The 56,084-nt window shown below is 71.9% G+C and carries 53 protein-coding genes (2 of these 53 cut by a window edge); 37 read left to right on the top strand and 16 right to left on the bottom strand.

Translation table 11 applies throughout. The features are described from left to right. The 4 genes in view from radA to ABD286_RS07740 are tightly spaced (at most 33 nt apart) and all read right to left on the bottom strand, a layout consistent with a single transcriptional unit that may run on beyond the window. Window positions 1-1,058, bottom strand: the 5' portion of a protein-coding gene (radA, locus tag ABD286_RS07755; protein WP_344191853.1) for a DNA repair protein RadA. 328 nt of this gene lie to the left of the window's left edge; only the first 1,058 of its 1,386 coding nucleotides appear in the window; it begins with the start codon at window positions 1,056-1,058; its stop codon lies off the left edge, out of view. 33 nt (window positions 1,059-1,091) lie between these two features. Further along, window positions 1,092-1,853, bottom strand: coding sequence for a class I SAM-dependent methyltransferase (locus ABD286_RS07750; RefSeq protein WP_344191851.1), 762 nt, complete (start codon window positions 1,851-1,853; stop codon window positions 1,092-1,094). Next, a complete protein-coding gene (locus ABD286_RS07745) occupies window positions 1,850-2,650 on the bottom strand; it encodes a DUF3109 family protein (RefSeq protein ID WP_344191849.1) in 801 nt (266 codons plus the stop codon). The genes ABD286_RS07750 and ABD286_RS07745 overlap by 4 nt, the downstream gene beginning before the upstream one ends. A gap of 10 nt (window positions 2,651-2,660) precedes the next feature. Further along, window positions 2,661-3,188 (bottom strand): hypothetical protein, encoded by a 528-nt coding sequence (locus ABD286_RS07740; protein ID WP_344191847.1) that lies wholly within the window; start codon window positions 3,186-3,188, stop codon window positions 2,661-2,663. Window positions 3,189-3,256: 68 nt separating this feature from the next. On the opposite strand from ABD286_RS07740, the gene ABD286_RS07735 reads away from it, so the two are divergent. The 3 genes from ABD286_RS07735 (at window position 3,257) to ABD286_RS07725 (ending at window position 5,653) form a co-directional block, all read left to right on the top strand. Further along, entirely contained in the window at window positions 3,257-4,183 is a 927-nt protein-coding gene (locus tag ABD286_RS07735) for a Ppx/GppA family phosphatase (protein ID WP_344191845.1), read from the top strand. A 61-nt stretch (window positions 4,184-4,244) separates the two neighbouring features. Continuing rightward, window positions 4,245-5,057: a sugar phosphate isomerase/epimerase family protein gene (locus ABD286_RS07730; protein WP_344191843.1), complete on the top strand. Its 813-nt coding sequence runs from the start codon at window positions 4,245-4,247 to the stop codon at window positions 5,055-5,057. Further along, window positions 5,054-5,653 (top strand): TetR/AcrR family transcriptional regulator, encoded by a 600-nt coding sequence (locus ABD286_RS07725; protein WP_344191841.1) that lies wholly within the window; start codon window positions 5,054-5,056, stop codon window positions 5,651-5,653. The genes ABD286_RS07730 and ABD286_RS07725 overlap by 4 nt, the downstream gene beginning before the upstream one ends. Before the next feature lie 43 nt (window positions 5,654-5,696). Here ABD286_RS07725 and ABD286_RS07720 read toward each other — a convergent pair whose 3' ends face one another. After that, window positions 5,697-6,440: a M15 family metallopeptidase gene (locus tag ABD286_RS07720; RefSeq protein WP_344191839.1), complete on the bottom strand. Its 744-nt coding sequence runs from the start codon at window positions 6,438-6,440 to the stop codon at window positions 5,697-5,699. A gap of 64 nt (window positions 6,441-6,504) precedes the next feature. Between ABD286_RS07720 and ABD286_RS07715 the strand changes: the two genes are divergently transcribed. From ABD286_RS07715 to ABD286_RS07680, 8 genes are all read left to right on the top strand, one after another. Then, entirely contained in the window at window positions 6,505-7,242 is a 738-nt protein-coding gene (locus ABD286_RS07715; protein ID WP_344191837.1) for an ABC transporter ATP-binding protein, read from the top strand. Beyond that, on the top strand, window positions 7,239-7,973 hold the full coding sequence (locus ABD286_RS07710) for an ABC transporter permease (protein ID WP_344191835.1): 735 nt from the start codon (window positions 7,239-7,241) through the stop codon (window positions 7,971-7,973). Before ABD286_RS07715 ends, ABD286_RS07710 begins: the two co-directional genes overlap by 4 nt. A gap of 128 nt (window positions 7,974-8,101) precedes the next feature. Next, entirely contained in the window at window positions 8,102-10,531 is a 2,430-nt protein-coding gene (locus ABD286_RS07705) for a LamG-like jellyroll fold domain-containing protein (RefSeq protein ID WP_344191833.1), read from the top strand. Between the two features lie 154 nt (window positions 10,532-10,685). Then, entirely contained in the window at window positions 10,686-13,973 is a 3,288-nt protein-coding gene (locus ABD286_RS07700; RefSeq protein ID WP_344191831.1) for a PKD domain-containing protein, read from the top strand. Between the two features lie 67 nt (window positions 13,974-14,040). Continuing rightward, entirely contained in the window at window positions 14,041-14,991 is a 951-nt protein-coding gene (locus ABD286_RS07695) for a proline dehydrogenase family protein (protein ID WP_344191829.1), read from the top strand. A gap of 46 nt (window positions 14,992-15,037) precedes the next feature. Further along, window positions 15,038-15,844, top strand: coding sequence for a pyrroline-5-carboxylate reductase (gene proC / locus ABD286_RS07690; protein WP_344191827.1), 807 nt, complete (start codon window positions 15,038-15,040; stop codon window positions 15,842-15,844). Next, window positions 15,837-16,349: a GNAT family N-acetyltransferase gene (locus tag ABD286_RS07685; protein ID WP_344191825.1), complete on the top strand. Its 513-nt coding sequence runs from the start codon at window positions 15,837-15,839 to the stop codon at window positions 16,347-16,349. Before proC ends, ABD286_RS07685 begins: the two co-directional genes overlap by 8 nt. A 54-nt stretch (window positions 16,350-16,403) precedes the next feature. Further along, window positions 16,404-16,928: a GNAT family N-acetyltransferase gene (locus ABD286_RS07680; protein WP_344191823.1), complete on the top strand. Its 525-nt coding sequence runs from the start codon at window positions 16,404-16,406 to the stop codon at window positions 16,926-16,928. A 9-nt stretch (window positions 16,929-16,937) separates the two neighbouring features. On the opposite strand, the gene ABD286_RS07675 is transcribed toward ABD286_RS07680, so the two are convergent. Next, window positions 16,938-17,603 carry a potassium channel family protein gene (locus ABD286_RS07675; protein WP_344191821.1) on the bottom strand — a complete coding sequence of 222 codons (666 nt, stop codon included), beginning with the start codon at window positions 17,601-17,603 and terminating at the stop codon, window positions 16,938-16,940. A 108-nt stretch (window positions 17,604-17,711) separates the two neighbouring features. Here ABD286_RS07675 and ABD286_RS07670 point away from each other — a divergent pair, with 108 nt between their 5' ends. Both ABD286_RS07670 and ABD286_RS07665 read left to right on the top strand, forming a co-directional pair. Then, window positions 17,712-18,908 (top strand): acetoin utilization protein AcuC, encoded by a 1,197-nt coding sequence (locus tag ABD286_RS07670; RefSeq protein WP_344191819.1) that lies wholly within the window; start codon window positions 17,712-17,714, stop codon window positions 18,906-18,908. 215 nt (window positions 18,909-19,123) lie between these two features. Further along, window positions 19,124-19,324 (top strand): helix-turn-helix domain-containing protein, encoded by a 201-nt coding sequence (locus tag ABD286_RS07665; protein WP_056915613.1) that lies wholly within the window; start codon window positions 19,124-19,126, stop codon window positions 19,322-19,324. A gap of 67 nt (window positions 19,325-19,391) precedes the next feature. Here ABD286_RS07665 and ABD286_RS07660 read toward each other — a convergent pair whose 3' ends face one another. Then, window positions 19,392-22,646, bottom strand: a complete 3,255-nt coding sequence (locus ABD286_RS07660) for a M36 family metallopeptidase (RefSeq protein WP_344191817.1) — start codon at window positions 22,644-22,646, stop codon at window positions 19,392-19,394. A 246-nt stretch (window positions 22,647-22,892) separates the two neighbouring features. On the opposite strand from ABD286_RS07660, the gene ABD286_RS07655 reads away from it, so the two are divergent. From ABD286_RS07655 to ABD286_RS07645, 3 genes are all read left to right on the top strand, one after another. Beyond that, window positions 22,893-22,991: a 30S ribosomal protein bS22 gene (locus tag ABD286_RS07655; RefSeq protein WP_003792170.1), complete on the top strand. Its 99-nt coding sequence runs from the start codon at window positions 22,893-22,895 to the stop codon at window positions 22,989-22,991. A gap of 216 nt (window positions 22,992-23,207) precedes the next feature. Beyond that, window positions 23,208-24,257 (top strand): NAD-dependent epimerase/dehydratase family protein, encoded by a 1,050-nt coding sequence (locus ABD286_RS07650; RefSeq protein WP_344191815.1) that lies wholly within the window; start codon window positions 23,208-23,210, stop codon window positions 24,255-24,257. Next, a complete protein-coding gene (locus tag ABD286_RS07645) occupies window positions 24,257-25,729 on the top strand; it encodes a lysophospholipid acyltransferase family protein (protein ID WP_344191813.1) in 1,473 nt (490 codons plus the stop codon). Before ABD286_RS07650 ends, ABD286_RS07645 begins: the two co-directional genes overlap by 1 nt. Window positions 25,730-25,748: 19 nt before the next feature. Here the strand turns inward: ABD286_RS07645 and ABD286_RS07640 are convergent, their stop codons facing one another. Both ABD286_RS07640 and ABD286_RS07635 read right to left on the bottom strand, forming a co-directional pair. Then, window positions 25,749-26,981 (bottom strand): DUF5667 domain-containing protein, encoded by a 1,233-nt coding sequence (locus tag ABD286_RS07640; RefSeq protein ID WP_344191812.1) that lies wholly within the window; start codon window positions 26,979-26,981, stop codon window positions 25,749-25,751. A gap of 144 nt (window positions 26,982-27,125) precedes the next feature. Continuing rightward, window positions 27,126-27,821: a sigma-70 family RNA polymerase sigma factor gene (locus ABD286_RS07635; RefSeq protein WP_344191810.1), complete on the bottom strand. Its 696-nt coding sequence runs from the start codon at window positions 27,819-27,821 to the stop codon at window positions 27,126-27,128. 337 nt (window positions 27,822-28,158) lie between these two features. Here ABD286_RS07635 and ABD286_RS07630 point away from each other — a divergent pair, with 337 nt between their 5' ends. The 6 genes from ABD286_RS07630 (at window position 28,159) to hemB (ending at window position 34,328) form a co-directional block, all read left to right on the top strand. After that, entirely contained in the window at window positions 28,159-28,428 is a 270-nt protein-coding gene (locus tag ABD286_RS07630; RefSeq protein ID WP_344191808.1) for a glutaredoxin family protein, read from the top strand. 159 nt (window positions 28,429-28,587) lie between these two features. Further along, window positions 28,588-29,280 carry a redox-sensing transcriptional repressor Rex gene (locus tag ABD286_RS07625; RefSeq protein ID WP_344191806.1) on the top strand — a complete coding sequence of 231 codons (693 nt, stop codon included), beginning with the start codon at window positions 28,588-28,590 and terminating at the stop codon, window positions 29,278-29,280. Further along, window positions 29,277-30,584, top strand: coding sequence for a glutamyl-tRNA reductase (locus ABD286_RS07620; protein ID WP_344191804.1), 1,308 nt, complete (start codon window positions 29,277-29,279; stop codon window positions 30,582-30,584). Before ABD286_RS07625 ends, ABD286_RS07620 begins: the two co-directional genes overlap by 4 nt. Beyond that, entirely contained in the window at window positions 30,581-31,696 is a 1,116-nt protein-coding gene (gene hemC, locus ABD286_RS07615; protein WP_344191802.1) for a hydroxymethylbilane synthase, read from the top strand. The genes ABD286_RS07620 and hemC overlap by 4 nt, the downstream gene beginning before the upstream one ends. Next, a complete protein-coding gene (locus ABD286_RS07610; RefSeq protein ID WP_344191800.1) occupies window positions 31,693-33,333 on the top strand; it encodes a bifunctional uroporphyrinogen-III C-methyltransferase/uroporphyrinogen-III synthase in 1,641 nt (546 codons plus the stop codon). The genes hemC and ABD286_RS07610 overlap by 4 nt, the downstream gene beginning before the upstream one ends. A 5-nt stretch (window positions 33,334-33,338) precedes the next feature. Then, the gene (hemB, locus tag ABD286_RS07605) at window positions 33,339-34,328 is read left to right on the top strand and encodes a porphobilinogen synthase (protein ID WP_344191798.1); all 990 of its coding nucleotides are present in this window, start codon (window positions 33,339-33,341) and stop codon (window positions 34,326-34,328) included. A 64-nt stretch (window positions 34,329-34,392) separates the two neighbouring features. Here hemB and ABD286_RS07600 read toward each other — a convergent pair whose 3' ends face one another. After that, window positions 34,393-35,736 carry a 6-phospho-beta-glucosidase gene (locus ABD286_RS07600; protein ID WP_344191796.1) on the bottom strand — a complete coding sequence of 448 codons (1,344 nt, stop codon included), beginning with the start codon at window positions 35,734-35,736 and terminating at the stop codon, window positions 34,393-34,395. Beyond that, window positions 35,733-36,509: a DeoR/GlpR family DNA-binding transcription regulator gene (locus tag ABD286_RS07595; RefSeq protein WP_344191794.1), complete on the bottom strand. Its 777-nt coding sequence runs from the start codon at window positions 36,507-36,509 to the stop codon at window positions 35,733-35,735. The genes ABD286_RS07600 and ABD286_RS07595 overlap by 4 nt, the downstream gene beginning before the upstream one ends. A gap of 132 nt (window positions 36,510-36,641) precedes the next feature. On the opposite strand from ABD286_RS07595, the gene ABD286_RS07590 reads away from it, so the two are divergent. From ABD286_RS07590 to ABD286_RS07570, 5 genes are all read left to right on the top strand, one after another. Continuing rightward, on the top strand, window positions 36,642-37,796 hold the full coding sequence (locus ABD286_RS07590; protein WP_344191792.1) for a carbohydrate kinase family protein: 1,155 nt from the start codon (window positions 36,642-36,644) through the stop codon (window positions 37,794-37,796). 107 nt (window positions 37,797-37,903) lie between these two features. Continuing rightward, entirely contained in the window at window positions 37,904-39,262 is a 1,359-nt protein-coding gene (locus ABD286_RS07585) for an extracellular solute-binding protein (protein ID WP_344191790.1), read from the top strand. Between the two features lie 2 nt (window positions 39,263-39,264). Beyond that, window positions 39,265-40,152 carry a carbohydrate ABC transporter permease gene (locus tag ABD286_RS07580; protein ID WP_344191788.1) on the top strand — a complete coding sequence of 296 codons (888 nt, stop codon included), beginning with the start codon at window positions 39,265-39,267 and terminating at the stop codon, window positions 40,150-40,152. Further along, the gene (locus ABD286_RS07575; RefSeq protein WP_344191786.1) at window positions 40,149-40,976 is read left to right on the top strand and encodes a carbohydrate ABC transporter permease; all 828 of its coding nucleotides are present in this window, start codon (window positions 40,149-40,151) and stop codon (window positions 40,974-40,976) included. Before ABD286_RS07580 ends, ABD286_RS07575 begins: the two co-directional genes overlap by 4 nt. Before the next feature lie 34 nt (window positions 40,977-41,010). Continuing rightward, a complete protein-coding gene (locus ABD286_RS07570; RefSeq protein ID WP_344191784.1) occupies window positions 41,011-43,785 on the top strand; it encodes a sugar-binding protein in 2,775 nt (924 codons plus the stop codon). A gap of 58 nt (window positions 43,786-43,843) precedes the next feature. Here the strand turns inward: ABD286_RS07570 and ABD286_RS07565 are convergent, their stop codons facing one another. Continuing rightward, window positions 43,844-44,377: a YceI family protein gene (locus ABD286_RS07565; protein ID WP_344191783.1), complete on the bottom strand. Its 534-nt coding sequence runs from the start codon at window positions 44,375-44,377 to the stop codon at window positions 43,844-43,846. A gap of 134 nt (window positions 44,378-44,511) precedes the next feature. Between ABD286_RS07565 and ABD286_RS07560 the strand changes: the two genes are divergently transcribed. The 8 genes from ABD286_RS07560 to ABD286_RS07525 all read left to right on the top strand — a co-directional run bounded on the left by ABD286_RS07560 (window position 44,512) and on the right by ABD286_RS07525 (window position 51,366). Beyond that, complete coding sequence (locus tag ABD286_RS07560; RefSeq protein ID WP_344191781.1) at window positions 44,512-45,006, top strand: MarR family winged helix-turn-helix transcriptional regulator; 495 nt, start codon at window positions 44,512-44,514, stop codon at window positions 45,004-45,006. Window positions 45,007-45,098: 92 nt separating this feature from the next. Beyond that, window positions 45,099-46,433 (top strand): glutamate-1-semialdehyde 2,1-aminomutase, encoded by a 1,335-nt coding sequence (gene hemL / locus ABD286_RS07555; RefSeq protein WP_344191779.1) that lies wholly within the window; start codon window positions 45,099-45,101, stop codon window positions 46,431-46,433. Beyond that, window positions 46,430-47,077, top strand: coding sequence for a histidine phosphatase family protein (locus tag ABD286_RS07550; protein WP_344191777.1), 648 nt, complete (start codon window positions 46,430-46,432; stop codon window positions 47,075-47,077). The genes hemL and ABD286_RS07550 overlap by 4 nt, the downstream gene beginning before the upstream one ends. Then, window positions 47,074-47,691, top strand: a complete 618-nt coding sequence (locus ABD286_RS07545) for a TlpA family protein disulfide reductase (RefSeq protein WP_344191775.1) — start codon at window positions 47,074-47,076, stop codon at window positions 47,689-47,691. Before ABD286_RS07550 ends, ABD286_RS07545 begins: the two co-directional genes overlap by 4 nt. Window positions 47,692-47,701: 10 nt before the next feature. Continuing rightward, entirely contained in the window at window positions 47,702-48,466 is a 765-nt protein-coding gene (locus ABD286_RS07540; RefSeq protein ID WP_344191773.1) for a cytochrome c biogenesis CcdA family protein, read from the top strand. 2 nt (window positions 48,467-48,468) lie between these two features. Then, window positions 48,469-50,025, top strand: coding sequence for a cytochrome c biogenesis protein ResB (gene resB / locus ABD286_RS07535; RefSeq protein ID WP_344191771.1), 1,557 nt, complete (start codon window positions 48,469-48,471; stop codon window positions 50,023-50,025). After that, window positions 50,022-51,041: a c-type cytochrome biogenesis protein CcsB gene (gene ccsB, locus ABD286_RS07530; protein WP_344191769.1), complete on the top strand. Its 1,020-nt coding sequence runs from the start codon at window positions 50,022-50,024 to the stop codon at window positions 51,039-51,041. The genes resB and ccsB overlap by 4 nt, the downstream gene beginning before the upstream one ends. Before the next feature lie 16 nt (window positions 51,042-51,057). Next, window positions 51,058-51,366 (top strand): DUF4229 domain-containing protein, encoded by a 309-nt coding sequence (locus ABD286_RS07525; protein WP_344191767.1) that lies wholly within the window; start codon window positions 51,058-51,060, stop codon window positions 51,364-51,366. Between the two features lie 11 nt (window positions 51,367-51,377). On the opposite strand, the gene ABD286_RS07520 is transcribed toward ABD286_RS07525, so the two are convergent. Continuing rightward, window positions 51,378-51,986 (bottom strand): ArsR/SmtB family transcription factor, encoded by a 609-nt coding sequence (locus ABD286_RS07520; protein WP_344191765.1) that lies wholly within the window; start codon window positions 51,984-51,986, stop codon window positions 51,378-51,380. 78 nt (window positions 51,987-52,064) lie between these two features. Here ABD286_RS07520 and ABD286_RS07515 point away from each other — a divergent pair, with 78 nt between their 5' ends. Then, complete coding sequence (locus ABD286_RS07515; protein ID WP_344191763.1) at window positions 52,065-52,658, top strand: dienelactone hydrolase family protein; 594 nt, start codon at window positions 52,065-52,067, stop codon at window positions 52,656-52,658. Between the two features lie 12 nt (window positions 52,659-52,670). On the opposite strand, the gene ABD286_RS07510 is transcribed toward ABD286_RS07515, so the two are convergent. The 3 genes from ABD286_RS07510 to ABD286_RS07500 all read right to left on the bottom strand — a co-directional run bounded on the left by ABD286_RS07510 (window position 52,671) and on the right by ABD286_RS07500 (window position 55,897). Further along, on the bottom strand, window positions 52,671-54,038 hold the full coding sequence (locus tag ABD286_RS07510) for an NAD(P)-binding protein (RefSeq protein WP_344191761.1): 1,368 nt from the start codon (window positions 54,036-54,038) through the stop codon (window positions 52,671-52,673). A gap of 76 nt (window positions 54,039-54,114) precedes the next feature. Beyond that, window positions 54,115-55,221, bottom strand: a complete 1,107-nt coding sequence (locus ABD286_RS07505) for a DNA glycosylase AlkZ-like family protein (protein WP_344191759.1) — start codon at window positions 55,219-55,221, stop codon at window positions 54,115-54,117. A 7-nt stretch (window positions 55,222-55,228) separates the two neighbouring features. Beyond that, window positions 55,229-55,897 (bottom strand): GNAT family N-acetyltransferase, encoded by a 669-nt coding sequence (locus tag ABD286_RS07500; RefSeq protein ID WP_344191756.1) that lies wholly within the window; start codon window positions 55,895-55,897, stop codon window positions 55,229-55,231. 116 nt (window positions 55,898-56,013) lie between these two features. Here ABD286_RS07500 and ABD286_RS07495 point away from each other — a divergent pair, with 116 nt between their 5' ends. Then, window positions 56,014-56,084, top strand: the 5' end (the start) of a protein-coding gene (locus tag ABD286_RS07495) for a hypothetical protein (protein ID WP_344191753.1). The gene runs 163 nt beyond the window's last position; the window shows 71 of its 234 coding nt (coding positions 1-71); the start codon lies at window positions 56,014-56,016; the stop codon falls past the right edge of the window.

Raw genomic sequence — 56,084 nt, 5'->3', positions numbered from 1 at the left:
GAGCTGCCGATCGGTGCGCCGGCGCGCTTGGCGAGCACGGCGATGATCATGGCCACGCGTGCCGAGTCCAGGCCGCTGGTGGCGCGACGCGGCGTGGGGATCTCGCTCTTGGCGACGAGCGCCTGGACCTCGGTCATCAGCGGGCGCCGGCCCTCGAGGGTCACGGTCACGCAGGTGCCCGGGACGGTGAGCGTGCCGCGCGAGAGGAAGAGGCCGCTGGGGTCGGGCAGGCCGACGATGCCGACGTCGGAGAGCTCGAAGCAGCCGACCTCGTCGGTGGGTCCGTAGCGGTTCTTGACCGCCCGCACGAGCCGCAGCTGGGAGTGGCGGTCGCCCTCGAACTGCACGACGACGTCGACGAGGTGCTCGAGCACCCTGGGGCCGGCGATCGACCCGTCCTTGGTGACGTGGCCGACGAGCAGGGTGGCGATGCCGCGGGACTTGGCGACCTGGATGACCGAGGCCGCGACCTCGCGGACCTGGCTGACGTTGCCGGCGGAGCCCTCGATGTCGCCGCTGGAGATGGTCTGCACCGAGTCGATGACGACGAGGTCGGGCTTGATGGCCTCGATCTGGCCGAGGACGGTCGCGAGGTCGGTCTCCGAGGCGAGGTAGAGCGTCTTGGCCATCGCCTCGATGCGCTCGGCCCGCATGCGCACCTGGGCGGCGGACTCCTCGCCGCTGACGTAGAGGACGGTGCGGCCCTCGCCCGATCGTGCGGCGCGGGCCGCCACGTCGAGCAGCAGGGTCGACTTGCCGATGCCGGGCTCGCCGGCCACGAGGACCACGGCGCCGGGGACCAGCCCCCCGCCGAGCACCCGGTCGAACTCGCCCACCCCGGTCGGGTGGGCGGCGGCGCGGCGGACGTCGACCTCGCCGATCGGCAGGGCCGGACGCTCCACGCGGGCGGCGGCGGTGGTGCGGACGGTCACGGCACCGACCTCGCCGACGGTGCCCCAGGACTGGCACTCGCCGCAGCGACCGACCCACTTGGGCGCGGTCCAGCCGCACTCGGAGCAGCGGTAGCCGCTCGACCTCGTCGATGCCTTGGTTGCCATGGCGGACAACCTACGTGGCGGCCCCGACAGCGCTCAGAAGAGGCGCCACCAGAGGTTCACGGCGTAGTCGACCCCGGTGCCCTCGTGCTCGGCGAGGATCCCCTCGGCGGCCGTCTCGGGGAACTCGATCCCGACGACCGCCTCGAGGTCGGCCCGGCTGTCGAAGTCCCAGCGGATCGTCAGCCGTTCCCGCGACCAGCCCTGCCGCCCCCAGAACCGCTCCACCGCCAGGGCGTCGTAGGTCGGGTAGGCACGGGAGAACCAGTGGCCGAACGTCGAGGTCGTCGCGTCGTTGTCGATCACGAACGCCGTCCCGCCGTGACGCAGCACCCGCTCGAGCTCGGCCAGGCCCGGCTCGCACCCCGCGCCGACGAAGTAGGCCCACCGCGCGTGGGCGATGTCCACGCTGTCGTCCGGCAGCGGCAGGGACTGGGCGACGCCCTCCTCGACCCGCACCCGCGGCAGACCGGCGACGCGGTCCGCGGCCACCTCGAGCAGGGGAGGGTGGGGCTCGACGCCGACCACGCTCGCGCACCCGAGCTCGACGAAGCGCGGCAGGTGGAACCCCGTGCCGCAGCCGACGTCGACGAGGTCGGCGCCCGCGAAGGGGTGCAGGGCGTCCATCGCCGCCTCGATGACGCCGGCACGGTCGACGCCGAGGTTCTCGACCTCGTAGACGTCGGGGGAGTCCCAGATGTTCGGGCTGCGCGTCGGGACCGGTGCACTCGGGACCGGTGCCGTCGCAACGGGGTCGCTCGTCGCGGGCGTTCCCGAGGAAGGTGTCGACTCGCTCACCGGCGCTTGCGACCCTCCTGCGCGGCCAGCGTCGCCGGGTGGACCAGCAGCGGGAGCATCTTGCGGGAGTAGGCGTTGCGCGCTGCCTTGACGCTGGCGAGGTGGGCCTCGCACCGGATCTCGAGCTCGGCGTAGGCCTCCTCACCCATGAGCTCGACGAGCTCGCCGCGGTTGCTGCGGAAGACCGGCTCGCGGCCGACGTGGGCCTGGGGGTTGCTCGAGCAGTACCAGTCGAGGTCGTGGCCACCGGGGCCCCAGCCGCGCCGGTCGTACTCGGTGATGCTGACCTCCTGCCACGACGACCCGTCGGGCATCTCGACCTTGCGGTAGGTGCGGCGGATCGGGAGCTGCCAGCAGACGTCGGGCTTGACCGTGTGCGGCTCCTTGCCGTGGAGCACCGCGTGCTGGTGCAGGGCGCACCCGGCACCGGCGGGGAAACCCGGCCGGTTGAGGAAGATGCAGGCGCCGTCGACGACCTTGGTCTTGGTGGCGTCGTCCTCGGGCTCGGTCCAGGCCGAGACCTTGGTGGAGCCGGGGTGCAGCTGCCACTCGTCCTCGCCGAGCTCCTTGACGACCTTCTTGACCCGCTGGAGGTCGTCGTCGTCGGTGAAGTGGGCGCCGAGGGTGCAGCAGCCGTCGTCGGGGCGGTCGGCGTAGATGCCCTCGCAGCCACTGCCGAAGATGCACGTCCAGCTCGACGTGAGCCAGGTCAGGTCGCAGCGGAACCGCTGACCGGTGTCGGCGGGGTCGGCGAACTCCACCCAGATGCGTGCCGTGTCCAGCGGGGTCTCAACCACGGGGGCAACCCTACGTGCCGTCGTGCTCCTCACCCGGGACGGTCCGCCGCACGTCGGCCCGTCGAGCGCGCCGTGAGCGGCCCACCGAGACGGCGAGCACCAGCAGCAGGCCGGTGGCGACCACCCAGTTCGGCCGGACGAGCTCGCCGCCGAGGTCGGCCCACGTCACCGAGCGGTTGCGGGCGGGGTCGTTGCCGTTGCCGGCGTCGCTGACCCAGTCGAGCCCGAGCGGCACCAGGAGCAGGGCCGGACCGACGAGCAGGAGGATGCCCCAACGGCTGCCCCAGCGCACGGCCACGGCGGCCAGCAGGAGCAGCGGCACGACGGCGGTCGCCAGGACCAGCCCCGACTCGATGTCCTCCTCGCGGGTCGGCTGCTCGCCGAAGAACGGTGCGGTGTTCAGCGCTGCGGCGAAGACCACCCAGGCGATCAGGCACCAGCCGAGCAGGACTGCGGCGGCGGTGACCGGCCAGGTGCGTCGGGGAGCGGCCGGTCCGGAGGGGGCGGGGCGGTTCGTGGACGTGGCGGAGGACGGCATACCGCGCAGTGTGACCCGGCCACGGACGGTGACGCATGGGCACCGGTACTCACCACTAGCGTGGGCGCATGCGCCTCGGAGTGGTCGACGTCGGTTCCAACACGGTGCACCTCCTCGTCGTCGACGCGCACCGGGGCGCCCAGCCGCTGCCGGCCACGTCGCACAAGATCGAGCTCCGACTCTCCGAGCACGTCACCGACGACGGACACATCTCCGGCGAGGGGGAGAAGGCGCTGTCCGGCTTCATCGGGGAGTGCCTCACCGTCGCCGAGGACCAGGGCGTCGAGGAGGTCATGGCCTTCGTCACCAGCGCCGTCCGTGAGGCGCCCAACGGCGAGGACGTGCTCGCCCGGGTCCGTGACGACCGCGGCGTCGACCTCCAGGTGCTGTCCGGCGAGGACGAGGCCAGGCTGACCTTCCTCGCGGCGCGACGGTGGTTCGGCTGGTCGAGCGGCACGTTGCTCGTCGTCGACATCGGTGGTGGCTCGCTGGAGCTCGCGACGGGCATGGACGAGGACCCGGACGTGGCGGTCAGCCTCCCCCTCGGTGCCGGACGGCTGACCCGTGACCTCCTGCCGGGCGACCCGCCCGACCCCGACGTCATCCGCGAGGCGCGGCGCACCATCCGCAAGCGCCTCGCCGGCGACATCCGTCCGCTGGCCAAGGCCGGGGCCCCGGACCGAGCGGTGGGGACCTCGAAGACGCTGCGCTCGCTCGCCCGGATCACGGGGGCGGCGCCGAGCAGCGAGGGCCCGTATGTCGCGCGGTACCTCCGGCGCGAGGCGCTGGCGGACCTCGTGGGGACCCTGGGCAGGACCACCGCGGCCGAGCGAGCCGAGCTGCCCGGGGTGTCGACGAGCCGGGCCCGGCAGCTGCTCGCCGGTGCGCTGGTCGCCGAGGCGGCGATGGACCTGCTCGACGTCGAGCGGCTCGACATCTGCCCGTGGGCCCTGCGCGAGGGGATCATCCTCAACCGCCTCGACTCCATGCGCTGAGCCCTCGGGTGGGTGGCCCCACTGCCCGGGCGCTTCCAGCCACCGTGGGTAGGCTCGGTGCATGCCTTCGGCGGTCACGGTTCCCGGTGCCACGGTGGCGCTGTCGACCGCCTCGGTCTACCCCGAGAACTGCGCCGCGGCCTTCGCGCTCGCGGCGCGACTGGGGTACGACGCCGTCGAGGTGATGGTCTGGACCGACCCGGTCACGCAGGAAGCCGGTGCCCTGCGGGCACTCAGCGAGCTGCACGGCCTGCCGGTGGTCTCCGTCCATGCGCCCACACTCCTGCTGACGCAGCGGGTGTGGGGTCCGGAGCCCTGGACCAAGGTCGACAAGTCGATCGAGCTGGCGCAGGAGGTCGGCGCCTCGACGGTCGTGCTCCACCCGCCGTTCCGGTGGCAGAAGGAGTACGCCCGGGACTTCGTCGAGGGGGTCGCCCTGCGCGAGCACGAGACCGGCATCCACCTCGCCGTCGAGAACATGTTCCCCTGGCGGGCCCGACAGCGGGAGTTCGAGGCCTACCTGCCGCACTGGGACCCGGTGTCCCAGGCCTACGACCACGTCACCCTCGACCTGTCGCACACGGCCACGGCCGGCTCGGACGCGCTGGAGATGGCGCGGGTCCTCGGCCCGCGGCTGACCCACGTCCACCTCGCCGACGGCCTGGGGTCACTCAAGGACGAGCACCTCGTCCCGGGCCGGGGGCTGCAGCCGTGCGCGGAGTTCCTCGAGATGCTGGCCGCCCGGGCGTACGCCGGCTCGGTCGTCGTCGAGGTCGGCACCCGCAAGCTCCTGCCGGAGGAGCGCGAGATCGACCTCGCCGAGGCGCTCGCGTTCGCCCGCCTCCACCTCGCCACCGCGTCGGTGGCGTCGTGACCCCGCGCGGGCGACGCCCGGGCGGGACGGACACCCGGGCGTCGATCCTCGCCGCCGCTCGGACGGACTTCGCCGAGCAGGGGTATGACGCGGCCTCGGTGCGCGGGATCGCGCGCCGTGCCGAGGTGGACCCGGCCCTGGTGCACCACTACTTCGGCGGCAAGGCGGCGCTGTTCGCGAGGGTCATGGACATCCCCGCCGACCCGGCCGCCCTCATCGCCGCGGTCGTCAGCGGCCCGCGCGACCGGGTGGGGGAGAACCTCGTCCGGACCTTCCTCGGCGTGTGGGACAGCGACGACGGGCGCGAGCGGTTCCAGGCGCTGATCCGTTCGGCGCTGACCCACCACGAGGCGACGGTGATGCTCCGGGAGTTCCTCACCCGCGAGGTCTTCGGCCGGGTCCTGCGCGAGCTCGCGCCGGACGGACCGGCACCGCACGAGCTCGAGCTGCGCGCCGGGCTGGCCGCCTCGCAGATGGTCGGGCTCGCGGTGATGCGCTACATCGTCGAGTTCCCCGCGGTGGTCGACGCGACCCACGACGAGCTCGCCGCCCTGCTCGGGCCGACGATCCAGCAGTACCTCGTCCCACCGGGCTGAGGCGTCACGCGTCGACGCCCCGGCCCGGTGCGCTGGAGGGCGCTCAGAACTTCCGGGCCTCGAAGTGCTGGTAGTCCTTGAGGCTGTTGTAGTCGCCGCCCCAGGCCATTTTCGCGTCGCGGAAGGCCTTCACCACGACGTCGTTCTTCGTGATCATGCCCGGGCGGACGTCGGTGCGGTCGAGGTAGTCGGCGCCGGCCGGCGGTAGGACGGTGCTGCCCTTCACGTAGGGGTTCTCGACGGTGTTGATGTCGATGGCCTTGCCGTAGCTGTGGATGGAGAAGCGGTCGGTCGTCCCGGTGATCGGCCGGCAGTTGAAGGCCGAGGTGTTGTCGGCGGCCATCGACGCGTCGTCGTCCGCGCCATACGCCTCGATGAGCTCGATGCGGCGGATGGGGAACTGGGCGTCGAAGGCGTCGCCGAAGGCCTCGGTGACCGCGGCGGCGACGTCCTTGTGCACCATCAGCCGACCGCCCTCGTGGACCGTGCCGTCGAAGCCCCAGTGGTTCATGGTGATGATCCGCAGGTCGTCGATCGGTACCGGGCAGCCCGGCCTCCACGAGACCCCGATCATCTGGGCGCGGTAGTCCTCCGGCACGGTGCTCGTCGTGGCGTGGAACCCGGGATGGGCGTCGGCTGCAGAGGCGGCTGCCGAGGAGGTGGCGCCGGACGCGGGGCCTGCGGCGGCAACCGCGGCACCCGCGGCACCGGCGGCACCGGCGGCCAGGGCGGGGACCAGGGCGGCTGCGGACACGATCGCGATGGCTCGTTTTGTCATGGTTCGCATGGCCTCGACACTGGCACGAACGACCCCTTGTCGGGGCCGGAGCGCCGGGCGTATATTTCATCGCATGATGAATACCGTGCCGGGTGCTGCGGTGGAGATCGACGGGCTGCGCGTCGAACGAGGCGGCCGCACGGTGCTGCCGGGGTTGTCGGTGCGCATCCCCGCCGGGCAGGTCGTCGGGCTGCTCGGACCGAGCGGGAGCGGCAAGTCCACGCTCATCCGCGCCGTCGTCGGCGTGCAGGTCGTGGCCGCCGGTTCGGTCAGGGTGCTGGGGGAGTCGGCGGGGTCGCCGGTCCTGCGCCGCCGGATCGGCTACGTCACGCAGAGCCCCAGCGTCTACGACGACCTGACCGTCCGGGCCAACGTGCGGTACTTCGCCTCCATCCTCGGCGCCTCGCGCGCATCGGTGGACGAGGCCATCGCCGCCGTGGACCTCGACAGCCACGCCGACTCCCGAGTCGGTCGGCTCTCCGGTGGCCAGCGCTCGCGGGTCTCCCTCGCCTGCGCGCTCGTGGGCGACCCGGAGCTGCTCGTCCTCGACGAGCCCACCGTCGGGCTCGACCCGGTGCTCCGACGCGACCTGTGGGACCTGTTCGACCGCCTTGCGGCACAAGGTCGTTCGCTGTTGGTCTCCAGCCACGTCATGGACGAGGCGGCGCGCTGCGACCGGCTCCTCCTGCTGAGGGAGGGCGAGGTCCTCGCCGATGCGACCCTCCCGGAGCTGCTCGCCCGGACCGGTGCCGAGGACGCCGAAGGCGCCTTCCTGGCACTCATCGACCACGCCGAGGAGACCACCCGATGAACCTCCACCGCACGCTCGTCACGGCCGCCCGGGTGCTGGCCCAGCTGCGGGCCGACCACCGGACCATCGCCCTGATGCTCGTCGTCCCCTGCGTGCTCATCGGGCTGCTGGCGTGGATCTTCCAGGACACCCCGGTGTTCGACGGCCTCGGGGCGCCGTTGCTCGGGGTCTTCCCGTTCGTCGTGATGTTCATCGTCACCAGCGTCGCCACCCTGCGGGAGCGGACGTCGGGAACCCTCGAGCGGCTCCTCACGACACCGATGGGCAAGGGCGACTTCATGCTGGGCTATGCCGTCGCCTTCGGGGTGATGGCGGTCCTCCAGGCCCTCGTGGCGACCGGATTCGCGGTCTGGGTCTGCGGGCTCGACGTCGCCGGACCCGTGTGGCAGCTCGTCGTCGTCGCGGTCCTCGACGCCCTCCTCGGTTCGGCCCTGGGCCTGCTGGCTAGCGGGTTCGCGCGGACCGAGTTCCAGGCCGTGCAGTTCATGCCGGCCTTCGTCCTCCCGCAGTTCCTGCTGTGCGGTCTGCTCGTGTCCCGGGACCGGCTGCCCGACGTCCTGCAGGGGGTGTCCGACGTCCTGCCTCTGTCGTATGCCGTCGACGCGATGAAGTCGGTGACCACCAGCGCCGCTCCCGGCGGCGATGTCGCGACGGACGCGGTGCTGATCCTCGGCTGGGTGGTCGCCTCGCTGGTCCTGGGCAGTCTGACCCTGCGTCGGCGAACCCCCTGAAGGCCTGATGAGCCTCTACTGCGCACGAGGGAGGCGGGACCGGGATAGCGCACGTAGCGTGGCAGTGGTGCGGACGCTGACGGCCCGCCCACCTGTCATCCGCCGTCAGCGCCGGCAGGGGGCCCGCCATGGGAGATCGACACGTTCGTCGGGGACGGCTCATCGCCGTCCTCACAGCGGCAGCCCTCGGCCTCGGACTCCTCGTCGCCCCCGTCGCCCCGGCAGGTGCGGCACCGGCGCCGATCGTCCCGGTCCCGGCCGGCACGGTCACGGCCGACGCGCTGCCCACCGTGCAGGTCGACGGCGTCGTCTGGTCCCAGGTCGTCGTCGGCAACACCGTCTATGCCGGGGGCTCCTTCCTCAAGGCCCGCCCGGCCGGTGCTCCGCCCGGCACGGACGAGACGCCCCGCACCCACCTCCTGGCCTACGACCTCACGACCGGGGAGCTCCGGCCGGGATTCGCGACGACCCTCAACGGCCAGGTGCTCTCCGTGGCGGCATCGCCCGACGGCAGCCGCATCTACCTCGTCGGTGACTTCACCACGGTCAACGGGCAGGCCCGTCGCAGGGTCGCGGCCGTCGACGCCACCACCGGGGCACTGGTGACGGCGTTCCGGCCCGTCGGGGTGAACTCCCAGGCGCGGGCCGTGGCGGTGACCGCCGGCACGGTCTACGTCGGGGGCGGCTTCGCCGCCCTCGGCAACGGGATGCCCCGCAACAACCTGGCGGCCTTCCGGGCCTCCGACGGCGCAGCCCTGGTCTGGAACCCGGACGCCGACTACACGGTCTGGGCGTTGACGGTGTCCGAGGACGGCCAGTGGGTCTTCGCGGGGGGCTCGTTCCAGAAGGTCGGTGGCCAGGCGGCATACGGGCTGGCCAAGATCGGCGCAGGCAAGGCGACTCTCGACCCGACCTGGAGGCCCGCGGTCCGCAATGCCGGGGTGGACGCCGGCATCAGCAGCCTGCGGGTGCAGGGCGACTTCGTCTACGGGACGGCGTGGCACTTCGGTCCGGGCGGGAACCTCGAGGGGACCTTCAAGGTGCCGGTGACGACGTCCACCCTCGAGTGGGTCACGGCCTGTCACGGGGACAACTACTCCGCGTTCATGGCCAACGGGGTCGTCTACACGGCGGGCCACTCGCACTACTGCGGAACGCATGGTGGAGGCATGCCCCAGACCTCCCCGTCCCGCTTCCAGCACGCCATGGCCTGGACCGACACGGCGCAGGGCGACATCCTCACGGACGCCGTCGGGTACGGCGAGTGGCGCGGGAAGGCGCTGGCGCCGTCGATGGTCGGATGGACGCCGACGATGACCGCCGGGACCTACACCGGTCAGTCCCAGGCCGGGTGGAGCATCGTGGGCAACGACGACTACATCGCCTTCGGGGGCGAGTTCCCCACGGTCAACGGCGTCGGCCAGCAGGGTCTGGTGCGGTTCGCCCGCAAGCCCCTCGCTCCCGCCAAGCAGGGCCCCCAGATCCCCGGAGGCGTCTTCACGCCGCGGCTCGAGCCGACCTCCACCACGACGCTGCGGGTCAGCTGGACGGCCGCCCACGACCGCGACGACCTCACCCTGGACTACCGGGTGGTCAGGGACGGCGCGTACGGCAGCCCGAGGTACACCACGACGGCCCTGTCGAGGTGGTGGAACCTGCCCAGCCTCGGCTTCGTCGACACCGGGCTCACCCCCGGCCAGACCTACCGCTACCAGCTCGTCGCGCGGGACGCCGACGGCAACACCGTGTACGGCGCGAGCGCCTCGGTGACCATGCCGACGCAGGACCCGGTGGAGACGGCGTACGCGGGGGCGGTCAGGGCCGCCGGGGCGCAGCTGTACTGGCCGCTGAACGAGACGTCCGGCGTGCTGGTCAGCGACCGCGCAGCCGGCACCACCCCGGCGGCCGAAGGGGTCGGCGTGAACGACGGGCGGGTGCACGCCGACAGCAGCGGAACCAGCCGGATCCTCTGGGGTCGGCCCGGTGCGATCGACGGCGACACCGCCGCACGGCTGAGCGACAGCACCTACAGCCGCGTCTACGCCTCGGGCACGACGACGGCCCCGGACCGGTTCACCGTGCAGGTGTGGGTGCAGACCGGGACGACGCGTGGCGGGCGGATCCTCGGCTTCGGGGACGTCCAGGCCGGCGGGTCGGCGCACGTGGACCGCCACCTGTGGATGGACGACGCCGGCCGGATCAACTTCGGCGTGCGAGCCACCGACGGCTCCACCCGGGTCGTCACCAGCGGGAGCCGCTTCAACGACAGCCGGTGGCACCTGCTGACGGCCACGATGAGCTCGGCCGGGATGCGACTCTACGTCGACGGGTCCTTCGTGGCGCAGCGCACCGACACCACCGCTGGCGAGGCCTACCTCGGCTACTGGCGGCTCGGCGGAGACGTGCTCACGGTCGCGAGGGGCGCCGCGCCGTGGCCCAACCAGCCGACGTCGCGTGGCTTCGTCGGCAGCGTCGACGAGTTCGCCGTCTATCCGACCGCGCTGAGTCAGACGCAGATCAAGGCGCTGTACGCCCTGCGGGGTGCCGGCGCCCGGTAGCGGCCTCGTCGTGGCGAGGTGCGCGGGGGGCGTCCTACGCCGATCGCGTGATCCTCCCGGGAGGACCCGTGGCTACCGTGCTGAGAAGACGGGGAACTCGGTCCAGCGGTCTGCCGGGCCGCCGGTCGCCGTCCGAGCCGATCCGAGGTTTGCGATGGCACCGACACGACCACCCGGCCGCCGACTCACCGCCGCGCTGGCCACCATCGGACTGGCGGTCGGCCTGCTGGTCGGCACCGCCGAAGCCGGCGGTGCGGCACCGGCGCCCGTCATCCCGACCCCGGCCGGGACCGTCGCCGCGGACGCCCTGCCCACCGTGCAGGTCGACGGCGTCGTCTGGTCCCAGGTCATCGTCGGCAACACCGTGTACGCCGGGGGCTCCTTCGCCACCGCCCGCCCGGCCGGGGCCGCTCCGGGCACCAACCTCGTCACCCGGACCAACCTGCTGGCCTACGACCTCGTCACCGGTCAGCTGGTGTCGTCCTTCGCGCCGACCGTCAACGCGCAGGTGCTGTCGGTGGCCGCGTCCCCGGACGGCAGCCGCATCTACCTCGTCGGCGACTTCACGACCGTCAACGGGCAGGCCCGTCGCAGGGTCGCCGCGGTCGACGCCGCGACCGGTGCCCTCATCACCTCCTTCAACCCCACCGGGGTCAACTCCCAGGCGAGGGCGGTCGCCGTCACCGCCGACACGGTCTACGTCGGGGGCGGTTTCGCAGGGTTGGGCAACGGACAGCTGCGCAACAACCTCGCGGCGTTCCGGGCCTCCGACGGCGCGTTCCTGCCGTGGAACCCGAACGCCGACTACACGGTCTGGGCGGTCACCGTGTCCCGGGACGGACAGTGGGTCCTCGCGGGCGGGTCCTTCCAGAACGTCGGGGGGCAGGCCGCATACGGGCTCGCGAAGATCAACGCCGCCAGTGGCGCGGTCGACACCTCGTGGCGCCCCGCGGTCCGCAACGCCGGCGTGGACGCCGGCATCAGCAGCCTGCGCGTGCAGGGCGACTTCGTCTACGGGACGTCGTGGCACTTCGGCCCCGGGGGCAACCTCGAGGGCACCTTCAAGATCCCCGTCGCCAGCTCCGCCCTGGAGTGGGTGACCGACTGCCACGGCGACAACTACTCGGCCTACGCCGCCAACGGCGTCGTGTACACGGCGGGTCACTCGCACTACTGCGGCACCCACGGCGGTGGCATGCCGCAGTACGAGCAGTGGCGCTTCCTGCACGCCATGGCGTGGACCGACACGGCGCAGGGCGACATCCTCACCGACGCCATCGCGTACCCGGAGTGGCGCGGCAAGGCCCTCGCACCGTCGATCGTCAGCTGGTTGCCGGACATGTCCATGGGCTCCTACACCGGCCAGTACCAAGCCGGCTGGAACGTCGTGGGCAACGACGACTACATCCTCTACGGCGGGGAGTTCCCGACCGTGAACGGTGTGGGGCAGCAGGGCCTGGTCCGCTTCGCCCGCAAGCCGGTCTCGCCGGCGCGACAGGGCCCGATGTTCACCGGTGGGGTCTTCACGCCGCGTCTGGTCCCGACGTCGTCGTCCACCCTGCGGGTCAGCTGGCCGGCGGGGTACGACCGCGACGACTTCACGCTCGGCTACCGCGTCATCCGGGGCGGCGCCTTCGGCAGCCCGAGGTACACGACGAACGCGAGCTCGAACTGGTGGAACGTGCCGGCCCTCGGGTTCGTGGACACGGGCCTGACACCGGGGGCGACGTACAGCTACCAGCTGGTCGCGAACGACGACGACGGCAACACGGTCTACGGGGCCAGCGCCAGCGTGACGATGCCGACCGCCTCGACGGCCACCACCGCCTACTCCCAGGCCGTCCGCGCCGCCGGCGCCCGGATCTACTGGCCGATGAACGAGACCTCCGGCCTCCAGGTCAACGACCGCGCCGCCGGCACCGCGGCCAGCGCCCGCGTGGGGGTCACCGACGGCCGCGGCAACACGGGCATCAACTGGAACCAGCCCGGCGCCATCACGGGCGACACGGCGGCCCAGCTGACGGACAACGACTGGAGCCGCGTCTACGCCCTGGGCGCCGAGACGGCGCCGGACACCTTCACGACCCAGGCCTGGGTGCGCAGCAGCACCACGCGCGGTGGACGCATCCTCGGTTTCGGCGACCTCCAGTTCGGCGACTCCGACCACCGGGACCGGCACCTCTGGATGGACAACACCGGGCGGATCAACTTCGGTGTCCGCGCGCCGGACGACACGACCCGGGTGCTGCGCAGCGCCAACGCCTACAACGACAACCAGTGGCACATGCTGACGGCGACGATGAGCGCCGTCGGCATGCGGCTCTACGTCGACGGGACCCTGGTGGGACAGAACACCACCACCCAGGGCGAGCCCTACCTCGGCTACTGGCGCGTCGGCGGCGACTGGTTCAACGCCGTGGGCCCCATGCAGCCCTGGCCGAATGCACCGACCTCGCGCAACTTCGTCGGGAACGTCGACGAGGTCGCGGTGTACCCGACAGCGCTGAGCCAGGCCCAGGTGCAGGCGCAGTACGCCCTGCGCGGGGGCGGGGGCGGCGGCAACCAACCGCCGACGGCGTCGTTCACCTCCGGCACGACCGGCCTCACGGCGACCTTCGACGGTTCGGGGTCCAGCGACCCCGACGGCTCGATCGCCGGGTGGGCGTGGAGCTTCGGCGACGGTGCCACCGCCACCGGGGCCACCACCAGCCGGACGTATGCAGCCCCGGGCACCTACGCGGTCACCCTCACCGTCACCGACAACGGCGGAGCGACCGGGACGTCCACGCGCCAGGTCGTCGTCGCCGACCCGGCGGTCATCGCGAACGACGACTTCGAGCGCACCGTCACCGACGGCTGGGGCGCGGCCGCGACCGGTGGGACGTGGTCGACGACGACCGCCGCGAGCAACTTCGCCGTCACCGGCGGCAGCGGCACGATGCGACTCGCCGCCGGCAGCGGTCCCTCGGCCTACCTCTCCGCCACCTCCGCCACGGGCACGGACGTCCGCACGGCGATGCGCTTCGACAAGGCACCGGCGGGTGGAGGCCTGTTCGCGTCCCTCGTCGCGCGGCGGGCCGGCACCTCCGACTACCGCGTCAAGGTGCGGGTCACCGCGACCGACACCACCGCATACCTGGCTCGCACCGTGGGCGGGGCAGAGACCGTGCTGGCCTCGGTGGCCCTTCCCGGCCTCGTCGTGGCCGCGGGCGACTCCCTCGACCTGCGGCTGGTCGCGTCGGGCACCAACCCGACGACCCTGACCGGCAAGGTCTGGCGCTCCGGCACCAGCGAACCCCCCGCCTGGACCCTCACCACGACCGACGGCACGGCGGCGCTGCAGGCCCCCGGAGCGGTGGGGGTCTACGCCTACCTGTCGGGAGCGGCCACCAACGCCCCGATCACCGTGGGGCTGCCCTCGTTCGTCGCTGCCGCGCCCTGACGTTAGCCTTGTGGGCGGCCTCGCAGACAACGCCAGGGCCCCCTCGCCAACGTCGGAAGGACCCTTCGTGGACGCCAGTGACCTGCTGCGCAACTCCCTGCTCCAGCTCTCCAAGAGCGGCACGGTCCGGCAGACGATCGAGAAGGCCCCCGTCAGCCGCAGCGTGGTCAAGCGCTTCGTGCCGGGTGACGCCACGGCGGATGCCGTGGCCGCCGCCGCCCAGCTCCGTGCCACCAACCGGCTCGCGACGATCGACTACCTCGGCGAGGACACGACCGACCTCAGCCAGGCGATCAGCACCCGCGACCACTACCTCGAACTGCTCAGGGCGCTCGCCGGCGCGGACCTGTCCCAGCACGGGATGGGTGAGGTCAGCCTCAAGCTCTCCGCGCTCGGGCAGTACCTCCCCGGCGACGGCCACAAGATCGCGCTCGAGCACGCCCGCGAGATCTGCCAGGCCGCAGGCAACGCCGGCACGACGGTGACCCTCGACATGGAGGACCACACGACGACCGACGCCACGCTGGAGTCGCTGCGCGAGCTGCGCCAGGACTTCCCGTGGGTGGGCGCGGTGATCCAGTCCTACCTGCGACGCAGCGAGGCCGACTGCCGTGACCTCGCCCACGAGGGCAGCCGCGTCCGGCTCTGCAAGGGCGCGTACAAGGAACCGGAATCTGTTGCCTACCAGGGCAGCTCGGACGTCGACCAGAACTACGTGCGCTGCCTGAAGATCCTCATGGCGGGCGACGGCTACCCGATGGTGGCCAGCCACGACCCGCGGCTGATCGAGATCGCCGGGGCCCTCGCGGCGCACCACCACCGTGACGCGGACTCCTACGAGTACCAGATGCTCTATGGCATCCGGCCCGAGGAGCAGAAGCGGATCGCGGACCGCGGCAACCAGATGCGGGTCTACATCCCGTACGGCGAGGAGTGGTACGGCTACCTCATGCGCCGCATGGCCGAGCGCCCCGCCAACACGATGTTCTTCCTGCGCGGTCTCGCCTCGAAGAACTGACGCGCCCTTGGCGGGCCGGCCGGGTCGCCCCTGCCAGACTGCCCCCATGGGAACTGTCGCGATCCTCGGTGCCGGAACGATGGGCGAGACGCTGCTCTCGGGCCTGATCAGGTCCGGGCGGCCGGCGGGGGACCTCGTCGTCACCGCACGCCGTCCTGAGCGAGCCGATGCGCTCGCCGCCCAGTACGGCGTGCGCGCGCTGTCCAACACCGAGGCCGCACAGACCGCGGACACCCTCGTCCTCGTCGTGAAGCCGCAGGACATGGGCCTGCTCGTCGACGAGATCCGTGACCACGTGTCGCCGGGGAACCTGGTGGTCAGCCTCGCGGCCGGCATCCCGACGGCCTGGCTCGAGAGCCGGCTCCCCGACGGGGTCGCGGTCGTGCGCGTCATGCCCAACACCCCGGCGCTGGTCGACCAGGGCATGGCCGCCGTCAGCGCCGGCCGCAGCGCCGACGCCGCCCACCTCGAGGAGGCCTCCGAGCTGTTGCGCTCCTGCGGGCGCGTGGTCCAGGTCGCCGAGAAGCACCAGGACGCGGTCACCGCGATCAGCGGCTCGGGGCCCGCCTACATCTTCTACGTCGTCGAGGCCATGATCGAGGCCGGTGTCGTCCTGGGGCTGCCCCGCCCCACCGCGACCGAGCTCGTCGTCCAGACCCTGTTCGGCGCCGCGACGATGATGCGCGAGACCGGCCAGCACCCCACCGTGCTGCGCGAGCAGGTCACCTCGCCCGGCGGCACGACCGCTGCGGCGTTGCGCCAGCTCGACGACCACAAGGTGCGGGCCGCCTTCATCACGGCCATGGAGGCCGCAGCGAACCGCTCGCACGAGCTCGCCTCGGGTCATGAGTGAGCTGACCGTGTGCCGCGTGGAGCCCGCGCACTGGCAGCTCCACAGGGCGGTGCGGCTCGCGATGCTGCTCGACGCCCCGCGCGCCTACGGGAGCACGTTCGCGCGCGAGATCGCGTTCGACGACGGGGTCTGGCACGAACGAATCCGCGATGGTGCGGCGTGGCTGGCGCTGCGTGGTGAGCTGCCGGTCGGCTCGGTGACGATGTGGCAGGTTCCCGGTCGTCCCGAGGACGAGGCGACGCTGGTGGCCATGTGGGTGGCCTCGCACGCCCGGGGCACCGGGGTGGCGGATGCCCTCGTCCAGGCCCTGCTCGACCACGCGTCGGGCCTCGGGCTGCGCCGGGTCACGCTGGACGTGGCCGATGACAACGGTCGGGCGGCGGCGTTCTACGCGCGGCTCGGGTTCGTCGAGACCGGCGTGCGGGGCGAGCTGCCCCATGTGCCCGGTGCGGGGGAGTTCGAGATGGAGCTCCTGCTCGACGGGCGCCCGGTCGTCACTGGGTGAACTCTGGGCGACCACGGTGAACGAAATGGCCACTCTCGTGCGAGAGTGTTCCGCATGAGCGAGATCACCGTGCGCCGGCTGGCCGAGGACGAGTGGGAGCAGTATAAGACCGCCCGCCTCAACGCTCTCGAGGAGTCCCCGGAGGCCTTCGCGGCTTCCCTCGAGGACGAACGCGGCTACGACGAGGAGTTCTGGCGCACCCGCCTGGGGCGCTCGCAGCGGCTGCTCGCCGAGGTCGAGGGCCGCACGGTCGGTGTCGTGAGTGTCGGCCAGGCCCAGGAGGGCAACGACCGGGTCGCCGAGCTCTTCGGTCTGTGGGTCACGCCCGACGCCCGCGGCACCGGGGTGGCCACCGAGCTCGTGCACGCCGCGGCGGACGAGGCCAGGACGCAGGGTCGCAGCCACCTCGCCTACTGGGTCGGCTCCGACAACGGCCGGGCCGTGGCGTTCGCCAGCGGGTGCGGCTTCCGTCCGACCGACAGCCGTCGTCCGATGCGCGTCCAGAACGGCGAGGACGAGGAGGACGAGGTGGCGATGGTGCTGCCGCTCGGCGAGGACCGCGGGACGCCCTCGCTCTGAGGGTCCCCCTCACGGACGTGAGGCGAGGCCGTCCAGGAGGTCGGTCGGACCGCTGACGATGAGGGTGTCGTGCGCGGTCACCTTGGTCTCCGGCACGGCATACGTGAAGTCCTCGCCCGGTGCCTTGACGCCCACGATCGTCACGCCGTACTTGCTGCGGATCTTGCTCTGCGCCAACGTGAACCCGATCGCCTCCTGCGGCGGCTTCATCTTGACGATGGCGAAGCCGTCGTCGAACTCGATGTAGTCCATGAGCTTGCCGTTGAGCAGGTGGGCCACCCGGCGGCCGCTCTCGGCCTCGGGTGAGATGACGTGGTGGACGCCGATCCGCTCGAGGATGCGCGCGTGCTCGGGGCTGAGCGACTTGGCCCAGATCGTCGGAATGCCGGCGTCGACGAGGTTCATCGCGCACAGGACCGACGCCTCCACCGAGGACCCGATGCCGACGACCGCGAGCTTGAAGCTGCGCGCCTTGAGGTTGGCGACGGCCTGCGGCTGGCTGGCGTCGGCCTGGACGATCTTGGTGACCTTGCCGAGGAAGGTCTCGGCCAGCTCGTGGTCACGCTCGACGGCGACGACGTGGTGCCCGAGCCGTTGCAGCTCGATGGCGACCGACCCGCCGAAGCGGCCGAGCCCGATGACGAGGACGTCGTCCTCGTACAGCTTCTTACCCACCTGAGCAGCCCTCCGCGGCGTCGTCGACGTGAGCAGGCCACGCTACCGCGTCCCTGCTGGTGGGACCGTGCTGTCCACCGGAGGCTACGCACGGGTAGCGTTCCCGGCATGCCCTCACAGGTGCGGGTGGTCTGGGACCCCGGCTTCACCGCCTACAACTTCGGGCCGGGTCATCCCATGAGCCCGGTCCGCCTCGACCTGACCGCGCGGCTCTGCGACGCGCTCGGGGTGTTCGACCTCGACGGGGTCGACGTCTTCAGCCCCGAGGTCCCGGCGGATGCTGTCCTCGAGACCGTCCACGACCCCGGCTACATCGCCGCGGTCCGCGCCGCCTCCCTCGACCCCGGCGGGGCCGACGCGTCCCGGGGCCTGGGCACCGAGGACGACCCCGCGTTCGCGGGAATGCACGAGGCGAGCGCCCGCATCGCCGAGGGCACCCGGGCGCTGTGCGAGGACGTCTGGGAGGGCCGTGCCGAGCACGGGGTCAACTTCTGCGGCGGGATGCACCACGCGATGCCCGGCAACGCGGCGGGCTTCTGCATCTACAACGACATCGCCGTCGGCATCCAGTGGCTGCTCGACCACGGCGCCGAGCGGGTGGCCTACATCGACGTCGACGTCCACCACGGCGACGGCGTGGAGCGCGCGTTCTGGAACGACCCGCGGGTCCTCACCGTCTCGCTGCACGAGTCGGGCCGCGCGCTCTTCCCCGGGACGGGGTTCCCGGGCGACATCGGGGGCCCTGACGCCGAGGGTGCTGCCGTCAACATCGCCCTCCCTCCGGGGACCGGGGACTCGGCCTGGCTCCGGGCGCTGCACTCCACCGCCCTGCCACTGGTGCGGGCGTACAAGCCCGACGTGCTCGTCACCCAGCACGGCTGCGACACCCACGCCCAGGACCCGCTGGCCCACCTCTCCCTGTCGGTGGACGCCCAGCGCGCCGCCGCCGACGCCCTGCACCGGCTCTCCCACGAGGTCTGCGAGGGGCGGTGGGTGGCGGTCGGCGGGGGCGGCTACGAGATCGTCGACGTGGTCCCGCGGTCGTGGACCCACCTCACGGCCATCGCGGCCCACCATCCGGTGCCGCTCACCGAGTCCGTCCCGCAGGACTGGCTCGATCACGTCCGCACGCTGCTCGGACGCGAGGGCCCACGTCGGATGGGGGACCTCGACCCCGCCGAGGGCCCGATCTGGCACCAGCCCTGGGACATGGGCTACAACCCGCACAGCGAGGTGGACCGGGCGGTCATGGCGACCCGGCAGGCGGTCTTCGCGCTGCACGGGCTCGACGTCTGGTTCGACTGAACCGGAGTCGAGTGCGGTTCGACGTGTTCGGCGAGTTCGTGGCTGTTCGGATGAACTGTCCCAGCCGTACGGCGTGTCGACTGGACAGTGGGGAAGAAGTTTTCCCATTGACTTCCCCATGAGTCACATCAGCCCCTACAGTTCCCCTTGCACGAGCGTAGAGGTCCGCCGGAGGGGAAGCCGGCGATGCGCGCGTGTAGGAGATCGAGGTACACATGTCCAACGAGCGTCAGCTCGCCGAGGTGCGGTTCCTGACCGTCGCCGAGGTCGCCTCGATCATGCGCGTGTCGAAGATGACGGTGTACCGCATGGTGCACGCCGGAGAGCTTCCCGCCATCCGCGTCGGTCGGTCCTTCCGGGTTCCGGAGGACGCCGTGCACAAGTACCTGCGTACCTCGTACGTCGACACCGCCTGATCGGTCGACAGACCGTGAACACGAAGGGCGGGCCGGGACGATGTCCCGGCCCGCCCTTCGTCACGACTCAGCGGTTGTCGACCGCGGTGACCGCCACCTGCACGTCCGCCCCCGTGTACAGGTGCGTCACGAGGTAGACCGAGCCCGGCGGGATGACCGCCGACTCGTCGGCCGCCGCCGTGGCGACCGATCCCGTGGGCTGGCAGCTGCTGTCGAGGAAGTACAGGTCGAGGTCGTGACCCAGGGTCGCGTCCGCGTCGCTCGTCCCCTTGACCGACACCGAGTGCAGCCCGTCGGAGAACCCGGCCGGGAACTTGCTCACCCAACCGTCGACCCCCTGGGTCGCCGGCGGGAAGGTGCAGGCGGTGTTCATCTCGGTGCCCGTGACACCGAAGACGTTCTGGAGACCGGTGACGTCACCGGCTGCCGGGTTGGGCGCGGTGATGGTGCCCGAGTCGGTGAAGGGCGCGTCCGGGGTGACCGAGCCGTTCTGGACCACCGCGCCGGAGCCGAACACCTCGATGTCGGCGACCTGGGCCTGGGTGGCCGTGTTGCCCTGCACCGAGTCGACGAAGAACCGCACGTAGGCCGCCTTCACCGGCGTGGCGAGGGCGAACGTCCTGAAGTTCAGGTCCGGGGCGGTGGGTCGCGGCGCTGCATACGCGAAGCCACCCGTGCGGGCCGTCTTCCAGCTGACGCCGTCGGTGGAGGTCTGCACGGTGAACCCCTTGAGCGCCGCGAACCGGGAGGCGTTGGTGGCCTTGAACGCGCTGACGCGCACGCTGCTCACCGTGGCGGGGGCGGCGAGCTTCACCGTGACCCGCTCGTCCGGGCCGTCGTTGTACGGCGCGGTGCCCGCCCTGGTCGCCCAGACGGACGCGGCGGTGTCGTCGAAGGCGAACTTCGCCGGGGCCCCGTCGTCCTGGCTGGAGGCGCTCACGACCGTGGCCCCTGCCGCCGTCGAGGCGAGGTTGGGGGCGAGCCGGATGGTCCGGGCGCTGTTGGTGCCTGCGGCGACCGCGAACCCGTCGATGGTCTGGACGCCGAACCCGGGCGCCTGGATCGTCAGCGGGTAGGTGCCGGCGACCGCCTTGATGGTGGCGCCACCCGAGCCGCCGGTCCGCGTCAGCGGGCTGACGCGGGCCTCGAACCGGCCGAGGATGACCTTGGCGTTAGGGACCGCCCGGCCCGTCGTCGCGTTGAGGACGGTCACCGCCGCCGTGCCGTTGCGCGCGGCGGACGGGTGGTCGAAGCCCGGCTTCGGGTCGGTGTCGTCCCCGGTGGCCGACTTCGCCGAGGCCCCGGCGCCGCGCTTGGCGAACACCGACCAGATCAGGTCGGTGTTCTCGCCGTGGTACCGGTCGAGGTCGGCGGTCAGGATGCCGTCACGGGCATCGAGGAACGACGGGTCCGGCGCGGTCAGCGGCATGCCGTCGGTGACCAGCCGGGCCGCGACGTCGGCACCCTTGGCGGCGCCGTACCTCGTGACGAGCGCCTTGCGCAGGTCCCACAGCGTGGCGGTCCAGATCTCGCCGTCGGCGTGGACCTCCGGGCCGGTGAGGTCGTAGCCCATGTCGCCGAAGGTCGTGGGGTTCTGGTCGTAGTTCCAGTTGCGGATGCCGCGCGTGGCGTTGCCCGTCACGTAGTCACCCACGACCGGCTTGGTGAGCAGCCCGGTCCTGAAGCCGTGGTTGAGGGCGTACCAGTCGGACCAGCCCTCACCCATCGACCCGGCCTGGTGCGACCCGAGGGCGCTGCCGCCTGCGACGTAGCGGGTGGAGAGGCCGTGCGTGTACTCGTGCTGGATGACGCTCATGTCGAACGAGCCGTCGCGGTGCGGGCCCTCGAACGCGTCGTCGATCGGCTCCCACAGGAACATGCCGCTCCACGGCGGTATGCCGTCGTCGAGGGTGAGCATGTACGCGTTGTCGCGACCCGTGTAGGTCGGGCTGCCGCCTGAGGCCGCACCGGCCTGGACGAGGCCACGGATCGGGTCGCCGCCCATCCCACCGTTGCTGCCGTTGTCCAGCTGGAAGTTGCCGGCGGTCTCGGTGAAGCCGAGCGCGTAGTACTCGTCGTGGATCCTGTTGTGCTGGAAGAACAAGTTGGTCGCGGCAGGGTTGAGGTCCTGCGCGTAGGACGGCGGGGCCGTCTGCCCCTTGGTCGCGGCCCACTGGTTCGTGTAGACGTAGCTGAAGTTGCCGGTCGGCGAGACCGGCCGTGGCGCGTTGTCAACGGGGGCAAGGAAGTTCGACCAGTTGGCGTAGGTGTCGGCGTTGTTGCCGAACGTCGTCACGCCGGTGCCGGCGACGCCGGTCGGGTCGACCCATCCCTTCGGGGACTGGGCCGTCGGGCCGAACGACTGCTGCCGCGGGGTGCCGCCCCTGGCAGCACCCGGGTAGTTGTCGTAGACCGTGCCCTGCGGGTCCTCGGCGTGCTGGACCACGCTGGCGCGGTAGAGGATCCGGCCGGTCGTGCCGTCGACGACGACCTCCCAGGCCTGCGTCGTGCTCTTGAGGAAGTAGACCTTGTATGCAGCGACGCTGCCGGCCCTGGTGCCGAAGGTGACCTTCTTGACGTAGGAGGGCCCACCGAAGGGCCCCTTCGCGAAGGTCGTGTAGCCGGCCTGCGTCCCGTCGGCCTTCGGGGACCAGGCGGTGCCAGGAGCCAGCACGCCGGCGGTCGCGAGCAGGGCGCCGGTCTCTCCGAGCACCCACCCGCCGGTGAGGGACGCGCCGGGGGTGGGGTCGCCGGCATACGAGAGGACCCGTCCGTCCTTGGTCACGGCGATGTTGAGCCGTCCACCGCGAGCGGCTGCGACACCACCCGTCGTCTGGACGAACGTCACCGTGTGGGTGCCCGCGCCGGGCAAGGTGTGGTCGCGCAGGACGGCCAGGCTGTCGACCTGGCCGGTGCTGAGGCCGAAAGCCGCAGCGTTCCCGCGCACCCAGCCCCGCGCGATCGACACGGCCGCCCCGCTCGCAGGGGCGGTGAGGGGAGCGGGGCCGCGCAGGGAGCGCAGGGTGCCGAAGCGTTCGTCCCAGGTGGCGCGTGCCCCCGGGCCGCTGCGCGACAGCAGCGTGGTCAGGGCCTTCTTCGCGGCCGTGGTCGGCACGACCGGCCGGTCCACGGCGCGGGTGTCGAGCGTCTGCGTCAGCGCGTCGACGGTGTCTCCGAGGCCTGGCAGTGCCGCGGCGGCGCCGTCGGCGGCGGCGGGAAGGGCTGCGGGTGCGCCGGCCGCAGAGGACAGGGGGAGCGCGGTGGCCGCTGCGGTCAGCAGGCACACCCCCACGGCGATGGAGTGCTTGCGGGACGTCTTCATGAGATCTCCTGCTGACGGGCGGGTCCGCTGTGACCCGGTCCCCCTGTCAACGAGGTCCCCGCCGCCGGGTTACCCCGGCACCGTGGCGGAGTGCCGACGTGACGGCGTCGGATGCCCGCCACCGCCCTCGCACGGGGCGGGTTTGGGGTGCGAGGGGGCGGGCCGCTAGAGTGGCCACCACTGTTCGGCGTGGTGCGTTGGTTCGTTGCCCCGTCCGGCAACACGACCACGACCACAAGGACACTCATGGGCTCTGTCATCAAGAAGCGCCGCAAGCGGATGGCGAAGAAGAAGCACCGCAAGCTGCTTCGCAAGACCCGCCACCAGCGTCGCAACAAGAAGTGATCGAAAGGCCTCCGCTCTCGCGGGGGCCTTTTCGTCTGCCCGGGGCCGCTGCCGTCGTCCAGCCCACGCCGGGGCGGGTGTGACGAGCGCCGCGTCCACGGCTGGGGCGTGCCCTTCGACGGGCACGATGTCCTCTGTAGGGTGGCAGCGGCTGCAGGGTGCGGGTCTGCCCGTGGCCGCACCGGTTCGTGACTGCGAGATCCAGGGGAGGTGGCCGTGGCTGACGTCGTCCTCGTGACGGGGGTCTCCCGCTACCTCGGGGGGCACTTCGCCCGCCAGCTGACCCAGGACCCGTCCGTGTCGCGCGTCATCGGTGTCGACGTCATCCCGCCGCCGCACGACATCGGTCGCGCAGAGTTCGTGCGGGCCGACATCCGGAACCCGATGATCGGCAAGATCATCGCGCAGTCCGAGGTCGACACGGTCGTGCACATGAACGTCATCGCGACGCCCACGCACGCCGGCGGCCGGACCTCCCAGAAGGAGATCAACGTCATCGGCACGATGCAGCTGCTCGCTGCGTGCCAGAAGGCCCCGAGCATTCGTCGGCTGGTCGTGAAGTCCTCCGCAGCCGTGTACGGCTCGAGCCCCCGCGACCCGGCGATGTTCACCGAGGACATGGGACCCAAGGCGTTGCCGCGCGCCGGCTTCGGCAAGGACTCGGTCGAGGTCGAGGGCTATGTGCGCGGGTTCTCCCGCCGCCGTCCCGACGTCGAGATCTCCATGCTGCGGTTCGCCAACATCATCGGTCCCGGCATCCGCACCTCGCTCACGGACTACTTCGCGCTGCCCGTGGTCCCCGTGCCGTTCGGGTACGACGCCCGCCTGCAGTTCGTCCACGAGACCGACGCCATCGGCGCGCTCATGCTCGCGACCACCGGTCCGTCCGCCGGGATCACGAACATCTCCGGCGACGGCATCATCACGGTGACCCAGGCCGCCGGCATGGCCGGCCGCCCCGTCCTGCCCGTCCCGATGCCGGCCGCCGGCATCTTCGGGCTGATGGTCAAGCAGTCCGGCCTCGCCGACTTCAGCAGCGACCAGATCCAGTTCCTCGCGTACGGCCGCGGGCTCGACACCCGCCGGATGCGCGAGGTGCTCGGGTTCGAGCCGGCCTTCACCACCCGACAGGCCTTCGCCGACTACGTCCGCGGCATCGGCTCGGCCCTGCCCGGCGGGGCCGCCCTCGGTGCGGCGGTATCCGGCGTGGCCGGCTCCGCCGCCAACGCGATCGGCCACGTGTGGGCGGCAGGGAGGAACGACTGATGGCAGCGACGAAGTCCGCCACGAAGAAGGCGACCGCGAAGAAGGCGACCACGAAGAAGGCGACCGCGACGAAGGCGACCGCGAAGGCCGCCGCACCGCGCCGGGGCGCCCTGGCCGCAGGAGCGGCCCGTGCCTCGGGCGAGCGCGCCAAGCGCCGCAGCACCCCGCTCATCCAGTCGCCTGCACCGACCGCCACGACGGCGTCGGCACCGGCCGCGCCGACCGCACCGACGGCTGAGCCCGAGGTCATTGCTGCGACGGCGTCCGAGGTCGCCGCGACGCCGGCGCCGGGAGGTCCCACCGCCAAGCACCGTCCTCGTCCGGTGGCCAAGGCCGTTCCGAGCCGCAAGGCGGTGGCCCGCTCCGGGGCACGCACCGCCAAGCCGGCGAAGACGGTCCGCCCGGCGTCCCGACGCCCGTCCAAGCGCTCCGAACCGATCGCCCCCGCCGAGGCGTCACCGCGTCCCGCCAGGGTGCTCAAGGCCGTCCCCGACGACGCCGTGCTGCCTCCCGAGATCAGCGTCCCGACCCCTGACCGCAGCTCGCGCAGCGTGGCCCCCGGTGTCGAAGAGCTGCTCACCGCCGGCATCGCCGCCGTGCGGGTCGCTGCCGAGGCCGCAGGCATCTCGCCCGAGGACGTGGAGCGCCACCTCGCGTCGATGCTGTCCTACGTCCGCCGCCGGATCACCGGCGACTACGCCGTCGACGAGTTCGGCTTCGACGAGGACTTCACGAGGCACTTCTACCTCCCCGTGCTCCGACCGCTGTACCGCTCGTGGTTCCGGGTCGAGGTCCGCGGCATCGAGAACATCCCTGCCACCGGCGGCGGCCTGGTGGTCGCCAACCACTCGGGCACGATCGCCATGGACTCCCTGATGACCCAGGTGGCGGTCCACGACGAGCACCCGGCGCACCGCCACCTGCGCATGCTCGGCGCCGACCTGGTCTTCCAGACGCCGGTCGTCGGCCAGGTCGCCCGCAAGTCGGGCTCGACGCTCGCCGCGAACCCCGACGCCGAGCGGCTGCTGTCCAACGGTGAGCTGTGCGGCGTCTGGCCGGAGGGCTTCAAGGGTGTCGGCAAGCCGTTCAGCGAGCGCTACAAGCTCCAGCGCTTCGGCCGTGGCGGGTTCGTCTCCGCCGCCCTGCGCACCGGTGCGCCGATCATCCCGTGCTCGATCGTCGGCGCCGAGGAGATCTACCCGATCATCGGCAACATGAAGGCCGTCGCCCGGCTGTTCGGCGCCCCCTACGCGCCGATCACGCCGACCTGGCCGCTGCTCGGCCCGCTCGGGCTGATCCCGCTGCCCAGCAAGTGGATCATCGAGTTCGGGCGCCCGGTGGAGACCGCCGACCTCGGGCCCGGTGCCGCGGACGACCCCATGCTCGTCTTCGACCTCACCGACCAGGTGCGCGAGACCATCCAGCAGACCTTGTACTCGCTGCTCATGCAGCGTCGCTCCGTCTTCTTCTGACAGGCTGACAGCCCTGGGGTCAGGGAAGCTTGATGGTGGCGCCCGGCAGGGTGACCGGCCCGAGCGTCGAACCGGGCACGGTCGCGGTCACGCCACCGGTGCCGACGGTCGCCGAGGGCAACGGCACCGAGACGGTCCCGGAGGGGACGGGGACGGTGGCCGAGATGGTGGGCAGCGTGGCGGTGGCACCGCCGGTCGACAAGGTCGCGCCGACGCCGCCGGCCCCGATGGTCGCCCCACTCGTCCCGGCCGTCACGCTCGGGGTGGGCGTGCTGCCGCCCACGCCTGCCCCTGCGCCCCCGCCTCCTGCGCCACCGGTGACCGGGGCGTCGGGGACGGTGATGCCTCCGCCGGCCGTGGCCGGGACGGAGGCCGTGCCGGGTCGCGGGGCGCCCGATGTCGCACTCGTGGAGCTCGTCGTGACGTCGGGCAGGGACGCTGGCCCCAGCCCGGTGGTCAGAGCCTCGCCGCACTGGCTGCCACAGGCCGCGATCCGTCGGGACGTGGTGACCTGCGACTCGCGCAGCAGCGACTCGAGACGACCCAGCGCCGGAAGCGATGCTGGCGGCACCTCGGTGCGGAGCGCCTCGACCTGGGGGATCGCCCGGGTCGTGAAGTCGCGCAGGGCCAGCAGTGCCTGCGGGTTGCCGGTGCGGGCGTAGTCGCGGTCGAGCGCGCGCTGACCGCCGAGGACCGACTCGGCCGCGGCGCCCAGCGCGGTGTCGATGTCGCGGCTGTCGGGCTCGCTGCGGGCAGCCAGCGCCCGGCTGTCCGAGATGTGCTCCTGGGCCTGTCCGAGGTACGTCGTGCCGCGCTCGTAGTCGCTGGTGGACAGGCGGACGGCCACCCCGTCGAGCCAGCCCTTGACGGGGTACAACGACTCACCGGGGACGGCCGAGCGGGAGGCGGCGCCGACGACGGCGCCGACGAGCAGGGCAGAGGCCGCGGCGCCTGCGAGAGCTCGCGGCAGACCCCGGCCGACGACCACGACCACCGGTGTCACCCGGGTGGCGGCTCGTCGAGCGGTGGCTGCGCGGGCAGCGGCTGCGGTGGGCGCGGGGAGCGTGTCGGCCTCGGCCATGAGGCGCACGCGCAGGGCCGCCACGAAGTCGGGGTCGGGCCCGGGGGTCCGGGGTCCGGTGGCGCCGAGCCGCCGGCTGGTCTCGAGCAGCGTCACGACACCGGGGTCGTCGACGCGCTCTCCCTCGAGGGCGCGCTGGAAACGGTCAGCGGAACGGTTCAGGACTGGCATGCCGACACCTCCCTCCCCAGCTCGGTCGCGGTCTTCTGTGCTGAGAACGACGTCGCGGGACGGAAGTTACGCGAGGGGACGAGGGCGGTCGGTAGCGCGGTCCGGAGGGCCGCACCGCGGCGTCGCGCCACGACGACGGCAGGTTCAGAGCTCGGCATCGGCGAGCTCCCGGTGCAGCGACCGCACGGCGCGCAGCTGGAGCTGCTTGACCGCCCCCTCGGACTTGCCGAGGACCTTGGCCGTCTCGGCCAGGGTGAGGCCCTGGAGGAAACGCAGCACGACGCACTCGGCCTGCTCGGGCTTGAGGTTCTTCACCGCCGTGAGCAGCCGTTCGTCGCGCAACCGGTCGAGCACCTCCTGGTCGGGGGCGTCGACGCTGCGGTCGGCGTCGAGCATGTCGGCGGTGGTGACCTCCATGCGGAAGCGGGCCGACTTGGCGTTGTCGGTGATGAGGTTGCGGGCGATGGTGATGAACCAGGCTGCGATGTCGCGGCCCTGCCACGAGAAGGAGTCCATCCGCCGCAGGGCGCGCAGGAACGTCTCGGACGTGATGTCCTCGGCGAGCTGCTGACCGCCGACCCGGACGTAGACGTAGCGGTAGACCACGTCGACGTAGCGTTCGTAGAGCATCCCGAACGCCTCGGCGTCGCCCCGCTGCGCGAGCTCGACGAGCGCGCTGATCCGCTCGAAGTCCTGGGGCGCCTCGCCCGGGCCGAAGCCGGCCCGCGCCGCCGAGCCCGTGCCGGACCCGCCCGGTCCGGCATCCATGGTGCCGGCGTCGCCGGCGAGGCTGAGGACGACCCGGAGCTGGTCGAGGAAGTGCGCGGTGGCCGGTCCCATCCCGTGATCGACCGGAGCCCGGACGCCAGCGGCAGGTCGCGCACCCCCAGCAACGACCCCGTCGCCGACGGGGAACCCCACGGCTGCCGGCGAGGGCGGCGCGAGGGCAGCACGCAGCACCGCGAACGGGTCCGCGGCACGACGACGTGGGCGATTCCTGATGGGGGAGACCTCCTGGCGGCACAGTTTTGCCGATATCGAGGCGTTTGTCAGGAGACCTGCGCCACACCCGGACGCACCTGCACCCCGTCGCACGGGAACTCAGGTACCGACGGGTAGCCCCACAGCCGTCGCCGCAGGGGGTAACAGGCCGGCCCGGGCCGCATACGCTGGTCCGGTGCCCGACCACGACCCGACCGAGACCGGCAGGCCGCCTCGTGTGCGGCTCCTCGGGAAGCCCGGCTGCCACCTGTGCGACGACGCGCGTGCCGTGATCGCCCGTGTGGCAGCAGACCTCGGCGTCGGGTGGTGGGAGGAGTCGGTGCTCGACGACCCCGCCCTGATGGCGGAGTACGGCGAGCAGATCCCCGTGACCTTCGTGGACGGGCGCCAGCACGACTACTGGCGGGTCGACGAGGCGCGGCTCCGGGCGGCGCTGCGCGGTTGACGTCACGGGCTCGTGGCGGGCCTGGTGACCTGGCTCACGCCGCCCGTGAGACGGCTGCTTGTGACTTTGTGCATCAGTTCACAAAGGCGTAATCTGCCATGCAGGCAGCCCGCGTCAGCCAGGTGCGGACCCTGCAACACGAAGGAGCCGGAGAAGACGTTGTCTGCCGACCCGAGCGCTCGTCGGGGCATCCCCGACGCCACGGTGGCACGGTTGCCGGAGTACCTGCGCGCCCTGACGGGCTTCGCCGAGCGAGGGATCACCTCGGTCTCCTCCGAGGAGCTGGCGGCTGCCGCGGGAGTCCGTAGCGCCAAGCTGCGCAAGGACCTGTCGCACCTCGGTTCCTACGGCGTCCGCGGTGTCGGCTACGAGGTCGACCACCTCGCCTACCAGATCTCCCGCGAGCTCGGCCTCACCCAGGACTGGCCCGTGGCCATCGTCGGCATGGGCAACCTCGGGCACGCGCTCGCCGCCTACAGCGGGTTCGCGACGCGCGGCTTCCGCGTCGTCGCCCTGCTGGACCAGGACACCGCCCTGCACGAGCAGGAGATCGCGGGCCTGCCGGTGCAGCCCATGGACGCGCTGCCCTCCCTCGTCACCGACCAGGGCCTGGCCATCGGCGTCATCGCGACGCCCGCGGCGTCGGCCCAGTCGGTCTGCGACCAGCTCGTCGGCGCCGGGGTGCGCTCCATCCTCAACTTCGCTCCGTGCGTCCTCGTCGTCCCCGAGGGCGTCGACGTCCGCAAGGTCGACCTCTCCACCGAGCTGCAGATCCTCGCCTTCCACGAGCAGCGCAAGTCGCTCGCCGCTCAGGGTGCGCTCGACACCGTCGCCAAGGCGGTGTCCCGATGAGCCTGGTAGTCCTCGGACTGTCCCACCACACCGCGCCTTTGCCGCTGCTCGAGTCGATGTCCCTCGACGCCTCGGGCCGTTCCGAGCTGGCCGCGAGCCTGTTCGGCCGCGACAACCTCTCCGAGGTCACCGTGGTGTCCACGTGCAACCGCACCGAGGTGTATGCCGAGTCGCTCACCTTCCACGGCGCGGTCACCGACATCACCGATGCCCTCACCGAGGTCACCGGGGTGCCCCGCGACGAGCTGCGCGAGCACCTCTACGTCCACTACGAGGACCGCGCCATCGCGCACGCCTTCACCGTCGCCTGCGGGCTCGACTCGATGGCGGTCGGCGAGGCCCAGATCCTCGGGCAGATGCGGACCTCCCTTCGCGAGGCGCAGCGGGCAGGCCACGCCGGACCCTCCCTCAACACCCTCTTCCAGCAGGCGCTGCGCGTCGGCAAGCGTGCCCACACCGAGACCGGCATCGACGCCGTCAGCGTCTCGCTCGTCGAGGCGGGGCTGGCCCGCGCCGAGCGCGACCTCGGCTCGCTGTCCGGCCTTGACGTCCTGGTCGTCGGCGCCGGGGGCATGAGCTCGCTCGCCGCGACGACCGTGGCGCGTCGCGGCGCCCGGTCGCTGACGATCGTCAACCGCACCCTCTCCAAGGCGGTCCGCCTCGCCGAGCGCACCGGCGGCCGGGCCCGCCCGCTCGACGAGCTCCACCGCGCGCTGGCCGGCGCCGACGTCGTCATCTCCTGCACCGGGTCGACCGGGGTGGTCGTGGACCTCGCCGGCGCCGCCGACGCCCAGGTGCTGCGCGCCGGCCGCCCGCAGGCCTACGTCGACCTCGCCCTGCCGCACGACGTGGCCCCCGAGGTGGACTCCCTCAACGGCGTCAGCCTCGCCGGCCTCGCCTCCCTGGGCGCAGACCTGTCCGGTGGTGCGACCTCCAGCGAGGTGCAGCAGGTCGCCGACCTCGTCATCGGCGAGGTCGCGTCCTACCTCACGTCGCGCGCCGCCGAGACCGTCGCCCCCACCGTCGCCGCGCTGCGCTCGCACGCCGCCGACGTCGTCGCCGGCGAGCTCTCCCGCCTCGAGCAGCGGCTGCCCGACCTCGACGACACCGAGCGGGCCGAGGTCCAGCTCGCCGTGCACCGCATCGTCGAGAAGCTGCTGCACACCCCGACGGTCCGCGTGAAGGAGCTCGCCGTGGGTGGCCACGGCGACGGGTACGCCCAGGCCCTGCGCGAGCTGTTCGACCTGCGTCCCGGCGAGGCCGCCACCGCGTCCGTGCCCCCGGAGCGGGGAGGTATGCCGTGAGCGCCGCGACCGCATACTCCACCGTCCGCAAGGCGGCACAGCCGCTGACCCTGCGCCTGGGCACCCGCCGCAGCGCCCTCGCCACGACCCAGTCCTCCTGGGTGGCCGACCAGCTGCGCGCCCAGGGCCACACCGTCGACCTGGTCACCATCGTCACCGAGGGCGACACCTCGACCGCGTCGTTGTCTAGCCTCGGCGGGACGGGCGTCTTCGCGGCTGCCCTGCGCCGCGCCCTGCTCGCCGGCGAGGTGGACTTCGCCGTCCACTCGCTCAAGGACCTGCCCACCGCGCCCGAGCCGGGGCTGACCATCGCCGCCGTGCCCGTCCGCGAGGACCCGCGCGACGTGCTCGTCGCCACCGACGGGCGCACGCTCGGCGAGCTGGGGGAGGGCGCCGTCGTCGGCACCGGGTCCCCGCGTCGCGTCGCCCAGCTGGCCGCGCTCGGGATGGGCTTGTCCTTCAAGGACATCCGCGGCAACGTCGACACCCGCATCGCCATGGTCCACGACGGCTCCCTCGACGCCGTGGTCCTGGCCCGCGCCGGCCTGGCGCGGCTCGGCCGGCTCGACGACGCCACCGAGTCCATCGACCCCCTCCAGATGCTGCCCGCCCCCGGGCAGGGCGCCCTGGCCGTCGAGTGCCGCGCGGACGACGAGACCACGCGAGCCGCGCTCGCCGTCCTCGACGACGCCGACACCCGTGCCTGCGTGACCGCCGAGCGCGCCGTCCTCGCCGCGCTGGAGGCCGGCTGCTCCGCGCCCGTCGGCGCCCTCGCCGAGGTGGTGGAGGGCGAGGACGGCCTCGAGCTGTCGCTGCGTGCCTTCGTCGGGTCGGTCGACGGCTCCGTGGACCTGCGCCGCTCGCTCGTCGGACCCGTCACCGACGCCCCCTCCCTCGGCCACCGCCTGGCTGCCGTCCTGCTCAAGGACGGTGCCGACGTGCTCGGCGAGCCCGAGGAACGACCACCGGCTCCCGCCGGGGACCAGTCGGCCACGCGCCCCCGCGCGTCCGGCCACAGCTGGCCCCCCGACCCACCCGGGGCGAACGGAGCACCTCCGCTCGCCGCCCCCGACCGCCGCCCAGAAAACGACAGCACGGAGCGTGCCACGTGAGCCCCACGCGCTCGACAGAGCCCACCACCAAGACCCCCCGCCAGAACTCCCGCCCGGCAGGTCGCGTCGCCTTCGTCGGCGCCGGTCCCGGCGACGCCGGCCTCATGACCGTGCGTTCGGTGGAGTTCCTCGCCAAGGCCGACGTCGTCGTCATCGACCAGGTCGCCCGCGAGGAGGTCGTCGCCCGTTACTGCCCCGAGGGTGTCGAGGTCGTCGACGCCGGACACGGCGACCACGGCCAGCCGCTGACCCACGCCATGCGCGCCAAGCTCGTCGTCAAGGCGGCCAAGGCCGCCAACGGTGGACTGGTCGTCCGCCTCATGGACGGCGACCCGGGCACCTTCAACGGCCTGGCCGAGGAGGCCCTGGCCTGCCAGAAGGCCGGCATCGGGTTCGACATCGTCCCCGGCGTCAGCGCCGTCTCGGCCGTCCCGGCCTATGCCGGCATCCCGCTCACCTCGAGCAGCTCCCCGGCCGTGCACGTCATCGCCGCGAACGACCGCTCGGTCGACTGGTCCGCCTCTGCGACGGAGTCGGTCACCGTGGTGCTCCTCGGTGCGCCGGACGACCTCACGACGGCACTCGGCAAGCTGCTCGCCGCCGGTCGGTCGGAGTCCAGCCCGGTCGCCCTGACCGAGCGCGGCACGACGATCCGCCAGTCGACGCGCGTCACGACCCTGGGCGAGGTCGCCAAGGTCATGAAGACGGTCGAGTTCCCGGCCCTCGCGGTCGTCGGCTCCACGGTGGCGCTGCGCGAGCAGCTGTCGTGGTTCGAGACCAAGCCGCTGTTCGGCTGGAACGTCCTCGTCCCGCGCACCAAGGAGCAGTCGGGCTCGACGATCTCGCGCCTGGAGTCCTACGGCGCCACCGCCGAGGTCGTCCCGACGATCAGCGTCGAGCCGCCGCGCACGCCCCAGCAGATGGAGCGCGCGGTCAAGGGCCTGGTCACCGGCCGCTACGAGTGGATCGGCTTCACCTCGGTCAACGCCGTCAAGGCGGTGCGCGAGAAGTTCGAGGAGTTCGGGCTCGACGCCCGCGCGTTCGCCGGGCTCAAGGTCGCCGCCGTGGGTGGCGTCACGGCCGACGCGCTGCGCGAGTGGGGCATCGTCCCGGACCTCGTGCCGTCCGGCGAGAAGTCGGCCAACGGCCTGCTCGCCGACTGGCCGCCGTTCGACGAGGTGCTCGACCCGATCAACCGGGTCTTCCTGCCCCGCGCCGACATCGCGACCGACACCCTCGTCGCCGGACTGGTCGAGATGGGCTGGGAGGTCGACGACGTGACGGCCTACCGCACCGTCCGTGCAGCCCCTCCGGCTGCAGAGATCCGCGAGGCCATCAAGGGCGGGCAGTTCGACGCCGCGGTCTTCACCTCGTCCTCGACGGTCCGCAACCTCGTCGGCATCGCCGGCAAGCCGCACCCGTCGACGGTCATCGCCTGCATCGGCCCGGCGACCGCCAAGGCGGCCGAGGAGCACGGCCTGCGGGTCGACGTCCTCGCACCGGAGGCGTCCTCGGACTCGCTGGTCGACGCCCTCGCCGACTACGGCCTGGGCCTGGCCGCGGCAGCTGCCGAGGCCGGCGAGGCCGTGGTGCGACCGAGTGCCAAGAAGGCCGCCTCGCGCCGTCGGGCCAAGTGACCGGCGTGGCTGACGCACGCTTCCCGGCGGGGCCGGTGATCCGACCCCGCCGGCTGCGGCAGTCCCCGGCCGTGCGCCGGCTGGTCGCCGAGACCCGCCTCCACCCGGCCGAGCTGGTCCTGCCCGTGTTCGTCCGCGAGGGCATCACCGAGCCGGTCGAGATCTCGGCCATGCCCGGAGTCGTCCAGCACACCGTCGAGTCGCTCGTCGCCGAGGCGCACCGCGCCGTCGAGGCGGGGCTGGGCGGGCTGATGCTGTTCGGCGTCCCCGAGCACAAGGACGCGGTCGGCTCCGGTGCCGACGACCCTGAGGGCATCCTCAACGTCGCGCTGCGCGCCGTCGCCGACGCAGTGGGTGACCGGCTCGTCGTCATGGCCGACCTGTGCCTCGACGAGTTCACCGATCACGGCCACTGCGGCGTCCTGACCGACGACGGTCGCGTGGACAACGACGCGACCCTGGAGCGGTATGCCGCGATGGGCCTCGCCCAGGCCCGCGCCGGTGCCGAGGTGCTCGGCCTCTCCGGGATGATGGACGGCCAGGTGGCGTTCGTCCGCGACGCGCTCGACGCGGAGGGCTTCACCGACACGGTCATCCTCGCCTACTCGGCGAAGTACACTTCCGGCCTCTACGGGCCGTTCCGCGAGGCAGTGCAGTCCTCGCTCCAGGGTGACCGCGCGACCTACCAGCAGGACCCGGCCAACGCCACGGAGTCGCTGCGCGAGCTCGAGCTCGACATCGCCGAGGGCGCCGACATCGTCATGGTGAAGCCGGCCGGGCCGCACCTCGACATCGTCGCCGCAGCTGCAGCCATGTCGCCGGTTCCTGTTGCGGCGTACCAGATCTCGGGCGAGTACAGCCAGATCGTCGCTGCTGCCCAGAACGGCTGGATCGACCGCGAGCGGGTGATGATGGAGTCGCTGCTCGGCATCCGTCGCGCCGGCGCGCAGATCATCCTGACCTACTTCGCGTTCGACGCGGCCGCCCTGCTCTGACCACGCAGCCGGGACACCGGTCGACGGCAGGGGGGACGTCGACCGGTGACCCGGCGGCACGGGCTCAGGGGCGGGTGAAGACCGCGTCGACGGCCGGGATGCGCGCCCGGTAGCCGCGCACGAGCTCGCGCGCCACCGTCACCGAGTCGACCAGCGGGTGCAGGGCGAACGCTTCGACGGCCTCGCGCTCGTCCCCGGTCGCCGACGCCGAGATGGTGAGCCGCTCGACGCCCTTGACCTGGAGGACGAGGCCGAGCTGGTGCGGCGTCAGGGCGCTGACGGGCAACGGCTTCGGGCCGTCGGCGTCGACCGTGCACGGCACCTCGACGACGGCGTCCTCCGGAACCCCGCGGACCGCGCCACGGTTGCGGACGTTGAGGATCAGCGACGCGGGCTCCCCGCGGGAGATGGCGGCCATGATCGCGAGGGCCACGCCTTCGTAGCCGCCGCCCTGGACGTCGTGCTCGTCGCGCTCCTCGCCCTCGTCCCGCGCCTCCTTCATGTACGTCGCGTTGCGCTCCATGCGGACGCGGTCCCACTCGCCGAGTGCGTCGGGGGGTGAGGCGGCCATGGCGGCGTAGAAGCTGCGCTGCTGGTCCAGGAGGTACTCGCCGCGGGTCTGCTCGGCGCCCCGGATCGAGGCCACGGCGTCACGGGTGAAGTAGTAGTAGTAGAGGTACTCGTTGGGGATGGCTCCCAGCGTCCGGATCCAGTCGAGGCCGAAGAGCTGACCCTCCTCCATGGAGCCGAGCAGCGCGTCGTCCGCGAGCAGGCGGGGCAGGACGTCCTCGCCGGCGGAGTGCACGCCCCGGAGCCAGCCGAGGTGGTTGAGGCCGACGTAGTCGACGGTCGTCGTCAGCGGGTCCAGGCCAAGGGTCGCCGCGGCGCGTCGCCCCAGGCCGATGGGGGAGTCGCAGATGCCGACGACCCGGTCGCCGAGGACCTGCTGCATGGCCTCGGTGATCATGCCGGCGGGGTTGGTGAAGTTGATGACCCAGGCATCGGGCGCGACCGCACGCACGCGCTCGGCGACGTGGCGGGCGACAGGGAGGGTCCGCAGGCCGAACGACAGACCGCCGGGCCCGGTCGTCTCCTGGCCGAGCAGCCCGAGGTCGAGGGCGACGCGCTCGTCGGCGGTGCGCCCCTCGAGGCCACCGACGCGGATCGCCGAGAAGACGAAGTCGGCGCCCTCGAGCGCCTCGTCGAGGTCGGTGGTCGTCAGCACCGACGGCGGGGCGTCGTGGTCGGCGCCCATCTGGGTCAGGACCCGGCCGATCGCCTCGAGCCGCGACTCGTCGACGTCGTGCAGGCGGACCTCGTCGACCCGCTGGTCGTGGTGGTCGGTGAGCAGGGCCCCGTAGACCAACGGCGTCCGGAACCCCCCGCCACCCAGGATCGCGAGCCTCATACGACGTGGACCTCCGTGCCTGCCGCGCGAGCGGCGTCGAGGGTGGGGCCGTGGGCCCCGGTGGTGGTGATGACGGCGTCGAACTCGTCGAGTCCGCAGACGCGCAGGGCGCCGGTGCCGGGGAACTTGTGGCGGTCGACGAGCAGCACCGACCGCTGGGAGGTGGCGAGCAGGGCACGCTTGACCGGCACCTCGACGAGGGTGGTGTCCAGGACCGTGCCGTCGGCGGCAACGCCGCTGGCACCGAGGAACGCGCAGTTCGCGCGGACCTGGCGCAGGGCGTCCTCGGTGAGGGCGCCGACGAGCGAGTGGTAGGTCCGCCGGACGATGCCGCCGAGGAGGACGAGCTCGACGGCGGTGTCGTCGCGGAGCACGTCGAGGACGGCCAGGCTCGCCGTGACGACGGTGACCGGTCGGCCGCGCAGCTCCTTGGCCAGCATCATGGTCGTCGTGCCGATGTCGAGGATGACGCAGTCGCCGTCGGCCACCATCGTCGCGGCCCGGGCGGCGACGGCCCGCTTGTCCTCCGCGTCGCTCGCGGCCACCTCGGCGAACCCGCGCACGGCGTCGGCGTCGGTCTCGGGGGAGTCGCCGGTGCCGTCGAGCACCGCACCGCCGTGGACGCGGCGCAGCGCTCCGGCGGTCTCGAGCTCGATGAGGTCGCGTCGGACGGTGGCCAGGCTGACGTCGCAGAGTGCGGCCAGCTCCTCCGTGGAGGCGAGGCCGTGGGAGTGCAGCCGCTCGACGATCGAGCGTTGCCGGGTGACCCGCATGGAGGCAACATAACAATCACTTCCGCGCAGCGACATGCACAACGCTGAAGAATTGTGATCGTTCTTGCTTGTCTCGCCCGGACCAACAGGGCATTCTGGCCAGCAGGCCCACCGACGAACAGGAGCCCGCAGGTGCCCGACGCACTGCCCACCCCGGCAGGGAGCCCCGAGGAGCAGGTCTACGACCCGCTCGCGGCACTGCGCACCCCCGGCACCCCAGAGCTCGACGTCCTCATCTGGGGGACCGTCTTCCTCGACATCATCTTCACCGGGCTCGACGCCCTCCCCGAGGACGGCCAGGAGGTGTGGGCCGACGGCATGGGGTCGTGCCCCGGCGGCATCGCGAACCTCGCCGTCGCCGCCCGACGCCTCGGGCTGCGCACCTCGCTCGCCGCCGCCTTCGGCGACGACGCCTACGGCGACTTCTGCTGGGAGACCCTCGCCGACAACGAGCACGTCGACCTGAGCCGGTCGCAGCGCTTCGAGGGCTGGCACTCGCCGGTCACCGTCTCGATGGCGGTCAACCGGGACCGCGGGATGGTCAGCCACGGCCACGCCCCGCCGCTCGGCCCGTCCGAGCTCATCGGCACCCCGCCGCCCACCCGCGCCGTCATGGTGGAGCTCTCCGAGCAGCGCCCGCTCCTGGGCGAGTCCGAGCCGACCTGGGTCCAGCAGGCGCAGGCCGCCGGCTCCCTCGTCTTCGCCGACGTGGGCTGGGACCCCAGCGGCCGCTGGTCCCGCGAGGTCCTCGACCAGCTCGCGGTCTGCCACGGCTTCCTGCCCAACGCCGGGGAGGCGATGGCCTACACCCGGACCAGCACCCCCCACGAGGCGCTCTACGCGCTCGCCGACCACGTGCCGCTCGCGGTCGTCACCAACGGCGAGTCCGGCGCCCTGGCCATCGACTCCGCCACCGGCGAGGAAGCCGTGGTCCCCGCGCTGCGCGTCCCCGCGATGGACCCCACCGGTGCCGGCGACGTCTTCGGCGCCTCGATCGTCCTCGGAACGCTCGCCGGGTGGCCGCTGCAGCAACGCCTCGCCTTCGCGGCGCTCTGCTCCTCGTTGTCGGTGCAGCAGTTCGGCGGCAGCCTGGCCGCGCCCGGCTGGGGCGACATCGCCGACTGGTGGACGCAGCGCCGGGCCTCGTCCGACGCTAGCTCCTACCACCAGTCGCTGCTGCGCCGGTACGGCTTCCTCGACGACCTCGTCCCGGCGATCCCCCTGGGTGCCGGTCGCCGGGCCACCGCCACCATCGCCCGCCACGTCGACGTGGAGGGCTATCCGTGAGCCGCCCGACCCTGCACCACCCCTCGCACGATCCCTCGCACCGCACCCCGAACCCCACCTCGCCCAGCACCACCGGCCCCGCGCCACACCGATCAAGGAGAACGTCCATGAGGAACCGCCCCACGATCCTGCTGGCCACCGCCGGTCTCGTCGGTGCCGCCGCGCTCGCGGCCTGCACGCCGGGCTCGAACGCCGACACCTCGGGCACCACCCCCACGGGCCAGGTCTCGACCGACGCCTCGAAGCTCGGTGACGTCACGCTGACCATCTGGGACCAGGAGGTCCGCGGCGGCCAGGCGGCGCAGATCGAGGAGCTCAACAAGGAGTTCCAGGCGAAGTACCCGAACATCAAGATCAAGCGGGTGACGCGGTCCTTCGACGACCTCAAGACGACGCTCAAGCTGGCACTGTCGGGCAACACCCCGCCCGACGTCTTCCAGGCCAACAACGGCCGCCCTGACATGGGTTCGTTCGTCCAGGCCGGCCAGCTGCTCGCGCTCGACAAGTACTCCACGGCCTACGGCTGGGACAAGCGCTACCCCGAGTCGGTGCGCAAGTACTCCTCCTACAGCCAGGACGGCAAGACCTTCGGTGACGGCAACCTCTACGGCCTGCCGCAGGTCGGCGAGGTCGTGGGCGTCTACGCCAACACCGACATCCTCAAGAAGGCGGGCGTCAACGAGGTCCCGAAGACCTGGGCCGACTTCGAGTCCAGCCTCGGCGCGATCAAGTCGGCGGGCGAGCAGCCGCTCGTCCTGGGCAACCTCGACAAGTGGCCGGCCATCCACGTCTTCGGCACGGTGCAGGCGCAGAACGCCCAGCCCGACGCGATCCGCACCCTCGGCTTCGGCCAGAAGGGCGGCTCGTGGAAGACCCCGGAGAACGAGAAGGCCGCGCAGACGCTGGTCGACTGGGTGGACAAGGGCTACTTCGCCAAGGACGTCAACGGCCTCGGCTACGACCCGGCGTGGCAGGCCTTCAGCAAGGGCAAGGGCGCGTACCTCATCGCCGGCACCTGGCTCCAGGCCGACCTCGGCAAGGCCATGGGCGACAAGGTGACCTTCACACTCCCGCCGGCCGCCGGGAGCACCCCGGTCGCCACCGGTGGCACGGGCATCCCGTGGGCCGTCTCCAGCAAGAGCAAGCACCCCGACGCCGCTGCCGCCTACATCGACTTCATCACGAGCAAGGACGCCATGGGCGTGCTGGCCAAGAACGACAACCTGCCCATCGCCGACACCGCCGACCAGACCGCCGGCAACGCGCTGGGCAAGGACGTCTTCTCGGCCTTCGGCACCGCGGTCGAGGACGACTCGCTCGTCCCCTACCTCGACTACGCCACGCCGACCATGGCCGACACCCTCGGCGCCTCGCTGCAGGACCTGCTCGCGAAGAAGGCGACGCCGGACAAGTTCCTCGACACCGTCGAGAAGGACTACAGCGAGTTCGTGGCCTCGAACGGCTGAGGATGGCGAACCCCTCGGGCCCGCCCGGCGAACCCCGCAACATCGCCTGGCTCTACCTGCTCCCCGCGTTCGCGGTGTACGCCGCGTTCCTGCTCTACCCCCTCGGCCGTGCGGTCCAGATCTCGTTCTACGACTGGAACGGGAACACCCTGGCCACGTGGGCCGGGTTGGACAACTACGCCGACGTCGTCACCGACCCTGCGCTGAGGGCGTCGTTCGGCCACGCGCTGGTGCTCATGGTGTTCTACGCCGTCGTGCCCACGGTCATCGGGCTCGGGCTGGCCGCGATCCTCAACCGCGCCAAGGTCCGTGGGCTCGGGTTCTTCCGCACGGTGGTGTTCCTGCCCCAGGTCGTCGCGATGGTCGTCATCGCGGTGGCCTGGCGCCGGATGTACGCCCCCGACGGCACCGTCAACGACCTGCTCGGCGCGGTCGGCCTCGACTCCCTCACCCGTGGCTGGCTGGGCGACTACACGGCCGCACTGCCTGCGGTCGGGTTCATCGGGACGTGGTTCGAGATCGGCCTGGTGACGGTGCTGCTCCTCGCCGGTATGGGGCGCATCCCCGGTGAGCTGTACGAGGCCGCCCGCCTCGACGGCGCCGGACCCTTCCGGGAGTTCTTCGCGGTGACGCTGCCGTCGGTGCGGGGCGAGATCTCGGTCGCGTTGACGCTCACCGTGATCGCAGCGCTGCGCACCTTCGACCTCGTCTACGTCACCACCCGTGGCGGCCCGGGGACGAGCACCTCCGTGCCGTCGTTCGAGGTCTACAACCGCGCCTTCCAGCAGGGCAAGGTCGGCTCGGCCGCAGCCATCGCCGTGGTGCTGACGCTCATCATCTTCGCGATCTCGTTCGCCATCACCCGCATCGCGGAGAGGGACGAGCGATGAGGGTCTCGCGCGCCGAACGGACCGGCAACTACGTCATCCTCATCGCCTTCGCGGTCTTCGCGCTGACCCCGATCCTGACGGTCCTCGGTGCCGCCCTCGGCCCCGACGACGCCGCCGGCGGGGTGACGTCGGGTGGGGTCCTCGGGCTGCACCCCGGCAACTTCGCGCAGGCGTGGGACATCGGACGCTTCGGCAGCTACCTGCGGACCAGCCTGCTCGTCTCCACGACGGTGGTCGTCGTCAGCCTCGTGCTGTCGATCTTGTCGGGATATGCGTTGGGCACCATGCGTTTTCGCGGTGCGACCGTCGTCTTCTACCTCTTCCTGCTGGGCATCATGATGCCCAGCGAGGCGGTCCTCGTGCCGCTCTACTACGACCTGCGGGCGCTCGGCCTGACCGACACCCTCTGGGCCGTCGTGCTGCCACAGGTCGCGCAGTCCGTGGCGTTCGGGACGTTCTGGATGAGGGCCTACTTCCGCAGCTCGAGCCGGGCCCTGGTCGAGGCCGCCCGCCTCGACGGCGCCTCGACGTGGCGGATCCTGTGGCAGGTGCTCGTGCCGCTGGCGCGGCCCGCGGTCGTGACGCTGACGGTGCTCGTCTTCATGTGGACGTGGAACGAGTTCCTCATCCCTCTGGTCATGGTCACCTCGGAGAGCCTGCGCACGGCGCCGCTCGGCCTCGCCTTCTTCCAGGGCCAGTACACCCAGGGCTTCACCCTGCTCGCCGCCGGTGCCTGCATCGTCGCGACGCCCGTGGTCCTGCTCTACGTCTTCCTCCAGCGCCACTTCATCGCCGGGATGCTCGAGGGGGCAGTCCGGGAGTAACCACGCACCGCAACCCCGACCCAGGAGGTCAACGATGATCGCAGGGACACGACCACGCGCCAGAGCGGCAGCCTGCGCTGCAGCCCTGGCCACAGCGACAGCCCTCGGGCTCGCCGCAGCCGGTGGCGCAGCAGCAGCGCCGCAGGACCGAGGAGGGCCCAAGCCGCCGGACCGCACCACGTCGGCGGGCACGCCGGTCGACCTCGGGGCGCTGTTCATCGGGGCCCACCCGGACGACGAGGCGGGGCAGCTCTCGGCGTACGGCGAGTGGCGAGAGAAGTACGGTCTGCGGACCGGGGTCATCACGGTGACCCGCGGCGAGGGCGGGGGCAATGCCGTCGGACCCGAGGAGGGACCGGCGCTCGGGCTCCTGCGCGAGAAGGAGGAGCGTGCCGCGGTCGGCAAGGCCGGCATCACCGACGTCTTCAACCTCGACAAGGTCGACTTCTACTACACCGTCTCCAACCCGTTGACCCAGCAGATCTGGGACCACGAGGACACCCTCGGCAAGGTGGTGCGGATCATCCGCCAGACGCGGCCGGAGATCCTCTCGACGATGAACCCCGCGCCGTCACCGGGCAACCACGGCAACCACCAGGAGGCCGGACGCCTCGCGATCGAGGCGTTCACCGCGGCCGCCGACCCGACGCGCTTCCCCGAGCAGCTGAGCAAGGAGGGCCTGAAGACCTGGGCGCCCCTGCGGCTGCTCGTGCGCGGCTCGGCCGCCACCTCGCCGACCGGCGCGGCGTGCGCGACCGGGTTCACCCTCAAGGACACCACGCAGAACGTGTACGGCGTGTGGTCCGGTGAGCGCGCGAAGTCAGGTCGGACGTGGGCCGCCATCGAGCGCGACGCCCAGCGGGTATACGCCTCGCAGGGCTGGGCGACCTTCCCCGACGTGCCCAGCGACCCGAGTGCGCTGGGCTGCGACTACTTCCAGCAGGTCGACTCGCGGGTCCCGTTCCCGGCGCCGGGGTCGGCTGCCGCAGGCAAGCCTTCGGCAGCGCTCGACGGTGCCGTGACCCGCGCCGCGGGAACCGTGCCGCTCGGCACCCGGATGCGGGTGGCCACGACGAAGTTCGGCGTGCTGGCCGGCCAGCCGTTCACGGCGACCGTCGAGGTCACCGCACCCGCCAAGGGTCTGCACCGTGCCTCGCTCAAGCCCTCGGTCCCGTCCGGGTGGACGGTCGTCGGCAACGGTGACCTCGGCACCGTCAAGGCGGGCCGGACGGTGACGAAGACGTTCACCGTGACACCGGCCGCCGGCGCCACCGTGGGGGAGCGCGCCCGCGTCGCCGCGACCCTGCGCACCGACGAGGGCAACGGCTACTCCGACCGCCCGGTCCAGGTCGTGGCCCCGGTGGCCGGCAGCCAGCAGCTGCTGCCGCAGGTCGCCGACTTCGAGAAGTGGACCGGGGCGACCGCCGGCCAGCCGCAGCTGAGCGGCACGGTCAGCCCGGTGCTCTCGCTCGCCTCCGGCGCGTCGCGCCAGGTGCGGGTCGACCTGCGCAACAACTCGGCTGCCCCGCAGTCCGGGACCGTGGCCCTCGACCTCCCGGCGGGCTTCACCGCCCAGCCGGGCACGGCGGCGTACGGGCCGGTCGCGGCGGGCGGCACGGGGGCGGTGACGTTCACCGTCACCAACACCGACACCACGCTCAAGACGTCGAACCAGGGCGGCACCCTCGGCGCACCGGCCGGTGACTACGCCTACACGATCACCACGACGTCGGCGGCGGGCACGAGCAAGGCGGCTGCCGCGCTCGAGCTGGTGCCGCGCACCACCATCGGGCAGGCCGCGGCCGCACCCGAGGTGGACGGCGTCGACACGGCGGGGGAGTACCCCGGCGAGGCGATCGACATCTCGCGCCTGTGGGAGGGCACGGCCTGCACGTCGGCCGCCGACTGCTCGGCGACCGCGAAGCTGGCCTGGCGTGACGACACGCTGTTCGTGCTGGTGGACGTCACCGACGACACCCTCGGCACGAAGCTCGACGCCGCCGACTGCAAGCGGCACTGGCGCACAGACTCCGTGGAGCTCGCGATCGACCCGCGCGGGACGTCGGAGAACACCTCGACGACCTTCAAGGCGGCGATCCTCCCGGTGACCGCGGAGGGCGGCCCCTGCTACGAGCGGGACGCCGACAACCACCAGGGTCCGGGAGCCGAGACGGCGCCGGGGATGAAGGTGGCGTCGAAGGTCCGGTCCGGCGGGTACACCGTCGAGACGTCGATCCCGATGTCGCTGCTCCCTGGGGCGGTCGACCCGCAGCGGATGGGGCTGAACCTGTTCGTCTACGACTCGGACACGCAGGACAAGACGGGGCAGACGCGCATCGGCTGGTCGACGTGGGGCGGGGTGCAGGGTGACCCGTACCGCTGGGGCCAGGCGGAGGTCGAGGGCTACACGCCGCCGGCCGGTCGTCCGACCACGGCGCCCGAGCCGGTGATCCCGCTCAGCGCACTGTCCTCGCTCGACTCGCCGCAGAGCCTGCAGCAGGCGGTGGCCATCGACGTCCCGCTCGCCGGCGGCGCGGCCAGCACGCGGGCGAACAGCGGCTGGGTGGACAAGGCCCGGCTGCGTGGTGACACGGCTTTGGTGCGGATGCGCGCGAACGCCGCGGGGACCGCTCATGTCCACGTGGTCGACGCGACCGGCGTCCTCGGCAGCCGGACCGTGAAGGTGGCGGCGGGGAAGCACGAGTACGGCGTCGTGCTCGACCGTGAGCCCAAGGGCGGGGTGACGGTGTACGTCGGGTGGCAGGACGCCGCCGGCGGCACCCTGGCCTCGAAGGCCACCGCCCGCTGAGGTGATGCAGAAGGGCCCGGTTCCGTCACGGAACCGGGCCCTTCTCGCGCGTTCAGGCTCAGGCAGCCTTGACGAGCTGGATGTCGAGGTTGATCTTGATCTTCTCGGAGACGAGGACGCCGCCACCCTCGAGGGCAACGTTCCACTCGAGGCCGAAGTCCTTGCGGTTGATCTCGGTGCTGGCCTCGAAGCCGGCCTTCTGGTTGCCCCACGGGTCGGTGGCGAGGCCGTTGAACTCGAGGTCGAACTCGACCGGCTTGGTGACGCCCTTGATGGTGAGGTCGCCCTTGAGGGTGTCCTCGGTGACCTCGGTCGAGGTGAAGGTCATGGTGGGGTTCTTCTCCACGTCGAAGAAGTCCTCGCCCTTGATGTGCGCGTCGCGGTCGGCGGAGCCGGTGTCGACGGAGGCGAGCTGGACCGTGGCGTTGATCGTGGAGGCGGTGACGTCCTCGGGGACGGTCGCGGTCGCCTCGAACTCGTTGAACTTGCCGCGCACCTTGGTGACCATGAGGTGGCGGGCGGTGAAGCCGAGCTCGCTGTGCGAGGCGTCGACGTTCCAGGTTCCGGCGGAAAGGTCCTTGATGCTGGCCATGATGGTGTCTCCTGTGGTGAGCCGTGGTGGTGGCGGGTGTGGTCCGCGGGACTTTTCCGCGGTGTCACTGGGTTGAACATAGCAGGATTGATTTATATTTCAACAACACCGAGGAGATGGAATACTTGACGACCATGAGCACCGCCGTGACCGCACCACCGCGTTGGCTGACCCCCGATCAGCAGGAGGCGTGGCGCGCCTACCTGCGCGGGAGCCGGCTGCTCGAGGCGGCGCTGGACCGGGACCTGCAGTCCCACGGGGTGCAGCTCTCCGAGTACGAGATCATCTCCATGCTGTCCGAGGCGCCGGGCCGCCGACTGCGGATGTCCGGCCTCGCCGACCTCGTGGTGCAGTCCCGCAGCCGCCTCACCCACACCGCCGCCCGGTTGGAGAAGCGGGGTTGGGTGCGTCGTGAGTCCTGTCTCGAGGACCGCCGCGGGGTCGAGCTCGTCCTCACCGAGCTCGGCCAGCGGTCGGTCGAGGAGATGGCCCTGGTCCACATCGAGAGCGTCCGCCGCAACATCGTCGACACGATGACGCCCGAGCAGTTCACCACCCTCGGGGTGGCCATGGCCGCGATGCGCGACGCGATCCTCGCCGGTGGCCTGCCCTCCTGCAGCGAGGTCTGAGTCCTCCACCACCCCCGTGCGGTGTGAGTCTGCGCACGCCTGCCGCCACACCCGTCCGTCGCTCCTCAGGAACGGCTGTGACAATGGGTGGCATGACGGCACACCCCTTCGACGCCCCGGCTTCGCAGGCCCTCCTCGAACGCGCGCTCGCCGTGACCCCCGGGGGCGTGAACTCCCCGGTCCGAGCCTTCCGCGCCGTCGGTGGCACGCCCCGCTTCATGGCCTCCGGCACCGGCCCGTACCTCACCGACGTGGACGGTCGCGAGTACGTCGACCTGGTCTGCTCCTGGGGTCCGATGATCCTCGGTCACGGCCACCCGGCAGTCGTCGAGGCCGTGAGTGCTGCTGTCTCCCAAGGCTTCTCGTTCGGCACGCCCAGCGAGAACGAGGTCGCGCTCGGCGAGGAGATCGTCGCCCGCGTCGAGCCGGTCGGGCAGGTCCGCCTCGTCTCCAGCGGCACCGAGGCGACGATGAGCGCCATCCGCCTCGCTCGTGGCTACACCGGTCGTTCGCTCATCGTGAAGTTCGCCGGCTGCTACCACGGCCACGTCGACTCCCTCCTGGCCCAGGCAGGCTCCGGTGTCGCGACGTTCGCGCTGCCCGACTCCGCGGGGGTGCCGAAGGAGATGGCCGCCGAGACCATCGTCCTGCCGTTCAACGACCTCGCAGCCGTCGAGGAGGCGTTCGCCGCCCGCGGCTCGGAGATCGCCGCGATCATCACCGAGGCCTCGCCGGGCAACATGGGTGTCGTCCCGCCGGCCCCCGGCTTCACCGAGGGCCTGCGCCGCATCACCGCCGCGCACGGTGCCCTGCTCATCTCCGACGAGGTCATGACGGGCTTCCGCTGCTCGGCCGCCGGGTGGTACGGGCTCGAGGGCCCGTATGCCGCCGGGGCACCCGACCTGTTCACCTTCGGCAAGGTCATGGGTGGCGGCTTCCCCGCCGCGGCCTTCGGTGGCCGCGCCGACGTCATGGCCCTGCTCGCCCCGGTCGGGCCCGTCTACCAGGCGGGCACGCTGTCGGGTAATCCCGTCGCCACCGCTGCCGGACGCGCCACCCTCCAGCAGTGCACCCCCGAGCTCTACGCCCGGCTCGACGAGGTTGCGGACGCCATCACCGGCGCGCTCGACACCGAGCTCGGCAGGGCGGGGGTGCCGCACACCATCCAGCGGGCCGGCTCGATGTTCAGCGTCTTCTTCCGCGACGGCGCCGTGGGCAACTACGACCAGGCGCGCGACCAGCACGTCCCGGCGTTCGCCGCGTTCTTCCACTCGATGCTCAGCCAGGGCGTCTACCTGCCGCCGAGCGCGTTCGAGTCGTGGTTCGTCAGCGGGGCGCACGACGACGCCGCGGTGGACCGCATCGTCTCGGCCCTGCCCGCCGCGGCGTCGGCGGCCGCCGAGTCGTTTGCGACAATCGACTCATGAGCACCGCCCCCCGCACCGTGGTGCACCTGTTGCGCCACGGCGAGGTGCACAACCCCGACGGGGTGCTCTACGGACGGCTCGACGGCTACCACCTCTCCGAGCTCGGCCGGGAGATGGCGCAGGCTGCCGCCCGCCACCTCGAGGACCACGACGTGACCCACGTGGTCGCCTCGTCGCTGACCCGGGCGCAGGAGACGGCCACCCCGATCGCGCAGGCGCACGGGCTGCCCATCACCACCGACGACCGCGTCATCGAGGCGGGCAACTCGTTCGAGGGGGAGCGGGTCGCCGGCATGCGCGCGTCGGCCTTCGTCCACCCCCGCTACTGGGGTCGCCTGACCAACCCGCTCAAGCCGTCGTGGGGCGAGCCGTACTCCGAGATCGCCACCCGCATGGTCGAGGCGATCGCGGAGGCGCGCGAGCACGCCCGCGGCCACGAAGCCGTCCTGGTCTCCCACCAGCTGCCCATCTGGACCGCCCGCAACCAGCTCGCCGGGCGACACCTGTGGCACGACCCGCGCAAGCGCGAGTGCCGCCTCGCCTCCCTGACCACCCTCACCTACGTCGGTGACGACCTCGAGGCGATCGAGTACTGCGAGCCGGCCGCCGCCCTGCTCACCCGCTCGCACGGAGGCACCGGATGAGCCCGACCTTCCTGCGCACCCCCCGTGTGGCGCGTGCCTCGGCGCTGCTCGCCGTGCCGGTCCTCGCGCTGTCCCTGGCAGCGTGCTCCGAGGACCCGAACTCCATCGCGGCGCAGGCGAAGTCGGGCAGCCGGCAGGGGTACATCTCCGGTGACGGCACCGTCGAGACCATCGCCGCAGCCAAGCGCAACAAGCCGCTGGAGCTGTCGGGCAAGACCCTCGAGGACCAGCCCTGGTCGGTCGCCGACCAGGCCGGCAAGGTCGTCGTCCTCAACGTGTGGGCCTCGTGGTGCCCGCCGTGCGAGAAGGAGGCGCCCGAGCTCAAGGACGCCGCTGAGAAGATCTCCGCGGCCGGGAAGCCGGTGGTGTTCATGGGGATCAACACCCGCGACAACCCCTCCTCGGCCATCGCCACGGCCAAGCGGCAGGGCATCCCCTACCCGTCGCTGGACGACCAGGACGGGACGATGATCCTCGCCCTCCAGGGCAAGGCGCCGTCCCCTCCCGTCACCCTCGTCCTCGACCCGACGGGGCGCATCGCGGCCCGGGTGGTCGGCGAGGTGACGTCCTCGACCCTCACCGGGCTCGTCGACGACGTGCTGGCCGAGAAGTAGGTCGTCGCTCTTGACTGCTGATGTCGCGGACACGGTGACCTCTGGCGCCCTGCCGGTCGCCGTCGTCGTCGCGCTCCTCGCCGGCATGGTGTCGTTCGCCAGCCCGTGCGTGCTGCCGTTGGTCCCCGGCTTCCTCGGGTACGTCACCGGGCTGTCCGACGAGGCCCTCGAGCAGCGGTCGAGGCACCGCATGGTGGCCGGCGCCCTGCTGTTCGTGCTCGGCTTCACGGTCGTGTTCATGGCGACCACCGCGTTCCTCGCCGGGGTCGGCGCGACCCTCGTGGAGAACCGTCAGCTGCTCATGCGGCTCGGGGGAGTGCTCGTCATCCTCATGGCGCTGGTGTTCCTCGGTGTCGGGACCCGGGCCGGGTCCCAGCGCGAACTGAAGATCCACCGCCGCCCGGCCTCGGGCCTCGCCGGGGCGCCGCTGCTCGGCGCGGTGTTCGGTCTCGGGTGGGCGCCGTGCACCGGCCCGACCCTGGGCGCGGTCGTGACGCTGGCGACCTTCACCGACGACCAGCCGGCCGTCGTGCGCGGCATCGCCCTGGCGCTGGCCTACAGCCTCGGCCTGGGCCTGCCCTTCCTGCTCATCGCCGCCGGGTTCGAGCGCTTCGGCAGGGTGTCTGCCTTCCTGCGCCGGCACCAGCGCGGCATCCAGCTGTTCGGCGGCGGCCTGCTGCTGGTGATCGGGGTCCTCCTCGTCACCGGTGTGTGGGAGTCCTGGACCCGATACCTGCAGACCTCGCTGGTCAGCGGATTCCAGACGGTGATCTGACCATGGCCGAGAGCATCACCCAGCCGAAGCTGGGCCTCGTGGGGTGGCTGCGCTGGATGTGGCGCCAGCTCACGAGCATGCGCACCGCCCTGTTCCTCCTGCTGCTGCTCGCGATCGGCGCCGTCCCCGGCTCGATCTGGCCGCAGCGCAGCATCGACTCGGCGCGGACGGCGGACTACATCGCCAACCACCCGAAGTCCGGGCCGCTGCTGGACAAGCTCGGCTTCTTCGAGGTCTACGCCTCACCCTGGTTCGCGGCGATCTACCTGCTGCTGTTCATCTCGCTCGTCGGCTGCGTCCTGCCGCGCAGCAAGGTGCACTGGACCGCCATGCGCTCGAAGCCGCCGCGTGCCCCGGCCCGGCCGGAGCGGCTGCCGGCGTCCGGCCGGCTCGAGCTGGACGTCGAGCCGCAGGTGGCGCTGGACGCCGCCCGAGAGGTGCTGCGGGGCAAGCGGTTCCGCACCGACTCCCACGACGAGACCTCTGTCAGCGCCGAGAAGGGCTACCTCAAGGAGACCGGCAACCTCCTGTTCCACCTCTCGCTGATCTTCGTCATCGTCGGAGTCGCGATCGGCCACCTGTGGGGGTGGAAGGGTGACGTGATCATCCCCGTCGGCAAGACCTTCTCCAACACGCTGCTCCAGTACGACACGTTCAGCCCCGGACCGTGGGTCGACCCGTCCGACCTGTCGCCGTTCACGCTCAAGGTCGACCGCCTCGACGCCACCTTCGAGGAGAACGTCACCGGTCGTGGCCAGTTCGGCCAGCCCCGCGACTTCACGGCGCACGTCACCACGGAGGCCGAGCCCGGTGCCGCGGGGAAGCAGTCGACGATCAAGGTCAACCACCCGCTCGAGATGACCGGCGCCGGTGTGTTCCTGCTCGGCAACGGCTACGCCCCCGTGATCACGGTCCGCGACAGGGACGGCAACGAGACCTACAGCGGGCCAGTCCCCTTCCTCGCCCAGGACAACAACTACACGTCGGTGGGCGCGGTCAAGGTCACGGGCGCGGGCCCGAAGCAGCTCGGCTTCTCCGGGTTGTTCCTGCCGACGGCGATCATCGACAAGGACAAGGGGCCGACCTCGGTCTTCCCCGACGCCAAGAAGCCGGCCCTCGCGCTGACGTTGTTCGAGGGCACCCTGTTCCCCGGCGGTCGGCCGCAGTCGGTCTACGTCCTCAACACCGACGAGATGACCCAGGTCGAGACGGCCAAGGGCGAGCCGCTGCGCATCTGGCTCGAGCCCGGGCAGACGTACACGCTTCCCGGCGACCGCGGCACGATCAGCTTCGACAGCGTCGACCGGTTCGCCGGGCTGTCGATCCGGCACGACCCCGGCCGCTTCATCACCCTGGGTGCGGCGCTCCTCGCGCTGGCCGGGCTGATCGGGACCCTGGTGGTGCGCCGTCGCCGGGTCTTCGTCCGGGTTTCGCCTGCGCAGGACGCGGGACGTACCGTGGTCACTGTCGGCGGACTCGCCAAGGGTGACGACGACGGGCTCCAGGAGGTGGTCGAGGACATCCTCGCCACCGTGCAACGACGATTGGGCAGCGCATGACCGACGAGACCCTGGCTGGCTACGCCAACGTCAGCCTCTACTCCGCGATGGCGGTCTTCACGATCGCCATGCTGTGCTACGCCGTCTACCTCGCCGGGCTGCTCCCGGCGCGCGACCGGGCAGGTGCCCGGGAGGCCGAGGCCGCGGTCGACCGTGACCGCGAGCTCGTCGCGGCGGGCGCCCCTGCAGGGGAGGCCGAGTCGGCCGCGTCCGCGACCCACGCCGGACGTCCGGGTCGCCCCGGCAAGCCGGACGAGTCCGACGTCCCGTCCCGCGCCCGAGCGGCTGCCGGCATCGGTGCCACGACGACCTGGCTGGGCGGGATGCTGCTGCTCGTCTCGGTCGTCCTGCGCGGGCTGTCCGTCGAGCGCTGGCCGTTGGGCAACATGTTCGAGTTCGCCGTGATGGGCTCGATGTTCACCTCGATCGCCTTCTCGGTCTGGGCGACCAAGCGCGACCTGCGCTGGCTGGGCCTGTTCATCACCGGCCCGATCCTGCTCGTCCTCGGCATGGCCGTCCGCGTCTGGTACACCGAGGCCGCAGAGCTGCTCCCGTCGCTGCAGAGCTACTGGCTCATCATCCACGTCACCGTCGCCGTGCTCGCGACCGCGATCTTCACGCTGGGGGCGGCGGCCACCGCCATCTACCTGGTCAAGGACGCCTTCGCTCGGTCCGGCCGCAGCAGCGTCCTGGACCGGTTCCCCGACACCGCCTCCCTCGAGCGCACGGCCTACGGCCTGCACATCGTCGCGTTCCCGCTGTGGACGTTCACCCTCATCGCCGGGGCCATCTGGGCCCGACAGGCTTGGGCGTCCTACTGGAACTGGGACCCCAAGGAGGTCTGGACCTTCGTGATCTGGGTCGTCTACGCGGCATACCTGCACTCGCGGGCGACCAGCGGGATCAGCCGCCAGACGGCGAGCTACATCGCCCTGGCCGGCTACGCCTGCATCATCGTGAACTTCGCCGTCGTCAACGTGTTCTTCGTCGGCCAGCACTCCTACTCAGGCCTGTAAAGGATCCACCCGAACCATGCTGCGGTACTCCGTCCTGCGAATCCTCATCTTCTTCGGGGTGCTCTCGCTGCTCTGGCTCGTCGGCCTGCGCGACCAGGACCAGCAGTGGATGCTGCTCGTCCTCAGCGCCCTCATCTCGATGGTGCTGTCGTACTTCGTGCTCGCCCGGTTCCGCGAGGAGAGCACCCGTCAGCTGGCCGAGCGGGTCCAGCGCCGCACCGAGGCGAAGCAGGCCGCCGCGGCCGCGGGCCACGGGACGGTGCACGGGCGCGACGAGGGCGACGAGGACACCGAGGACGAGCGCGGGCCGGTCGAGTACCGCTGAGCGACTGCGCCTCAGTCGTCGGTGTCGGGTAGCCGGGGCCCGTCCGTCGGGTAGATGCCGACGGCGAAGCCGTACACGGTGTCGCCCGACCGGGGGAGCTCGTCGAACTCCTGCACCAGGGCAGCCATCCGCTCCCAGAACTCGCCGACCCGTTCCTGCGGGAGCCGGGCGTGGCGGATGAAGCCCCAGAGCGTCCCGTCGCGGAAGGCGGCGGCCGACTCCTGGGCGGCGACCTCGAAGTCGTTGAAGTCGCCGGGCAGGTCCGGCTCCTCGGCACCACGCTCCACTGCCACGTAGAAGATCCGCGCGGTGCGGCCGTAGAACCGCTCCTCGACGGCGCGGACCCGGCGGGTGCGGACGACGCGGACGAGCCCCGCGTCGGCCAGTGTCTTCACGTGGTGGGCGATGGTGCTCTTCGGCCGGCCGAGCGCGGTGGCGAGCTCGGTCACCGTGGCGGCCCGTTCGTGGAGCAGGCCCAGGACCGCCGTGCGCACGGGGTTGCTGATCGCGCGGACCTGCGCCGGCGTCGTCAGCGCGAACCGGTCGGCGAGCTCGTAGCCGGGAGGCGTGGCGTCGGGCGTGGCGTCAGGCGTCGCGTCGGGCGGGGTGTTGTCAGGCATGGCGTGCTCAGACTACTCTCACAGAACGTTCCAGATTCATGGATCGTTCAGCAGAACGATGAGGAAGGACCATTCGCCATGGCTGAGGTAGTCGTGTTCCACCACGTCCAGGGGCTCACCCCGGGGGTGCAGGCCTTCGCCGAGCAGCTGCGTGCGGCAGGGCACACGGTGCACACGCCGGACCTGTTCGACGGCGCGACGTTCGCGACGATCGAGGAGGGTATGGCGCACGCCCGGTCCGTGGGCTTCGGTACGGTCCTCGAGCGCGGCGTGGCCATTGCCGAGGACCTGTCGCCCGAGCTCGTCTATGCCGGGTTCTCGATGGGGGCGATGCCGGCGCAGAAGCTCGCCCAGACCCGTGCCGGGGCGCGGGGCGCGCTGCTCCTGCACGGCTGCATACCGGTCTCGGAGTTCGGTGAGCGCTGGCCGGACGGCGTCCCCGTGCAGGTGCACGGCATGGAGGCCGACCCGTTCTTCGCCGAGGAGGGCGGTGACCTCGACGCGGCCCGCGAGCTGGCGGCGTCCACCGACCAGGCCGAGGTCTTCCTCTACCCGGGTGAGGAGCACCTGTTCACGGACTCTTCGCTACCGGCCTACGACGCCGCGGCGACCGCCCTGCTCATGGAGCGGACCCTGGCGTTCCTCGACAGGGTGGGGCGCCCGGCTGCGTGAGCGCCGGTCGGCTCACCCGAGCTCGACGAGCCGGGCCACGCCCGCTGGCGTGTGGGTCGCCAGGCGTTCCCGGACGTCGTCGAGCTCGGCCGACCCGGCGCGACCGGGCGGTGTGCGCGCCGGGTTGAGGGCGACACCCGCCGACCACTCCCGGATGTCGTCCTCGGCCGAGAAGGCTGCGGCGTTGCGGGTGCCCTGGACGATCATCCGGGCCCAGTCCGAGAGGGTGTTGCCGTACTGCGACGGAGAGCAGATCCGGTTCTTCTCAACGTCGTCGTCACGGGTCGCCTCGACGTAGCCGGTCACCGCCGCCCCGAAAGACGGGAAGCCCGCCCTGACCGTCTGCAGGGTGATCGCCTCGGGGCCCCAGACCGGCACCGTCCCCGGGATCCTGAGGCCGTCTGCCGCACAGTGCACCACGACGGCGTCCGGCGCCACGGCGACCGACCCGTCGGCGAAGGTGAGCCGTCCACGGCTGACGGACTGCAGGTGCCCGCGTCGCACGACATTCTCGATGGTGCTCAGCTGGTCGCGTTCCCAGCCGGCCAGGGTGGGCGCCTTGGCCATCGTCGGGGTGACGGTGCGGTCGATCCGCAGCATGATCCCGAGCTCCTCGAGGCGCAGGAACAGCGCGTCGAGGGAGCGGGCGTGGCGGGCCGCCTCCATGAGGTCGGCCAGCATGCCCAGGAAGACCACCGGGTCCGGCTGGATGACCGCTCGGTTCAGCATCCAGGGGTCGCGTGGACGGACCCAGCAGATCGCGTCCGGGTCGACTCCTCGGGCGAGCAGCCAGATGCAGGCGTCGGTGGCGGTCTTGCCCGAGCCGACGACGACGTACTGGCTGGGCGCCACGTCCAGCCTCGCCAGGTCGTTGACCGGCACCACCCGCACGTCGTCGGCGACGGCGAAGGGAGGCGGTGTCTCCGCGGGGATGCTCGGCGACAGGTAGTGGGCGTTCACGACCCGGCAGCGGCGCGGGACCTCGAAGTCGGCGCCCGACACCCGTGAGACGAACCTGCGCTCGCCGACGTACTCGGTGTTGGGGAAGAACTCGACGCGGCCGCCCTCCACCAGCCGGTCGAGGACCTGCGCGTAGTAGCTGCAGATCTCCGGCTGGGTGGCCCGCTCCTGCAGGCCCTGCTCCGGACCGTGCTGCTGGAGCCGCCCGCCACCCAGCAGGGTCGAGGCGACGCCGTAGAAGCACGAGGACTGGTGGAGCCGGACGAAGGGGTACGCGCCCAGCCAGTGCCCACTGACGCCATGCCGACGGTCGACCAGCGCGACCCGGACGTCCGCGTGGTCGACGAGGGCATCGGTGAAGGCCATCCCCATGGCACCGGCCCCCACCACGAGGTAGTCGGCCTCAACGACGCGCGTCACAGGGACACGCTGGCACCGTTTGGGTTGCGCGTCCATGGTCATTCGGTGAGAGGTCCGGAGCGCAGGTGCGGCTCGGTCAGTGCAGCTCGAGCTCCAGCTCTGCGCCGAGGATCTCGGAGAGGCGTGCCGTCTCCTGCTCGAGCTTCCCCCGTGGCGGTGCCTGCGGGGCCAGCCAGGACACCAGCAGCGCCTCGCGCCTCCTCGACCAGGTGCCGCGGACCACGCCGCCACCGAGGACGGGGTTGGCCTTGCGGGTCATCAGGTCGCGCAGCGCAGGGGGAGTGACGTGCTCGTCCTTGGTGCCGGGCCCCAGGACCCACTGGTCGTGGCCGGGCAGGAACCGCACCGCGTCCGACGGTTCGGCAGCGAGGAGGTCGTCCAGGTCCGGTCGCAGGAGCAGGGCCTGGGTGCTGTCGACGTCGAGCTCGACCACGTCGTCGGCGAGGGCGTCGAGCCATCCGTCGAGGCGCTTTCGGCCGGCGCTGAGGCCCTTGCCGAGCCAGTGGTGGACGTGCTCGCGCGTCGTGGGCCCGTAGGTGCGCAGGTACTGCCTGACCGCGTGCCGGCCTGCGTCGTCGAGTGCAGGGATGCCGCGCCAGTGGGTGTTCGTGTCGAGCCGCTGCAGGGTGAGCCGACCATCGCGAGCGGGGGCGATGCTGACGTCGCCCTGCCAGGTCAGCGGTTTGACGAGCGTGCCCGCGCCCTCGTCGAACACCGGCTCCAGGTGGCGGTAGGCGCGGTGCCCGGCCAGGGCCGCACCGAGCTCGATCACCGTCAGGGGCCGGTCGGCGACGGCGTCGCGCACCGCGGCCCGGAAGTCGGGCCAGGCCTCGGCGCTCAGCCCGTAGTAGTCCACCCAGCTGGTGCGCTCCCACTGCCGGCCGGCGGACCTGAGTGCGAGGTAGGCGCCGCCGTCCTCGGGGGACAGGTAGTGGACGGCACCGCGAAAGGCGAAGGCCTTGATGACCGTGCCATCGGCCAGCGCCGTCGCCAGGGCGCCGGGGGCCGATCGCGTCTGGCGCGTGCGGACGGCCAGCTCGGCCAGCGACTCGTCCATCGACGGCACGGCACCGAGCCGTCGTACGACGTCCGCCACCGCGGAGGTGCCGACCGGCGCAAGGAGGTGACGCTGCATACGCCAGGACAGGGCCTGGTCCCACGTGACCGACGGACGGGCTCCCACGGTGACCTCAGCGGGCTGCGGCGACGGTGGTCACCATGACGCAGTTGCCCGGGCCCTTGGGGCGGTCGTAGGTGAAGCCCTCGCGCTCGAACAGGGCGCGGGTGCCGGAGTAGAGCACCGACTTCTTCCGGCCGTCGTTGTCGTGGGGGTACCCCTCCACGACACCACCCCCGGCTGCCGCGACGAGGTCGAGGACTCCCCGCAACGCGACCGCGGAGACGCCCGAGCGGCGGTACCGCTTGTCGACGAACAGGCAGGTGATGCGGTAGTCGGGCAGCCGCTCCGCGGTCTGCTCGTACTCCTTGCGGTGGTAGATGTTCGGCAGCTCGTCGGGACTGCCGTACTGGCACCACGCCACCGCCTCGTCGCCGTGCATGACCAGCGCTGCGTGGGCGCGGTCGCAGCGGACCAGGCGCTCCTTGAGGGCACGGTTGGAGTCGGCTTCGTACGTCTTCTCGCCCGCCATGGTGTGGAAGTACGTGCACCAGCACCCGCCGAACACCCCGTTGTGCCGTTCCATGAGCGCTGCGTATGCCGCCCACGTGTCCGGCCCGAGTGCCTCCACCCTCAGCTCGTCCGCCGTCGCGCGCGCGGTCGTCGCGCGCTTCCCCGTGGCTCTTCCCGTGGTCGTCCCCGCCATGGCGTCACCGTAGACCCGGTTGCGGACGATCCACATCCGCAACCTGGTGAAGGTGCACGGTGAAGGCGTGCGGGATCCCGTATCACCGGTAGGTCGGCCGCCTCCTTCAGACAGGGGTCGGACAACCCGTCGGGCCCAGTTCGGAGGTCGTCATGCGGGACGAGTTCACCTCCCGGGTCGCGAGTTTGGCAGTCGTCGTGGCAGCCCTCGCGACCCTGGGAGC

It is taken from the genome of Pedococcus aerophilus (assembly GCF_039532215.1).
In the GTDB taxonomy this organism is placed as follows: Bacteria; Actinomycetota; Actinomycetes; order Actinomycetales; family Dermatophilaceae; genus Pedococcus; species Pedococcus aerophilus.
Note: the sequence above shows the minus strand (reverse complement) of the source record. Positions and strands in the feature narration are given on the sequence as shown.

Coding starts and splice junctions, on each gene's coding strand:
- ABD286_RS07740 (WP_344191847.1), bottom strand. CDS start 3,188: ATGCCGTCCTCCGCCACGTCCACGAACCGCCCCGCCCCCTCCGGACCG.
- ABD286_RS07640 (WP_344191812.1), bottom strand. CDS start 26,981: ATGCCAGTCCTGAACCGTTCCGCTGACCGTTTCCAGCGCGCCCTCGAG.
- resB (WP_344191771.1), top strand. CDS start 48,469: ATGGCCGAGAGCATCACCCAGCCGAAGCTGGGCCTCGTGGGGTGGCTG.
- hemL (WP_344191779.1), top strand. CDS start 45,099: ATGACGGCACACCCCTTCGACGCCCCGGCTTCGCAGGCCCTCCTCGAA.
- ABD286_RS07705 (WP_344191833.1), top strand. CDS start 8,102: ATGGGAGATCGACACGTTCGTCGGGGACGGCTCATCGCCGTCCTCACA.
- ABD286_RS07715 (WP_344191837.1), top strand. CDS start 6,505: ATGATGAATACCGTGCCGGGTGCTGCGGTGGAGATCGACGGGCTGCGC.
- ABD286_RS07620 (WP_344191804.1), top strand. CDS start 29,277: ATGAGCCTGGTAGTCCTCGGACTGTCCCACCACACCGCGCCTTTGCCG.
- ABD286_RS07515 (WP_344191763.1), top strand. CDS start 52,065: ATGGCTGAGGTAGTCGTGTTCCACCACGTCCAGGGGCTCACCCCGGGG.
- ABD286_RS07680 (WP_344191823.1), top strand. CDS start 16,404: ATGAGCGAGATCACCGTGCGCCGGCTGGCCGAGGACGAGTGGGAGCAG.
- ABD286_RS07550 (WP_344191777.1), top strand. CDS start 46,430: ATGAGCACCGCCCCCCGCACCGTGGTGCACCTGTTGCGCCACGGCGAG.
- ABD286_RS07580 (WP_344191788.1), top strand. CDS start 39,265: ATGGCGAACCCCTCGGGCCCGCCCGGCGAACCCCGCAACATCGCCTGG.
- ABD286_RS07635 (WP_344191810.1), bottom strand. CDS start 27,821: ATGGGACCGGCCACCGCGCACTTCCTCGACCAGCTCCGGGTCGTCCTC.
- ABD286_RS07665 (WP_056915613.1), top strand. CDS start 19,124: ATGTCCAACGAGCGTCAGCTCGCCGAGGTGCGGTTCCTGACCGTCGCC.
- proC (WP_344191827.1), top strand. CDS start 15,038: ATGGGAACTGTCGCGATCCTCGGTGCCGGAACGATGGGCGAGACGCTG.
- ABD286_RS07660 (WP_344191817.1), bottom strand. CDS start 22,646: ATGAAGACGTCCCGCAAGCACTCCATCGCCGTGGGGGTGTGCCTGCTG.
- ABD286_RS07720 (WP_344191839.1), bottom strand. CDS start 6,440: ATGCGAACCATGACAAAACGAGCCATCGCGATCGTGTCCGCAGCCGCC.
- ABD286_RS07560 (WP_344191781.1), top strand. CDS start 44,512: ATGAGCACCGCCGTGACCGCACCACCGCGTTGGCTGACCCCCGATCAG.
- ABD286_RS07710 (WP_344191835.1), top strand. CDS start 7,239: ATGAACCTCCACCGCACGCTCGTCACGGCCGCCCGGGTGCTGGCCCAG.
- ABD286_RS07700 (WP_344191831.1), top strand. CDS start 10,686: ATGGCACCGACACGACCACCCGGCCGCCGACTCACCGCCGCGCTGGCC.
- ABD286_RS07730 (WP_344191843.1), top strand. CDS start 4,245: ATGCCTTCGGCGGTCACGGTTCCCGGTGCCACGGTGGCGCTGTCGACC.
- ABD286_RS07525 (WP_344191767.1), top strand. CDS start 51,058: ATGCTGCGGTACTCCGTCCTGCGAATCCTCATCTTCTTCGGGGTGCTC.
- ABD286_RS07500 (WP_344191756.1), bottom strand. CDS start 55,897: ATGTGGATCGTCCGCAACCGGGTCTACGGTGACGCCATGGCGGGGACG.
- ABD286_RS07585 (WP_344191790.1), top strand. CDS start 37,904: ATGAGGAACCGCCCCACGATCCTGCTGGCCACCGCCGGTCTCGTCGGT.
- ABD286_RS07595 (WP_344191794.1), bottom strand. CDS start 36,509: ATGCGGGTCACCCGGCAACGCTCGATCGTCGAGCGGCTGCACTCCCAC.
- ABD286_RS07565 (WP_344191783.1), bottom strand. CDS start 44,377: ATGGCCAGCATCAAGGACCTTTCCGCCGGAACCTGGAACGTCGACGCC.
- ABD286_RS07670 (WP_344191819.1), top strand. CDS start 17,712: ATGCCCTCACAGGTGCGGGTGGTCTGGGACCCCGGCTTCACCGCCTAC.
- ABD286_RS07520 (WP_344191765.1), bottom strand. CDS start 51,986: ATGCCTGACAACACCCCGCCCGACGCGACGCCTGACGCCACGCCCGAC.
- ABD286_RS07575 (WP_344191786.1), top strand. CDS start 40,149: ATGAGGGTCTCGCGCGCCGAACGGACCGGCAACTACGTCATCCTCATC.
- ABD286_RS07685 (WP_344191825.1), top strand. CDS start 15,837: ATGAGTGAGCTGACCGTGTGCCGCGTGGAGCCCGCGCACTGGCAGCTC.
- ABD286_RS07645 (WP_344191813.1), top strand. CDS start 24,257: ATGGCAGCGACGAAGTCCGCCACGAAGAAGGCGACCGCGAAGAAGGCG.
- ABD286_RS07545 (WP_344191775.1), top strand. CDS start 47,074: ATGAGCCCGACCTTCCTGCGCACCCCCCGTGTGGCGCGTGCCTCGGCG.
- ABD286_RS07600 (WP_344191796.1), bottom strand. CDS start 35,736: ATGAGGCTCGCGATCCTGGGTGGCGGGGGGTTCCGGACGCCGTTGGTC.
- ccsB (WP_344191769.1), top strand. CDS start 50,022: ATGACCGACGAGACCCTGGCTGGCTACGCCAACGTCAGCCTCTACTCC.
- ABD286_RS07570 (WP_344191784.1), top strand. CDS start 41,011: ATGATCGCAGGGACACGACCACGCGCCAGAGCGGCAGCCTGCGCTGCA.
- ABD286_RS07655 (WP_003792170.1), top strand. CDS start 22,893: ATGGGCTCTGTCATCAAGAAGCGCCGCAAGCGGATGGCGAAGAAGAAG.
- ABD286_RS07735 (WP_344191845.1), top strand. CDS start 3,257: ATGCGCCTCGGAGTGGTCGACGTCGGTTCCAACACGGTGCACCTCCTC.